The organism is Pararhodobacter sp., assembly GCF_034676545.1.
In the GTDB taxonomy this organism is placed as follows: domain Bacteria; phylum Pseudomonadota; class Alphaproteobacteria; order Rhodobacterales; family Rhodobacteraceae; genus Pararhodobacter.
In genome coordinates, this window is record NZ_JAUCBZ010000011.1 from 1 (window position 1) to 56,658 (window position 56,658).

The 56,658-nt window shown below is 62.2% G+C and carries 51 protein-coding genes and 5 pseudogenes (1 of these 56 only partly in view); 35 read left to right on the plus strand and 21 right to left on the minus strand.

Annotated elements, in window-relative coordinates; all coding sequences use genetic code 11:
• Positions 1–212: 212 nt before the first annotated feature.
• Positions 213–1,568, minus strand: coding sequence for an IS1380-like element IS1247 family transposase (locus tag VDQ28_RS01665; RefSeq protein ID WP_006473457.1), 1,356 nt, complete (start codon positions 1,566–1,568; stop codon positions 213–215).
• Positions 1,569–1,655: 87 nt separating this feature from the next.
• Here VDQ28_RS01665 and VDQ28_RS01670 point away from each other — a divergent pair, with 87 nt between their 5' ends.
• The 5 genes from VDQ28_RS01670 to gnd all read left to right on the plus strand — a co-directional run bounded on the left by VDQ28_RS01670 (position 1,656) and on the right by gnd (position 5,011).
• On the plus strand, positions 1,656–2,000 hold the full coding sequence (locus tag VDQ28_RS01670; protein ID WP_323034347.1) for a uracil-DNA glycosylase family protein: 345 nt from the start codon (positions 1,656–1,658) through the stop codon (positions 1,998–2,000).
• A 16-nt stretch (positions 2,001–2,016) separates the two neighbouring features.
• Positions 2,017–2,298 (plus strand): DUF427 domain-containing protein, encoded by a 282-nt coding sequence (locus VDQ28_RS01675; protein WP_081791467.1) that lies wholly within the window; start codon positions 2,017–2,019, stop codon positions 2,296–2,298.
• Positions 2,299–2,345: 47 nt separating this feature from the next.
• A complete protein-coding gene (locus tag VDQ28_RS01680) occupies positions 2,346–2,504 on the plus strand; it encodes an NAD(P)-binding domain-containing protein (RefSeq protein WP_323034348.1) in 159 nt (52 codons plus the stop codon).
• 76 nt (positions 2,505–2,580) lie between these two features.
• Positions 2,581–3,936, plus strand: a complete 1,356-nt coding sequence (locus tag VDQ28_RS01685) for an IS1380-like element IS1247 family transposase (RefSeq protein ID WP_006473457.1) — start codon at positions 2,581–2,583, stop codon at positions 3,934–3,936.
• Between the two features lie 214 nt (positions 3,937–4,150).
• The gene (gnd, locus tag VDQ28_RS01690; protein ID WP_323034349.1) at positions 4,151–5,011 is read left to right on the plus strand and encodes a phosphogluconate dehydrogenase (NAD(+)-dependent, decarboxylating); all 861 of its coding nucleotides are present in this window, start codon (positions 4,151–4,153) and stop codon (positions 5,009–5,011) included.
• A gap of 73 nt (positions 5,012–5,084) precedes the next feature.
• On the opposite strand, the pseudogene VDQ28_RS01695 reads toward gnd, so the two are convergent.
• The 3 genes and pseudogenes from VDQ28_RS01695 to VDQ28_RS01705 form a co-directional block, all read right to left on the minus strand.
• Positions 5,085–5,390, minus strand: a pseudogene (locus VDQ28_RS01695) (hypothetical protein); the annotation flags it as partial.
• A 203-nt stretch (positions 5,391–5,593) separates the two neighbouring features.
• Positions 5,594–5,689, minus strand: a pseudogene (locus VDQ28_RS01700) (hypothetical protein); the annotation flags it as partial.
• Between the two features lie 233 nt (positions 5,690–5,922).
• Entirely contained in the window at positions 5,923–6,504 is a 582-nt protein-coding gene (locus tag VDQ28_RS01705) for a rhomboid family intramembrane serine protease (protein WP_323034350.1), read from the minus strand.
• Between the two features lie 322 nt (positions 6,505–6,826).
• On the opposite strand from VDQ28_RS01705, the gene VDQ28_RS01710 reads away from it, so the two are divergent.
• On the plus strand, positions 6,827–7,483 hold the full coding sequence (locus tag VDQ28_RS01710) for a hypothetical protein (RefSeq protein WP_261497779.1): 657 nt from the start codon (positions 6,827–6,829) through the stop codon (positions 7,481–7,483).
• 238 nt (positions 7,484–7,721) lie between these two features.
• The gene (locus tag VDQ28_RS01715; RefSeq protein ID WP_261497780.1) at positions 7,722–8,564 is read left to right on the plus strand and encodes a hypothetical protein; all 843 of its coding nucleotides are present in this window, start codon (positions 7,722–7,724) and stop codon (positions 8,562–8,564) included.
• Between the two features lie 59 nt (positions 8,565–8,623).
• On the opposite strand, the pseudogene VDQ28_RS01720 reads toward VDQ28_RS01715, so the two are convergent.
• Both VDQ28_RS01720 and VDQ28_RS01725 read right to left on the minus strand, forming a co-directional pair.
• A pseudogene (locus VDQ28_RS01720) lies at positions 8,624–9,564 on the minus strand (IS5 family transposase).
• 147 nt (positions 9,565–9,711) lie between these two features.
• The gene (locus tag VDQ28_RS01725; RefSeq protein ID WP_323034351.1) at positions 9,712–10,782 is read right to left on the minus strand and encodes a hypothetical protein; all 1,071 of its coding nucleotides are present in this window, start codon (positions 10,780–10,782) and stop codon (positions 9,712–9,714) included.
• Between the two features lie 397 nt (positions 10,783–11,179).
• On the opposite strand from VDQ28_RS01725, the gene VDQ28_RS01730 reads away from it, so the two are divergent.
• From VDQ28_RS01730 to VDQ28_RS01765, 8 genes are all read left to right on the plus strand, one after another.
• Positions 11,180–12,205: an IS110 family transposase gene (locus VDQ28_RS01730; protein WP_323034352.1), complete on the plus strand. Its 1,026-nt coding sequence runs from the start codon at positions 11,180–11,182 to the stop codon at positions 12,203–12,205.
• 299 nt (positions 12,206–12,504) lie between these two features.
• Positions 12,505–13,341, plus strand: a complete 837-nt coding sequence (locus tag VDQ28_RS01735) for a recombinase family protein (RefSeq protein WP_323034438.1) — start codon at positions 12,505–12,507, stop codon at positions 13,339–13,341.
• Between the two features lie 320 nt (positions 13,342–13,661).
• Positions 13,662–14,837: a plasmid partitioning protein RepA gene (repA, locus tag VDQ28_RS01740; RefSeq protein ID WP_028030793.1), complete on the plus strand. Its 1,176-nt coding sequence runs from the start codon at positions 13,662–13,664 to the stop codon at positions 14,835–14,837.
• A gap of 16 nt (positions 14,838–14,853) precedes the next feature.
• Positions 14,854–15,831, plus strand: a complete 978-nt coding sequence (repB, locus tag VDQ28_RS01745) for a plasmid partitioning protein RepB (RefSeq protein ID WP_161630529.1) — start codon at positions 14,854–14,856, stop codon at positions 15,829–15,831.
• Between the two features lie 272 nt (positions 15,832–16,103).
• Complete coding sequence (repC, locus tag VDQ28_RS01750; protein WP_084450953.1) at positions 16,104–17,252, plus strand: plasmid replication protein RepC; 1,149 nt, start codon at positions 16,104–16,106, stop codon at positions 17,250–17,252.
• A gap of 162 nt (positions 17,253–17,414) precedes the next feature.
• Positions 17,415–19,586 carry a ParB/RepB/Spo0J family partition protein gene (locus tag VDQ28_RS01755; protein ID WP_323034353.1) on the plus strand — a complete coding sequence of 724 codons (2,172 nt, stop codon included), beginning with the start codon at positions 17,415–17,417 and terminating at the stop codon, positions 19,584–19,586.
• 99 nt (positions 19,587–19,685) lie between these two features.
• The gene (locus VDQ28_RS01760; RefSeq protein ID WP_089258503.1) at positions 19,686–20,159 is read left to right on the plus strand and encodes a hypothetical protein; all 474 of its coding nucleotides are present in this window, start codon (positions 19,686–19,688) and stop codon (positions 20,157–20,159) included.
• A 388-nt stretch (positions 20,160–20,547) separates the two neighbouring features.
• On the plus strand, positions 20,548–20,712 hold the full coding sequence (locus VDQ28_RS01765) for a hypothetical protein (protein ID WP_167384016.1): 165 nt from the start codon (positions 20,548–20,550) through the stop codon (positions 20,710–20,712).
• Between the two features lie 147 nt (positions 20,713–20,859).
• On the opposite strand, the gene VDQ28_RS01770 is transcribed toward VDQ28_RS01765, so the two are convergent.
• Positions 20,860–21,954: a Fic family protein gene (locus tag VDQ28_RS01770; RefSeq protein WP_028030789.1), complete on the minus strand. Its 1,095-nt coding sequence runs from the start codon at positions 21,952–21,954 to the stop codon at positions 20,860–20,862.
• 119 nt (positions 21,955–22,073) lie between these two features.
• Positions 22,074–22,391, minus strand: coding sequence for an H-NS family nucleoid-associated regulatory protein (locus VDQ28_RS01775; protein ID WP_028030788.1), 318 nt, complete (start codon positions 22,389–22,391; stop codon positions 22,074–22,076).
• Between the two features lie 438 nt (positions 22,392–22,829).
• On the opposite strand from VDQ28_RS01775, the gene VDQ28_RS01780 reads away from it, so the two are divergent.
• A complete protein-coding gene (locus VDQ28_RS01780; protein WP_028030787.1) occupies positions 22,830–23,234 on the plus strand; it encodes a single-stranded DNA-binding protein in 405 nt (134 codons plus the stop codon).
• 322 nt (positions 23,235–23,556) lie between these two features.
• On the opposite strand, the gene blaRCP is transcribed toward VDQ28_RS01780, so the two are convergent.
• Complete coding sequence (blaRCP, locus tag VDQ28_RS01785) at positions 23,557–24,438, minus strand: RCP family class A beta-lactamase (protein ID WP_028030786.1); 882 nt, start codon at positions 24,436–24,438, stop codon at positions 23,557–23,559.
• Positions 24,439–24,576: 138 nt separating this feature from the next.
• Here blaRCP and VDQ28_RS01790 point away from each other — a divergent pair, with 138 nt between their 5' ends.
• The 6 genes and pseudogenes from VDQ28_RS01790 to VDQ28_RS22540 all read left to right on the plus strand — a co-directional run.
• Positions 24,577–25,446, plus strand: coding sequence for a LysR family transcriptional regulator (locus VDQ28_RS01790; RefSeq protein WP_035026280.1), 870 nt, complete (start codon positions 24,577–24,579; stop codon positions 25,444–25,446).
• Between the two features lie 342 nt (positions 25,447–25,788).
• The gene (locus tag VDQ28_RS01795; RefSeq protein ID WP_323034354.1) at positions 25,789–26,988 is read left to right on the plus strand and encodes a DUF932 domain-containing protein; all 1,200 of its coding nucleotides are present in this window, start codon (positions 25,789–25,791) and stop codon (positions 26,986–26,988) included.
• A gap of 89 nt (positions 26,989–27,077) precedes the next feature.
• Positions 27,078–27,578 carry a hypothetical protein gene (locus VDQ28_RS01800; protein WP_028030784.1) on the plus strand — a complete coding sequence of 167 codons (501 nt, stop codon included), beginning with the start codon at positions 27,078–27,080 and terminating at the stop codon, positions 27,576–27,578.
• A 97-nt stretch (positions 27,579–27,675) separates the two neighbouring features.
• Positions 27,676–28,194, plus strand: a complete 519-nt coding sequence (locus tag VDQ28_RS01805; protein WP_028030783.1) for a hypothetical protein — start codon at positions 27,676–27,678, stop codon at positions 28,192–28,194.
• A gap of 101 nt (positions 28,195–28,295) precedes the next feature.
• Positions 28,296–28,787, plus strand: coding sequence for a DUF6878 family protein (locus VDQ28_RS01810; RefSeq protein ID WP_028030782.1), 492 nt, complete (start codon positions 28,296–28,298; stop codon positions 28,785–28,787).
• Between the two features lie 10 nt (positions 28,788–28,797).
• Positions 28,798–28,887: pseudogene (locus VDQ28_RS22540) on the plus strand (DUF6915 family protein); the annotation flags it as partial.
• A 183-nt stretch (positions 28,888–29,070) separates the two neighbouring features.
• On the opposite strand, the gene VDQ28_RS01820 reads toward VDQ28_RS22540, so the two are convergent.
• From VDQ28_RS01820 to VDQ28_RS01835, 4 genes are read right to left on the minus strand one after another with little or no spacing between them, the layout of a single operon-like run.
• Positions 29,071–29,763: an ABC transporter ATP-binding protein gene (locus VDQ28_RS01820; protein WP_028030781.1), complete on the minus strand. Its 693-nt coding sequence runs from the start codon at positions 29,761–29,763 to the stop codon at positions 29,071–29,073.
• Positions 29,764–29,766: 3 nt separating this feature from the next.
• Entirely contained in the window at positions 29,767–30,855 is a 1,089-nt protein-coding gene (locus VDQ28_RS01825; RefSeq protein ID WP_323034355.1) for an ABC transporter permease, read from the minus strand.
• A gap of 41 nt (positions 30,856–30,896) precedes the next feature.
• Entirely contained in the window at positions 30,897–32,042 is a 1,146-nt protein-coding gene (locus tag VDQ28_RS01830) for an efflux RND transporter periplasmic adaptor subunit (RefSeq protein WP_028030779.1), read from the minus strand.
• Positions 32,043–32,045: 3 nt separating this feature from the next.
• On the minus strand, positions 32,046–32,534 hold the full coding sequence (locus tag VDQ28_RS01835) for a cytochrome b (RefSeq protein ID WP_028030778.1): 489 nt from the start codon (positions 32,532–32,534) through the stop codon (positions 32,046–32,048).
• A gap of 80 nt (positions 32,535–32,614) precedes the next feature.
• Here VDQ28_RS01835 and VDQ28_RS01840 point away from each other — a divergent pair, with 80 nt between their 5' ends.
• Both VDQ28_RS01840 and VDQ28_RS01845 read left to right on the plus strand, forming a co-directional pair.
• The gene (locus VDQ28_RS01840) at positions 32,615–33,223 is read left to right on the plus strand and encodes a TetR/AcrR family transcriptional regulator (protein ID WP_028030777.1); all 609 of its coding nucleotides are present in this window, start codon (positions 32,615–32,617) and stop codon (positions 33,221–33,223) included.
• Positions 33,220–33,576 (plus strand): hypothetical protein, encoded by a 357-nt coding sequence (locus VDQ28_RS01845; RefSeq protein WP_323034356.1) that lies wholly within the window; start codon positions 33,220–33,222, stop codon positions 33,574–33,576. The genes VDQ28_RS01840 and VDQ28_RS01845 overlap by 4 nt, the downstream gene beginning before the upstream one ends.
• 82 nt (positions 33,577–33,658) lie before the next feature.
• Here VDQ28_RS01845 and VDQ28_RS01850 read toward each other — a convergent pair whose 3' ends face one another.
• Complete coding sequence (locus VDQ28_RS01850) at positions 33,659–35,689, minus strand: tyrosine-type recombinase/integrase (RefSeq protein WP_323034357.1); 2,031 nt, start codon at positions 35,687–35,689, stop codon at positions 33,659–33,661.
• Positions 35,686–36,978, minus strand: coding sequence for a tyrosine-type recombinase/integrase (locus VDQ28_RS01855; RefSeq protein WP_323034358.1), 1,293 nt, complete (start codon positions 36,976–36,978; stop codon positions 35,686–35,688). The genes VDQ28_RS01850 and VDQ28_RS01855 overlap by 4 nt, the downstream gene beginning before the upstream one ends.
• On the opposite strand from VDQ28_RS01855, the pseudogene VDQ28_RS01860 reads away from it, so the two are divergent.
• The 7 genes and pseudogenes from VDQ28_RS01860 to VDQ28_RS01890 all read left to right on the plus strand — a co-directional run.
• A pseudogene (locus VDQ28_RS01860) lies at positions 36,910–37,215 on the plus strand (DUF6915 family protein); the annotation flags it as partial. The gene VDQ28_RS01855 and the pseudogene VDQ28_RS01860 overlap by 69 nt on opposite strands.
• Before the next feature lies 1 nt (position 37,216).
• Positions 37,217–37,414, plus strand: coding sequence for a hypothetical protein (locus tag VDQ28_RS01865; protein WP_035714343.1), 198 nt, complete (start codon positions 37,217–37,219; stop codon positions 37,412–37,414).
• 75 nt (positions 37,415–37,489) lie between these two features.
• Complete coding sequence (locus tag VDQ28_RS01870) at positions 37,490–37,909, plus strand: hypothetical protein (protein WP_028030772.1); 420 nt, start codon at positions 37,490–37,492, stop codon at positions 37,907–37,909.
• Complete coding sequence (locus tag VDQ28_RS01875; protein ID WP_323034359.1) at positions 37,902–38,546, plus strand: antitoxin of toxin-antitoxin stability system; 645 nt, start codon at positions 37,902–37,904, stop codon at positions 38,544–38,546. Before VDQ28_RS01870 ends, VDQ28_RS01875 begins: the two co-directional genes overlap by 8 nt.
• Before the next feature lie 58 nt (positions 38,547–38,604).
• A complete protein-coding gene (locus VDQ28_RS01880; RefSeq protein ID WP_323034360.1) occupies positions 38,605–39,006 on the plus strand; it encodes an MbcA/ParS/Xre antitoxin family protein in 402 nt (133 codons plus the stop codon).
• Entirely contained in the window at positions 39,003–39,704 is a 702-nt protein-coding gene (locus tag VDQ28_RS01885) for an RES family NAD+ phosphorylase (protein ID WP_323034361.1), read from the plus strand. The genes VDQ28_RS01880 and VDQ28_RS01885 overlap by 4 nt, the downstream gene beginning before the upstream one ends.
• A 37-nt stretch (positions 39,705–39,741) precedes the next feature.
• Complete coding sequence (locus tag VDQ28_RS01890) at positions 39,742–39,921, plus strand: DUF1778 domain-containing protein (protein WP_323034362.1); 180 nt, start codon at positions 39,742–39,744, stop codon at positions 39,919–39,921.
• A gap of 3 nt (positions 39,922–39,924) precedes the next feature.
• On the opposite strand, the gene VDQ28_RS01895 is transcribed toward VDQ28_RS01890, so the two are convergent.
• Entirely contained in the window at positions 39,925–40,221 is a 297-nt protein-coding gene (locus VDQ28_RS01895; RefSeq protein WP_323034363.1) for a hypothetical protein, read from the minus strand.
• Positions 40,222–40,398: 177 nt separating this feature from the next.
• Between VDQ28_RS01895 and VDQ28_RS01900 the strand changes: the two genes are divergently transcribed.
• The 3 genes from VDQ28_RS01900 (at position 40,399) to VDQ28_RS01910 (ending at position 47,162) form a co-directional block, all read left to right on the plus strand.
• The gene (locus VDQ28_RS01900) at positions 40,399–44,832 is read left to right on the plus strand and encodes a strawberry notch family protein (RefSeq protein WP_323034364.1); all 4,434 of its coding nucleotides are present in this window, start codon (positions 40,399–40,401) and stop codon (positions 44,830–44,832) included.
• Positions 44,833–44,835: 3 nt separating this feature from the next.
• Positions 44,836–45,867, plus strand: coding sequence for a toprim domain-containing protein (locus VDQ28_RS01905; RefSeq protein WP_323034365.1), 1,032 nt, complete (start codon positions 44,836–44,838; stop codon positions 45,865–45,867).
• A 362-nt stretch (positions 45,868–46,229) separates the two neighbouring features.
• Positions 46,230–47,162 (plus strand): DUF2493 domain-containing protein, encoded by a 933-nt coding sequence (locus tag VDQ28_RS01910; RefSeq protein ID WP_323034366.1) that lies wholly within the window; start codon positions 46,230–46,232, stop codon positions 47,160–47,162.
• A 23-nt stretch (positions 47,163–47,185) separates the two neighbouring features.
• Here the strand turns inward: VDQ28_RS01910 and VDQ28_RS01915 are convergent, their stop codons facing one another.
• The 5 genes from VDQ28_RS01915 to VDQ28_RS01935 all read right to left on the minus strand — a co-directional run bounded on the left by VDQ28_RS01915 (position 47,186) and on the right by VDQ28_RS01935 (position 54,290).
• Positions 47,186–48,385, minus strand: coding sequence for an XRE family transcriptional regulator (locus VDQ28_RS01915; protein WP_323034367.1), 1,200 nt, complete (start codon positions 48,383–48,385; stop codon positions 47,186–47,188).
• Complete coding sequence (locus VDQ28_RS01920) at positions 48,386–49,120, minus strand: hypothetical protein (protein ID WP_323034368.1); 735 nt, start codon at positions 49,118–49,120, stop codon at positions 48,386–48,388.
• A gap of 168 nt (positions 49,121–49,288) precedes the next feature.
• Positions 49,289–52,354 (minus strand): Eco57I restriction-modification methylase domain-containing protein, encoded by a 3,066-nt coding sequence (locus tag VDQ28_RS01925; RefSeq protein WP_323034369.1) that lies wholly within the window; start codon positions 52,352–52,354, stop codon positions 49,289–49,291.
• The gene (locus VDQ28_RS01930) at positions 52,351–54,102 is read right to left on the minus strand and encodes a class I SAM-dependent methyltransferase (protein WP_323034370.1); all 1,752 of its coding nucleotides are present in this window, start codon (positions 54,100–54,102) and stop codon (positions 52,351–52,353) included. The genes VDQ28_RS01925 and VDQ28_RS01930 overlap by 4 nt, the downstream gene beginning before the upstream one ends.
• Positions 54,099–54,290 carry a CopG family transcriptional regulator gene (locus tag VDQ28_RS01935; RefSeq protein ID WP_101923020.1) on the minus strand — a complete coding sequence of 64 codons (192 nt, stop codon included), beginning with the start codon at positions 54,288–54,290 and terminating at the stop codon, positions 54,099–54,101. Before VDQ28_RS01935 ends, VDQ28_RS01930 begins: the two co-directional genes overlap by 4 nt.
• Before the next feature lie 451 nt (positions 54,291–54,741).
• On the opposite strand from VDQ28_RS01935, the gene VDQ28_RS01940 reads away from it, so the two are divergent.
• Positions 54,742–56,658 carry the 5' portion of an ATP-dependent nuclease gene (locus VDQ28_RS01940; RefSeq protein ID WP_323034371.1) on the plus strand. 102 nt of this gene lie beyond the right edge of the window, so 1,917 of the gene's 2,019 nt are visible here — the first part of the coding sequence; it begins with the start codon at positions 54,742–54,744; its stop codon lies beyond the right edge, outside the window.

The following is a 56,658-nucleotide window of genomic DNA, read 5'->3' on the forward strand; positions in this document are numbered from 1 at the left end:
CCCAAGTGGCGTGTCGTTTGAGGTGAAGATCGCCTGTATCCGAGCGCTAGACAAGGATTTTCTGCCGCAAGCGGCACCTGCGGTCGCGCAGACTGCTGGATCTGGACGGATCAGACCGCGAAGCCGCTGTTTCCTTGCCCAGGGGCGGCGTTTTTCAGCGCAGCGGACAGATCTGTCCAGCCGCTTTCGTTCAGTTTGAGCGTGGATCGCGATCATGCGCATAGCGGTGGCGCTCGCAATCGGCGGATAGCGGCGAGGATGGCGCGTACCATCGTGCCGGTGACAGCGACCTCGGCCAGCTGGAAGGTGATGGTGCGGGCGTGACGGACCACACGTGCCCCGATCTTGATCAGCTTCAGTTGCAGGCTGGTCAACGACCAGTCGGCCATGGCCTCGGGCAGCTCGATGCAGCGCAAGAAGGTGGCCAGGTTGTACGCCAGGGCGTGCAGTTGCAGCCGCACCTCATTGTCGCGGAACTTCCGGCACGACAGCCGCGTCCAGCGAAAGGCGTATTTGCCCTCTTTGATGTGCTGCTCGGCGGTGCCGCGCTGGTTGTAGAACCGCACCACCCAGTCCGGCTCCATCGGCAGGTTGGTGACGATGAAGCCGACACGCGGGAACAGTTCGCCCGGATGCCATTCGATCTTGGCGATCACCCGGCGTTCCTTGTCCCAGGACGCCGCCTGATACTCGAATTCCTCGAAGAACCGCTTGACCTTGGTCAGTGACGGCCGCCCGACAGGGCGCGTTAGCCGATGCGCGATCTTGTCCTTGAGGACCGCGTTTGCGGGCAGCCGGATGGCGTAGAAGAACCGCGCTTCTTCCAATCGCTCATAGATCGCCGGGATCGCGTAGGCAGCATCGGCCCGGAAGAACCTGCCACCAAGGTCGCGCTCCGCGTAGCGCGCAATGACGGGGTCGAGAACATCACGCCAGCCATCGGCGCTGTGGACGTTGCCATGGCGCAGGGCGCAGCGTTCCAGCATCCCGAACTGGTTGAACAGAAAGTTGGGGTGATAGCAGCTACAGTCGAAATGGCCATTCCAGGCAGACCCTTCCTGGTCGCCATGGGTCGGGCTGACCGAGCTGTCCATGTCCAGAACGATGTACTTCAGCCCGTTACGGTCATGGAACCGGTCGATCCATTGCCCGTTCAGGTCGGCCAGCGCGGCACGGTTCCCGGCCAGAGCCAGCGTCTCGGTCTCGAACCGTCCCATCTGCGATGCCGAGGCCGCTTGTGCATCGACCGCTCTGCCGCCGACAACTTGGCGCATGACCGGATCGCAGGCGAGACGGTTGGCGTCGTTGACATCCTCGTATCCGGCCAGCCGCCCAAAGACTGATTGCCGGAACAGGCCGTCGAGCCGATGGACCGTGTTCTTGCCAGAGCGAGTATCGCGCAGCGCCGCTGACGCCAAATCGGACAACCCGAGCGCGTCATCAAGCTCGCGCATCACCAGAAGGCCGCCGTCGGAACTGAGCTGCGTGCCGCGAAATTCCAGCCGCACGCGAGGGTCGAAATCCACCCGATCTGCCCGTTGCAAGCCCGCACCCTCTGGGTGATCCATGAAACGCGCCCCTCGCAGCCTTCAACACCATGTTTTATATAGGAAATATAATGGTCAGGACAGCGAAATCAGCGCCTTACTTGGGAAATGTGGGTTTGCTTTCCCGGCTATCATGTGAATGGCAGCGACCTGCCGCCACCACCACGCTGCGCGGCAACGTGGCGAAGCCGGGCGCTGGACGCGCTCAATCAGGTAAGGCTCACTATCTTGATCGGGGGTTACGCCCATGGTTGGCACCTGGGCGCAGACGCACGCAAGGCGGGCGTAACAGCCACTGTTGCTGACTGGCGCCATTGGGCGCCGGTAGTCGTGCCGCTGCCGCACCCTTCCTGGCGCAACAACGCGTTTCTGCGCCGCAATCCCTGGTTCGGGACAGAACTCCTTCCGGCACTCCGTCTGCGTGTCCGCGAGGTCATGGATCAGACAGACTGACAAAAGGGGGCGCCAAATGGTCAAGGCAATCTGGAACGGCAAAGTCATCGCAGAAAGCGACGCTACCGTTGTTGTCGAAGGCAATCACTACTTTCCGATCGAAAGTGTGCGGGCAGTGTACCTATCGCAAAGCACGCGCGAAACGGTTTGCCCCTGGAAGGGAACTGCATCGTACTACTCACTAGAGGTGGACGGAAAGACCAACCCTGATGCGGCTTGGTATTACCCATCTCCCAGGTCGGCGGCAGCGCAAATAAGGGGCATGGTCGCCTTTTGGCGCCGCGTACAGGTGAGCTGAGCCGGACCGGCCCAAATACGCATTGGAAATCAAGAAAGGACTTAACGATGGAACTGGGATTTATCGGTCTCGGACGAATGGGCGGCAACATGGTCCGGCGGCTGTCGAAGGCCGGGCATCAATGTCACGTTCACAGTGCAAACCAGACGACGAGGGAGGCGTTGGCAAAAGAAGTCGGCACAGTCAGCCCCACATTTCCCAAGTAAGGCGCTGATTTCGCTGTCCTGACCATTATATTTCCTATATAAAACATGGTGTTGAAGGCTGCGAGGGGCGCGTTTCATGGATCACCCAGAGGGTGCGGGCTTGCAACGGGCAGATCGGGTGGATTTCGACCCTCGCGTGCGGCTGGAATTTCGCGGCACGCAGCTCAGTTCCGACGGCGGCCTTCTGGTGATGCGCGAGCTTGATGACGCGCTCGGGTTGTCCGATTTGGCGTCAGCGGCGCTGCGCGATACTCGCTCTGGCAAGAACACGGTCCATCGGCTCGACGGCCTGTTCCGGCAATCAGTCTTTGGGCGGCTGGCCGGATACGAGGATGTCAACGACGCCAACCGTCTCGCCTGCGATCCGGTCATGCGCCAAGTTGTCGGCGGCAGAGCGGTCGATGCACAAGCGGCCTCGGCATCGCAGATGGGACGGTTCGAGACCGAGACGCTGGCTCTGGCCGGGAACCGTGCCGCGCTGGCCGACCTGAACGGGCAATGGATCGACCGGTTCCATGACCGTAACGGGCTGAAGTACATCGTTCTGGACATGGACAGCTCGGTCAGCCCGACCCATGGCGACCAGGAAGGGTCTGCCTGGAATGGCCATTTCGACTGTAGCTGCTATCACCCCAACTTTCTGTTCAACCAGTTCGGGATGCTGGAACGCTGCGCCCTGCGCCATGGCAACGTCCACAGCGCCGATGGCTGGCGTGATGTTCTCGACCCCGTCATTGCGCGCTACGCGGAGCGCGACCTTGGTGGCAGGTTCTTCCGGGCCGATGCTGCCTACGCGATCCCGGCGATCTATGAGCGATTGGAAGAAGCGCGGTTCTTCTACGCCATCCGGCTGCCCGCAAACGCGGTCCTCAAGGACAAGATCGCGCATCGGCTAACGCGCCCTGTCGGGCGGCCGTCACTGACCAAGGTCAAGCGGTTCTTCGAGGAATTCGAGTATCAGGCGGCGTCCTGGGACAAGGAACGCCGGGTGATCGCCAAGATCGAATGGCATCCGGGCGAACTGTTCCCGCGTGTCGGCTTCATCGTCACCAACCTGCCGATGGAGCCGGACTGGGTGGTGCGGTTCTACAACCAGCGCGGCACCGCCGAGCAGCACATCAAAGAGGGCAAATACGCCTTTCGCTGGACGCGGCTGTCGTGCCGGAAGTTCCGCGACAATGAGGTGCGGCTGCAACTGCACGCCCTGGCGTACAACCTGGCCACCTTCTTGCGCTGCATCGAGCTGCCCGAGGCCATGGCCGACTGGTCGTTGACCAGCCTGCAACTGAAGCTGATCAAGATCGGGGCACGTGTGGTCCGTCACGCCCGCACCATCACCTTCCAGCTGGCCGAGGTCGCTGTCACCGGCACGATGGTACGCGCCATCCTCGCCGCTATCCGCCGATTGCGAGCGCCACCGCTATGCGCATGATCGCGATCCACGCTCAAACTGAACGAAAGCGGCTGGACAGATCTGTCCGCTGCGCTGAAAAACGCCGCCCCTGGGCAAGGAAACAGCGGCTTCGCGGTCTGATCCGTCCAGATCCAGCAGTCTGCGCGACCGCAGGTGCCGCTTGCGGCAGAAAATCCTTGTCTAGCGCTCGGATACAGGCGATCTTCACCTCAAACGACACGCCACTTGGGGAATGCAGGTCAGCTATGCCGACATCGGGTCTTTGGTCGCAGCTTTGGCAGCGCCTCGTGTAGTCTGGCTGATGGTTCCCGCCGGTGAAGTAACCGAGCAGGTGTTGACCGAGCTGGGCCAACTTTGCACATCAGGCGACGTCATCATCGATGGAGGCAATAGCCATTTCAAAGAGAGCGTTGCGCGCGCCCAGATGCTGGCCGCTAAAGGCATCCTGATGGTTGATTGCGGAACCAGCGGAGGTGTTTTTGGGTTGGCTCGTGGATACTCACTGATGCTAGGCGGGGCAAATGAGGCAATCGGGCGGATCGTGCCTATTCTTGACACGCTCGCACCGGGGATAGATGCGGCCGCAAGAACACCTGCCCGCGATGGTGGACCTCAAGCTCCGGGTGAGGCTGGATGGCTCCATTGTGGCAAGCCCGGCTCCGGCCACTATGTGAAAATGATCCATAATGGGATCGAGTACGGTATGATGCAGGCCATGGCCGAAGGTTTCGCGCTGTTCGCCTCGGCAGGTCATGCAGTGGTGGAAGAAGATTACCGCTATGACCTTGACCTCGCCGCTATCGCAGAAGTCTGGCGGCGTGGCAGCGTAGTCAGTTCATGGCTGCTGGATCTTGGGGCCGACGCTCTGGCCAGCAATCCGACGCTGGATCAGTATTCTACCGAAGTCGCTGATAGTGGTGAAGGTCGGTGGACGATTGAAGCGGCCATCGACCAGCGCACCTCGGCGCAAGTGCTCGCCGCAGCGCTGTTTGCCCGTTTTTCGTCGCGCGAAAAAAATGAACTGGGCAATCGTTTCCTGTCGGCCCTGCGCAATAAATTCGGCGGCCACCCAAGCCTTTCTTCCAAGGGCTGAAGAGGGAATGGCGGTGAGGTAACCCCGCCGCCTCCCAGGTCTTACAGGCCGCGTCCAGCATAGCGCTCTTCCCCGTCCCGGCATGGCCGATGATGATCCCGAGACTACAGCCGTCGGTGACATGGGCAAGCGCCTCGGCCTGCTCGGCGGACAGGATCAGATCCTGCGCCTCGGCGCGGGCAAGGGCTGTATCGCGGTCGCGGACGTCATCGTCATCGCCGCGCGGTGTAGCCGCTGTTCGACCTCGAGCAAGTCGCGCGTGGTGAAGCGCTCGCCGCCGCGCACATCCTACCCCTGCGCCACCGGGTCGGGTGCCCTGCGCATGGCGCCCAGCACCGCGTTGAACTGGCCCGGACCTTCGCCGTAACGGTATACGCAAGCGGCCATGTCGCGGCGGGTGAAGGCCGCTTACTGCCGGGCGAGCACGTCGAGCGCTAGGCTCGGGTCCGCGATGATCCGGGGGCCGTTCTCGCGCGCGATGGCGCGGTTCAACTCGGCGCGGTCGGCCTTTTCACCTGCTCGCACGATCCGCTGCGCGGGCGCGCCGATCTTGTCCTGCGGCTTCAGTAAGATGCTCTGCGCGTTGAGGCTGCAGTGATCGATCCATGCGTCGATGTCGAGTCCGGCGAGCCGTGCATTGGCGAACTCCGCCCAGCCTTCCCACCAGTGTCCGAGCAGGTCCGTCCGTTTCTACGCGCGCCGCCTCGAAACAACTCTTGTGCCGCAACTGCGAGCAAATGCTTCGTCGGCAGCGTGGCTAAACAGGAATGTCGGCAAAATCCCGCGATCCAGTCATCTGCTTAGGTTTAGATTAAGCTTGTGCAGCGAATATCTCCTTCGATGGGCCGCATTGCAGCGATATCAGCTCTCGCCCAAAGGCAGCTTTGGGCCGGGCAGGTCAGTTGTGGCGCTTAGTCCAGATCCACGTCCCCCAAGCGCGGGGCATGGACATGCGTTCGGACCAGTAACGCAGCGGCCGCGCCGGCGATGGCACCGAAGAGGTGCGCTTCCCAAGACACGCCGGGTTGGCCCGGAAGAACGCCCCAGAGAATGGAACCATATAGGACCCCGACCACCAATGCCGCGCCTAGCGTGATCAGCGAGCGATCCACGAGGCCGCGCACGACGAGGAAACCGAACCAGCCGAAGACGAGCCCCGACGCACCGATATGGATGGCCGAGGTGCCGAACAGCCAGACGAGGCCTCCCCCGAGGCCGATCACCACGGCGTTCACCGGCAGCAAGGCCCGCGTGGTTGTTGCCACCAGCAGTCCACCCATCACCAGAAGTGGCGGCGTATTGGCCATCAGGTGCCCGAAACTTCCATGCAGGAGGGGCATTGCGATGATACCATCCAACCCACCGAGGTACCGTGGGATCAGTCCGAACGCCGGGTTCAGGCCGTAGCCGGTGATCCAGTTGACGACCTGGATCGCCCAGAGCAGGGCGATAAAGGCGACAAGCGCCGCGGCGCTGCGCAGGAAGGCGTGCATGTGATCCCGGTTTGTCATCGCGGCGACAGTAGACGTCTCCGCAAGGCCTTCAACGGCTTTCGCGCACTATTGGGAAACGGCTAGGGGACCGAGGTTCAGGACGGCGAACCTCCCCACGGCCCAAACCAAGAGCGCCGCTGCCTACCGAAGGCTGTGACTAGGCATCAGAGCCTCATCTCCAAGAATGGTGAACGCCATTCCACCCATTGTCTCCGTCCGTCGAAGCAAGACCGAAGCGAACGCAGTTCGGCAGCGATCAAATCTGCTTGCTATCGTTAGTGTTGTTTTGTATCGCCGCACCATTATAGATGGAGTCGGCGTCATGAAACACAAGGTCCAGACCGCGGCAGCCGCCGCGGCCATCACCGTATCGAGCCTCGTCGGTTCGGTCGAGCCGGCGCAAGCCTACCAGGTCGACTGCGCCATTCTGCTCTGTCTCGCGGGCGGCTGGCCGGCATCGGCGCCCTGTGCCCATGCGCGTGCGGTCTTCATCCGCAGAATCACACCCTGGCCGATCGAGCCACCCTTGCAGATCTGGCGTTGCCCGATGGGGGCGTCGTTCAACGCCCCTGCCCCGCTCTCGCCGATGGAACGGCTTTACGACATCGCCTTCCGAGAGGTGCCTCAAGTCAGCGTGCCGCAAGCTCCTCTCCCTCTGGTCGAAGTCCAGTCAGACGAGCAGGCCGACATCGACATTTCGGGCGACGCCTTCGACTTCGTCCGCAGCATCCGTGTCTTTCACATCCAGTTCAGCCAACGCGAAAACGGTGAAGGCGACTGCAACACCTACGACACCACGCGCCTCGGATCCTATGGTGTGCAGGGTGACTATCGATGGACACGGTCGAGTGTCGCCCAGGTCCCGCCCGCATCACAGCTGCCCGACACCGCGCACTGTAACTGGGTCAGTTACCGATCAGTCTTCGTGGACTGGCGGGATCATGAGGGGAACTACGGTTTCGAAGAGGTCCGCTACTGAACTTGCCCGGGCCTGCCCGGGGCAGGTCCGCACCCGATCATCTTGCACCTGTGACGGTGCACCGAACCCAAAAAGAGAAACGACGCCAGACCGAAAAGCCTGACGCCGCGCTAGAAGAACCCGTGAACAAGGATCTTCTAGCGCACTGTCCGAACCGCCGCAACCAGCAAAGTTGTTTTGCTGGCAAAAATGTTGTTTGCTCTCGGCATGGGGTCGTCTCTCACAGGAGACACCGACCATGGAACCCACGACCGGCCTGATCCTGAGACGGATCACCCAGACAGAGCTGTCCGTTTCCGCCCACAAGCTGGCAACACTCATCCTCGACGCCATTGCGTGGAAAGATGGTTACAACGGGCTGCCGCGCGGGACGGCCGCCTTCACCCTCGCCGACCTGGCGTCGAAGATGGGCATCTCCCGCCAGTACCTGACCGAGCTGCTGGCTGAACTCGAGGCGTCCGAGCTGGAGCTGAGACGCGAGAAGCCCAACGGCAAGTTCGCGCCTTGGCTCTTCCGCTTCACGGCCTTCGATACTGAAGGCAGCGATCAGGATGTTGCGTCAGGCACAGGCGACACATCACTATCTAAAGAAAGAAATAACAAAACTATTTTCTCGGGACAGATCACTATTTCTGAAGCATCAAACGTCTTTCAGACGTGTTGGGCGGAGCTGATCAAGGCCGCGAAGAGAGCTCTGCCCTGCTGGAACGTCGACACGCGGGTGATCTGGGACCGCTTTCTTGCCTTCAATCGGGCGCGCGGGAACGACAGGGTTCCTGCCGGCTACCTGCTCGGGTTCATGCGCCGATGGCGAACCTCACCCGGTTCGGAAAGTCGATCGGCGGAAACTCCAACCCCGCAGCAGGCGGCTGACCCACGGGACCGTGAGCTGAACGATCAGATCAAGGCCGCACCCAGCGGCAACCGGCAGTTTCATGCGTCAGACCTGTGTCGCCTCATCGGGCAGGCGGCCTATGAGGCTCGCGTTCTCAACGTCATACGGCAGTTCGGCTGTCCAAGGTTCACCGCGATGCTCGCCGTTCATGGGAGGGCCGTGATGGCTGGCGAGATTTCGCGATGACGTTGGGCTCTGTTGCACAAATCCGGTGACAAGCGGACGTCCCCCATCCCCGGACATACCTATCCTGCGGCTTCGGTTACGGGGATGCCAAGCGCGGTGAAGCCGTTCAGGACGGCCACACGGACCTGGAACTCGGCAACTTGACGGTCGAAGTCCCGCGCCATGAGGCGCTGACCCAGCAGTTTCACACAGTGCATCTTGGTCTCGTCGCGGCTTCGGCGGTGGTATCCGCTCCATCGTCGCCAGAGCGCGCGGCCGAGGTATTTCGATGCTCTCAGGGCCTCGTCGCGCGCGACCCGCGCCTGCCGTGACAGTCTTCCACGGCTTTGCATTCTTGCGGGGCGGGATGATTGCGGCGGCCCCGCGATCGGCGATGGCGTCATGGCATTTTCGGGTGTCGTAGGCGCCATCTGCTGTGACACTGGCAATGTCTTGATCGGCGGCGATCTGGGCCAACAGTTCGGGCAGCATGGGGGCATCCCCGACGTCGCTGCTGGTGACCTCGACCGCCCTGATCTCCAACGTTTGTTCGTCGATCCCGAGATGGACCTTGCGCCAGACGCGGCGTTTTGCCCCGCCGTGCTTGCGCGCGTTCCACTCACCTTCCCCTTCGACCTTGATCCCGGTGCTGTCGATCAAGAGATGCAGCGGACCCTGCGCGCCCCGATGCGGGATGCGGGATGTTCACGGCAAGGGTCTTTTGGCGACGGCTCAGTGTGCTTAAATCAGGCACATCCCAGTCTAGTCCTACAAGCTACAAGAGACTTTCGACGAACCCAGTCGTCTGCCTGAGCGCCATGCCGAAAAGGACCTTCATCGTCAGGCAGGTCTGGACGGAAGCGTCGCTGTAAACGGGCTGTCGCCCACGCTTGCTGGTTGGCTTCGCAGCCCACGCCATGCCAGGATCGAACCAGATCGTCAGCGACCCGCGGCGCTTGAGCGCCTTGTTGTACGCGGGCCAGTTCAGGGTCTTGTAAGTCGGTGTGTTCGGTTTGCTCATGCCTTCCAGCTATCACGCTGGATTCACAAGATGAATCCCTTACGCGATTTGTGCAACAGAGCCCTCGCACGTCACTGTACTGCCACGCCCTGGAGGTCCTTAATCGGATCAACTGTCAGCTGGACCCCGGCTTATCTAGCGAACAACCTATTGGCTCTTAGCCCGCCACATCCGATACCGCCCCTGCCCGGTCATTTCGCGGACCAGACCACGCGCTTCCATCCAAGCGAGGTTGCGCTGGACGGCGGCGCGGCTGGCAGCGGTCAGAGCTTCGGCCATCGCGGCGGAGACAAGGGGCCATTCGGTCAACACGGCGCGCAAGGCGCTAGGAGTCTTTCCCGAAAGTGAGGTCATCTCGGCTTCCGCCCGCACTGACCACGCTTCAATATCGTCGAGGTGCCGCATCGCGGTCAGGCACGCCGTCTCCATTCCGTCAAGCCAGCGGGCCAGACGTTCAGCGGGTGGACCACCGACGCGTAGCCCCCCTGCCCCGCCCATGGCCAGAGGTGCGAAGACTGCGCCCTTGCCCTCGCTCGCCGCAATCCGCGCGGCCGTGACGGCTGCCTCCATTCGGTCACCCTGCTGCCCGAGGCCCGCGAGGCTCCAGAGGTGAAAGCCCAAGCAAGCACGGGTGATCGGGTGCAACTCGGAGGCTTGCGCCGTCAGGTCCAGCCAACCGCCTGCGCGATCCGCAAACGGTTCGGCCGCATCGGCGAGGTTCTCGGGGTCGCGGCGGTCAAGGAAGGCGGAAAGGTCTACCTCCGGTCCCGGCCCACCGGATAGCCGCCGCACCGCCCAACCGACACGCGCGAGCGCAGCAGTATCGTCCTGTACCCCTGACAGGCGCATGGAGATCCAGAGCGCCAGCCTATCGGGTCCAATGCGGTCGCCGTTGAGCCAACTCAGATCGGCAGCCTCGATCAGGGCCAACCGGTGCCGCCATCCTTCCGGGCCGCGCTTCAAACGGTCGTCCAACGCGCCGACGCGACCGGCCACACGGGCAAGACGCGCGGCATGAGCCGCCTCTGCCATCCGCCAATCGTCGAGGACCTCGGCTTCACGCGGTTCGGCCCGTGGTCCGGGAGGCAGGTAATCCGGTTCCTCTTCCATTGGACCGGGCAGAAACCACAGATCGTCCTCAGACGCCTCTTCAACCTCCTCACCGTCGAGGATGAGAGCATCATATTCATCATGCAAGACAGGTGCTTGAGGCTTCATATGTGCAAAATATCTAAGTTTTGCACTTTACCCAAGGGTTTTGTCGGAGTGCCTTCACCCTCTTTATATAGCACGCACAGGCGATGGTCAGCGAGGGCTCGCTGATCGCGCCCACTTTATAGAAACCAAGGGCTTACTATTGAGCAGGACCACAGAGAGCGCCCTTGCATCCGTTTACAAACGGTCGTTTATTAGTGGTATGTGAAACTGCAAACGGCCTGTTTTGATGCCCCTGATCGGCTACGCTCGCGTCTCGACCGAGGATCAGACATGGGGTAATCGCGGGCCGTTGGTCACCTGAGCCTCGGCAAGGCTGGGAGGGTGGCTGTTCCCCGATATGATGAAGATACGGGCTCTCGACTGGACGCCGGGCCCAAACATCTGATGGAGAACAGCCATGAAGGAATATATTGGCCTCGATGTTTCTATGAAAGAGACCGCCGTGTCGATCCGGCGTCACGGGGAGCGGGTCTGGCGCGGAAAATGTGCCTCTGACCCTGCTGTGATTGCACAACTGGTGCGCAAGCGGGCACCTGCAGTCGAACGGATCGTCTTCGAGACCGGGCCCCTGTCGGTCTGGTTCTATCATGCCCTCCGAGCCGAGGGCTTGCCCGCGATCTGTATTGATGCACGGCACGCCAAGTCGGCCCTCGACATGGCGCCGAACAAGACCGACGCGAACGATGCCGATGGCCTGGCGCATCTGGCCGAGATCGGCTTCTTCCGAGAAGTGAGGGTGAAAGGCTTTGACAGCATGCTGGCGCGGACCCTGATCGCTGCCAGGAACCGGCTTGTCAGGATCACGGTCGATCTTTCCAATCATATCAGAGGGTTCATGAAGACCTTCGGTCTGCTCATTCCTGCTGGGAAGGGCAGCACATTCGAAGCACATGTGCGTCGACTTCTCTTCGATCAGCCGAAACTGTCAGAAATCCTGCTGCCGATGCTCGACGCCTGGTGCGCAACCCGGCTGCAGGCGGCCCGGCTCGCCCGCCAAATTGCTGCGGAAGCCCGACAGAACGAAGGCTGCCGGATCCTGATGTCGATCCCGGGAGTGGGCGCGATCACCGCGACATCGTTTGTCACGGCGATTGAAAGCCCGGACAACTTCCGGAAGTCCCGATCCGTCGGCGCTTGGGTCGGCCTTACAACTCGGCGGTATCAGTCCGGTGAGATCGACTACAAGGGCCATATCTCCCGCCGCGGCGATCATCACCTTCGCGGCCTGCTCTACGAAGCTGCATCTGTCATCCTGACTCGCAGTTCGGCTGAAAGTGACCTGCGGACCTGGGGGCTGAAGCTCAGGGAACGCATTGGCTTCAAGCGCGCGGCCGTCGCATTGGCACGGAAGCTGGCGGTCACGATGCATGCGATGCTCAGAGATGGCACGCTGTTTGAACGAGGCATGAAACCAACTGCTTGAAAACACAGAGATAGCGCTCGAGATGTGAGCGCGCCGAAGCGTCCCTGCCGGGACGTAGGTAGGGCCTTTCGTGCAGGGGGATGCACCGCTGGCTCCTCAGCTGAGTGCGGATCAGACATAGGAAGGCCCACCCGCGAACACCAATCATGCGGCGACCAGGTTGTCGACCGCGAAGACGACCCTGCTCCGGCAAACGCACCTTGGCACGCCTAGAAGAACAGTTGCGCTGATCAATGATGGCTTTTTGCTCCACACCGAAAGAAAGGGCTTGCAAGATGTGATGCGATTAGACGACCCCCCTGCCCCAGTCGCAGGCCCTGAAATCCGCGGGCTGCGTAGAGATCCACGAGGAGCAGGCCTCGGGCGGCAACCGTGCTCGGCCCGTTCTGGCCCGCGTGTTGGAACGCATCTCCAAGGGCGATACGCTGGTCGTCGTGCGCATCGACCGTCTGGCGCGGTCGCTCTCACATCTGCTGGAGGTGATCGAACGGCTGGAGGCGAAAGGAGCCTTCTTCCGCTCGCTCATGGACCCGATCGACACGTCCTCGCCGCAGGGCAAGTTCACCCTGCAGGTCCTGGGCGCCGCCGCCGAGTTTGAGCGTGCCCTGATCCGCGAACGCACCAAGGCGGGGCTGGCCAGCGCACGAACCAAGGGTCGGGTTGGCGGCAATCCGGGCCTGCGCGCTCGGGATCCGGCGGCGCTGCGCAAGGTTCGGTTGGCACGGCAGGACGGCTACATGGAACGCCTGAACGAGACGGCGCAGGACTGGGTGCCCCATGTGCGCCGTCTGCGGCCCGACATGGCTTGGGAAGACGTGGTGCGCATCGTAAACGGCCCCCTGCCCCGCGAGCGCCAATGGACGCAAGGCCGTCTGCTCCGCGCCGTTAATGCCTATGTCCGCGACGGCTTTCTTCCCGACACCGTGCTGGTCCGCGCCGGCCGTCGCGAGACTGACGACCGCCTGCCCGCAATCGTCGCCGCTATCAAGGGCGCGGACCCCGACGTCACACTCCAGGCGATCTGCACCCGACTGGAAGCGATGCGCGAACGAACGCCCCGTGGGCGGACAAGCTGGCAGCCTTCTTCGGTGAAAATGCTGCTGGAGCGGGCGGAGAAGCTGGGGCTATTGCTTTGACGATTCGAAAGTGCGCTCATCCTTAGAAGGCAGTACTGGCGGGCGCACCACAACATTTAGCAAGCGTGAACTCTGCTTGATCTGGTAGAAGTTCTTGTTTTTCAATGTCATGACGGTCAGTAAGGCTGATGACACGCCCGCTCATCCGTCAGCATCAGCCACGAGCTGTAGAATTTTCTTGCACCACTGCCAGACATGACGCATTTATTGTCGTAGCGGAAAATCGCGAGAATTGCGGTTTTCTGCGCTACAAAGAAAATGTCGCTCCAAGGGGCACAGTGAGTGTGGGTAAACCGCACCACGATCTAGATGAGGGCAGTATGACCGAAGAGCGTGTTTTTGCAGAGCTTCAGAGCGACGCATCCACACTGCATGAGTCTATCCGGATGCATCTGGAGCGCAATTTTGCGCCTGACGCCAGGAAGTACTTGAGAAGCTTTTCATCGACAGAAGCGGCCGAATTTCTTGGGCTCGCGCCTGGTCACCTGCGCAAACTCCACGCGGAGGACAAGATCCCTGACGTCCCGCTCGATGAGCGTGGACGGAAACTGTACTCGGCCGACGACCTTGCGCAGATCCGTTTGGCTCTGGCGCGAACCACGCGCGACCCTTCGCTTTATCTACGTGGGCGGGTCGGATCAGAGCCGCTGCAGATTATATCTTGCGTGTCGTTCAAGGGCGGGTCAGCGAAGACGACCACAGCGGCATATCTCAGCCAATGGTATGCCCTGCACGGCTACCGGGTGCTGGTGATCGACATGGACCCGCAGGCCTCGCTTTCGTCGATGACCGGTTTGCGGCCTGAAATCGACTTCACGCATCAAGGCACGATCTATGATGCCATCCGGTATGAGAACCCTGTGCCGATGAGCGAGGTGGTGCGGAAAACCTACTTCCACGGCCTGGACATAGCCGCAGGTGGCCTGATCCTGTCGGAATACGAGACCGAGACCCCCTACGCCCTTCGCCGTGGCTCCGAGCCACCCTTTTACCTGCGGCTTCGCGAAGCAATCCTCTCGGTTGAAGCCAGCTATGATCTGGTGTTCATCGATTGCCCCCCGCAGCTTGGGTTCTTGACCCTCTCGGCTCTTGTGGCCTCGTCTTCGATCATCATTCCAGTGGTGCCGAACTTTATCGACGTGGCATCCTTGGCCCAGTTTCTGACCATGACCTCATCCTTGCTCGATACGATCAGGGAAGCAGGAATGACGTTGGAATACGACTTTCTCCGCTACCTGGTCTCTCGCTTCGAACCTTCGGACGGGCCGCAAGCGCAGGTTGCCGGATTGCTACGCGCCAACTTTGGCAAACGCGTGATGACCGAGACGTTCCTGAAGTCCACCGCCGTCTCGGACGCAGGCCTTACACATCAGACGCTGTTCGAAGTCGGTCGAGGTAGCATGAACCGCAACACTTATGACCGCGCGATGGAATCGATCAACGCTGTCGCGCGGGAGCTGGAACAAGACATCCACAGAGCATGGGGGCGCGGCTGAGATGGCTAGGAAGAACATGTTCGAAGGCATCACTCCTGTCCCTCGGCCGGAAGAAGATGCAAATGCACCCCTGCCCCGCCCGACCGCCAAGATGCCAGAGGTATTTCAAAGTGCTGGGCCGATCGCAGCCATCCGCAACGATCTGCGCAGTGTCGGGGCTCGATCAGTGCAGGACATCGATCCCGAACTGATTGAAGACACCGGATTAAAGGATCGCATCGGAGCGCTAGACGACGACATCGCCGACCTGCGCGAAAGCATTTCCAAACACGGCCAGCAGGTTCCGATCCTGTTGCGACCGCACCCGAAACTGAGCGGTCGGTATCAGGTGGTTTACGGGCGCCGCAGGCTTGCCGCAATCCGTGGCTTGGGAACGCCGGTCAAGGCGCTGATCCGCACCCTTTCCGACGAAGAGGCGGTCCTGGCGCAGGGCCAGGAAAACAACCTTCGCAAGGACCCGTCCTTCATCGAGAAAGCCTTGTTTGCGGGCGACTTGGAGGAGGCGGGTTACGATGCGCGCGTGGTTCAGGACGCGCTGAACGTGAACCGCAGCCACACGTCGCACATGCGTAAGGTGCGCGAGGCATTTCCGAGACAAGTGCTGGAACGCATCGGTGCCGCGCCCTCGATCGGATGGAAACGCTGGTATGAACTCGCCGTTGTGGTACTTGAGAAGAAGATCGACGTTCTTTCCGTCCACCCTGCCCCCTTCCCTGAAGGTTCCAGCTCAGACGAGCGATTTGCGGCCTGGGTGAAAGCTCTTCCAAAGGCGGATACCCCTAAGGAGAAACGCCATGAGAAGGGCACAACGCCCTTCACGCTGATGGCACAGGATGGGTCCGCCCTGGGAGAGGTCGCCCTTACCAAAGGGGCATTGGGCTTCCGGCCATCGGCGCAACATAGGGGTTTCGCGGCTTGGCTGCATGCAAATGCGGATGACGTCTTTTCACGCCTGCATGAAGAATTTCTCAGTCAGTCCAAGAAGAAGGACTGATGGAATGCAACGAAAACAACAGAGGAGCAGTGTCGGAAAAGGATAGGCCTCCCGAATGGAAACCACCCGGAAGGCCCGCGCAAAACACAGGGCGCCAACCCTGAGAATGCTCATCTTCTAGCACGAGCAGACTAGCGCAGGCCCGAATCGCACGCAACATCGCTTCGCGGTGATCTGATATCTTTTATCCTTTTTCTGGAGAAGAACGGACACCGACAGGCAGGGTTGCAAGGTCTTCACTCGGCTGACCCGAGCGTTCCGCCGGATTCAACATGGAACATGTCATGTCTTCGCCCGTGCAGCGGCACGTTCGGCGCACCAATTCCTCATATCTGAACGACCGCAGCACTGTGACGCCGGTTAAGGCGGAAGACGCGCGCTGGTCGCTTCTGGATTTGGTACGCCGTTGCCGCAAACCTCTTGGTCTGAGAGACCGTGACGTTGCGGTTCTGCGAGGCCTTCTGTCGTTCGTGCCCCAGTCGGCCGACCCAAACTCACTTGTTGTCTTTGCCTCCAACAGGGCGTTGATCGAGCGCTGTGACGGTATCGACGAACGCACACTAAGGCGCCGCCTCGCCAATTTGAAGGCAAACGGATTGCTGGCTCGAAAGTCGAGCCCGAACGGAAAGCGATATCGGGTACAGGATGAGTGTGCCGAAGCCAAACTAACCTACGGCATCGACCTCGCGCCGCTGTTCGCCATCCGCGATCACCTCATCGCACTTGCAGAAGAATGCTCCCGAGAAGAAATTCGGTGCAAAGCGCTCCGATCAGTGATCAGGGACATTCTTTACCACAGGGCTGCGACCATTCAGCCCGCACTGCACGACCTTGCGTGCCGCTCACTGCGTCGTTCATTGTCTTCGGACCAACTGGCCGGTCTCATTCAGGAACTACAGGAAAACCTTCCTCAGACAGGCGCTGAGACATCGTCCGTTGCAGATGCAGTGACCGTCAGCGACAGACAAAATGACCGGCACATTCAGAAGTCAAAGAAAGAAAACTATGAATCTGAAGTTGCGCCTGAGAAAGTAAGCACAGCCAATCGAACCAGCTATCCAAGAAGCACTGATGTCGGACAAACCAACGATATCACGGTGTCTGAGTGCATTGCCCTGGCCAAGAATGCAGCATCCTTCGCTTCCGTAACTGCAAAGGATTGGGGCGATGTCATTCGATTGTCCGACACCCTTGCTCCGGCGATTGGACTAGCGAGAACCGACGTAGAGACTGCTCGAAATGCGATGGGAGCGCTTGGCTCAGCACTCGCCATTCTTGGTATTACTGAGGCGTTCGACAGAATCCGGCAACCGAGGGCCTATCTACAAGCGCTAACCAATCGGGCAGCCAGTGAAAGCATGGACTTCGTCCGTATGTTCCGCTCGCTCACAACCTGCCGCCCCCGTCAGCGCGTAGTATGACCATTGCTTGATGTATACCCGGGTAAACATAACCCCCTCTTGCTCCACGTATACCCCGGTAAACATGCCGCCCGCTTTGAGAGAGAAAGGTTGGGGGTTTGAGGGGTGACGGGAAGCGAGATCGGGAGAGTGGCTTCCGGCGCCCGTCGCGGAGAAGATCTGATGGCGAAAGCAGCCCAGAAAGTCACCCTGTCCCCCTCACGGGACATCCCCTTCGACAAGCTCGCGCTGAGCCAGACCAACGTGCGGCGCATCAAGGCTGGCGTCTCGGTCGAGGAACTTGCCGAGGACATCGCGCGGCGCGGCCTGCTGCAGGGCTTGAACGTTCGGCCCATGCTCGATGCCGAGGGCGTCGAGACCGGCATGTTCGAGATCCCGGCCGGTGGTCGTCGCTTCCAGGCGCTGTCGTTGCTGGTGAAGCAGAAGCGGCTGGCGAAGACCGCGCCGATCCCCTGTATCGTGCGGGATGCTGCGTCGGAGATCCTCGCCGAGGACAACTCGCTGGCGGAGAACATGCAGCGCGTCGCCCTGCACCCGCTGGACCAGTTCCGCGCGTTTCAGGCCCTGCGCGAAAAGGGTCAGGGCGAGGAAGCGATCGCGGCAGCCTTCTTCGTCACGCCGCAGATCGTCAAGCAGCGCCTGAAACTTGCCTCCGTGGCCCCTGCCCTGCTCGAGGTCTATGCCGAGGATGGCATGACGTTGGAACAGCTGATGGCATTCACTGTGAACCCCGATCATGCGCGTCAGGTGCAGGTCTGGGAGGCTGTGAAGAACTCGTGGAACAAGGAGCCCTATGCCATCCGGCGCATGCTGACCGAGACCTCGGTCCGGGCGTCTGATCGTCGCGCGGTCTTTGTTGGTGTCGATGCCTATGAGGCGGCAGGCGGCGTCGTCCTGCGCGATCTGTTTCAGGGCGACGAAGGTGGCTGGCTCGAGGACCCTGCCCTTTTGGACCGGCTGGTTGCCGAGAAGCTCCAGGCCGAAGCCGAGGCTCTGGTCTCCGAGGGCTGGAAGTGGATCGAGGTCGCGGCCGACCTGCCCTACGGCTACAGCCACGGTCTGCGGCGTCTGGCCGGTGATCCCGCCCCGATGATCGACGAGGAAAGCGCGGCCCACGCTTCGCTCCTCGCCGAGTATCGTGCGCTGGAGGAGGAATACTCCGGCCAGGACGAATACCCCGAGGAGATCGACGCTCGGCTGGGCCAGCTCGAAACGGCGATGGAATCGCTTGAGCAGCGGCCCTTGATCTACGATCCGGCCGAGGTCGGGCGCGCCGGCGTCTTCGTCACGCTGGATCGGGACGGCTGTCTCGCGGTCTATCGTGGCTATGTCCGGCCCGAGGACGAGCCGCGCGAGGAAACCGCGGTCCAGTATGGTGATGGCGCGGATGATATGGGGCAGGGGGGTGATGTCGGTGTTTCCAGCTGGAAACCCTCGGGGACCTCTGTCGGCGGCACCGTCATCACTTCGGGTGGTCAGCCGATCGGTGCTGACCTGTCGGAGGAAGAAGATGACGGCGCGCTGAAGCCGCTGCCCGAGCGGTTGGTCATGGAACTGACGGCCCACCGGACCCTCGCGCTGCGTGAGGCCATCGGGCGTTCGCCGGACGTGGCGTTGACGCTCATGCTCCTGAAGTTGGTGACGGATACCTTCCGCACCTCCTCTGCGACGGGCAGCTGCCTCGAAGCCTCGGTGCGTCACGTCTACATGTCGGCCCAGGCGCCCGATCTGAAGGACAGCGTCGTCGCCAAGCTCGTCGACGAGCGTCACGCCGCCTGGGAGGCTGATTTGCCTCTCGGCGATGATGCCGGCCTCTGGGACTATCTGACGCTCCTCGACCAGGGTAGCCGTCTGGCGCTCCTGGCGCATTGCCTCAGCTTCGGGATCAACGCGCTCCATGAGAAGGTGAACCCCTATGGGGCGGGCATCTCGGCCAGCGGTCTGACCCGCCGCATGAAGCATGCCGATCTGGTGGCGCGGGCGGTCGATCTCGACATGGTCGAGGCGGGCTGGGAGCCGACGGTCGATGGCTATCTCAACCGTGTGCCCAAGGCCCGGATCCTCGAGGCCGTGCGCGAGGCGAAGGGTGAAGGGACCGCGCAGCTCCTTGATCACCTGAAGAAGGGCGAGATGGCCACGGAAGCCGAGCGGCTCCTCAAGGGAAGCGGGTGGTTGCCCGAGGTCCTCCGCCGGACCGATCTGGCCGCGCAGGACGGCGAGGCGATCGGAGAAGGGCAGGGGCAGGACGCTGGCCAGCCCGAAGAGGTCGATCTCCCGGCCTTCCTGATGGCTGATTTGCCCGACGGCAATGCGTCGATGATGGCCGCAGAGTGATCTGAGCTATCCGGGGGCGGGGAAACCCGCCCCTACTCCAACAAAACACAACAATATCAATATGATGAATGCGAACACTCGCATTCGGGATGAGGAATCATGTCTGCAACAACCATCATCGACACAGCCCCTCTCGGGGCGCTGATCCGCTATACCGACGGCAGTCCCAAGCCGCCGGCACGTTTTACAAAGAAGCTGGCGGCCTGGGAGCGATCAAACGGTGTCGGCCGCCTCGTGAAGAAGGAACCGCCTCGGTCCTATCCGACCTGGACCGCTCCGGCCGCCTTCACGCTCCATGAAGGCAACTTCTCCTCGGACGGGGTGATCCTCGTCACCATCATGCGCAGCCACTCGGCGGACAGCCGGCTGGTATTCGAGGTCGCCGAGGAGCCGAAGCCCGGGCAGGTCCGCGTGCTGCTGGACTTCGGCGGCAACACCGAACTGCTGCACCTGGCGGAGTCCGTCACTGCGGCTGATCTCTGGATCGCACGCGAAGGTTATCGCAACGCGAGGCTCGATATCGTCGGTGCCGAGGACGGCGATAGGGCAGGGGACGCGGACCTGGCCGCCTGAGCCCTGACAATGCGTGAGGGGCCTGCCCAAGGGCCGGGCCTCTCACCGACCAAACCCTCGTCCCGCGATGCCGCGGGGCACCATAGGATCCATTCCCAAAGAAGGAGTCGTCAACCAAGAGCGTGGCCAGGAGGCTGGCGGCGTTCAAAGCAAAAGCGAGACAACCGGCTCCTGACGTTGGGGCACCATCCCCCGCTCGCCATTCCCTTCCTTGCCCCGAACCCCGTCTTCGAGATCAACCCGCGAGGGGTCGGACTACGGGCATGCCCGTGCCGCCGGGTGGATTCGGGCGAGCCGAACGCACCCGGTGATGTCAGCCAGTCTTCGGGCCTGCGGGGTCCTGTCGCGCGGGGGATGGTCCCCCGCCTCCAAGACAGGAGCCAAACAGATGTCCCGCAAAGATGCTCACGCCTTCGCTGCCTCCCTCGCCGCCACGCTCATGGTCTCGATCGTCGTCTTCCAGGCAGGGGATGGAACCTTCGGCGCCGTCCCCGCCGACGAAATCGACGGCGACGAGGTTCAAGTGATCGCTGAGGTCGACCCGTGGGCATAAGGCCCACGGTTTGTCCCGAGAGCTCGGCATCGGGGCAGGGTCCCCGATCCGGTCCGTTCGGCTTTCAGACCTCTCGGTGGCCCGGAAATCTGAGCCGACGCGGAGGTCGGCACGACTGCCCAAGGAGCCGAACGCCCGGTGTCGAGTTTACGGTCCGCCCGAAACGTCGAGGAAGAGTTTCACCAGGGCGACGTTGATGAAGTAGTTGTGCTTTCCAGAGCGGTGCTTTTCGACAAAGCCGTGCTCGGCCAAGATGTCGAGATACTTCGCGGCCGTCTGCCGACTGACATCCAGATCGTTCTGCAGATATTCGATCCGGGTGTAGGGATGGCGAAACAAGTTGTTCAGAAGTTCCTGGCTGTAAATCTTCGGCAAGTCCTCACGTAGCCGATGCTTCACGTCCGCCATTTGCTGTCGGATGCCGGTGACGATCTCGACTGTTGTGGCAGAAGTCTCTGCAACGGCCTCCAGCATGTAGATGACCCAGGGTTCCCAATCGCCCGTGTCGCGCACCGCCTGAAGGTGCCTGTAGTAGTCCGCTTTGTTACGGGTGATGAACCGCGACAGGTAGAGCACCGGGATGTCGAGCAACCCCGTTCTGGTCAGATAAAGTACGTTGAGGATGCGCCCGATACGTCCGTTCCCATCCGGAAACGGGTGGATGCTTTCGAACTGATGATGGATCAAAGCCATCTTGATGAGCGGATCGAGATCGCTGAGTTCATCGTCGTTGATGAACCGTTCGAGCGCCGTCATGTGGCGGACAATTTCGTGCGCATCCTGGGGCGGGACGAAGACGATCTCCCCTGTTTGCTCGTTCTTGAGGGCAGTACCCGGTGTCACTCGAAATCCATCGCTGCGGCCCTTCAGCAAGCGGAACATGTCGATGAGCGCCGAATTTGGGATCAGGCCGCCGGTTTCGCCCAAGCGTGCGTATCCGAGCCGCAGAGCGTCGCGATACAGCGCTACTTCTTTGGCCGCCGGGGACTGCGGATCGTCAGGGAAAACATCCGCCTGAAACAGTTCATCCTGCGTTGTGACGATGTTTTCGACTTCCGACGAAGCTTTGGCTTCCTGAAGAGCCAGCGTGTCGATCAGGATGCCTTGGTTCGGAATGGTCTTGGCCTGACCCTTCAGATCCGCAAGCGCGCGGCTGGCGCGAGCGAGCGCCTTCAGGACCGGAACGGTTTCGATCTCGGCCGGGGGTGGCAGGGCGGGAATGGCGTAGGTCGGCTTTAACATGTGCTCCGCGTCGTGTTAAGAAATCGTCGTTTTTCTAACATGATCGAACAGTCGTGTCAGCAAAAACCGGTTTCCTTAACTTGGGCCATGCTTCGCCCGGGCGGGGTCACCCAACTCCGTCAGACCGCCAGAGCGCTCGGGTCCTTGCCGGCGTTGATGTGGTCTGCGAACCACTGCGGTTTCCGGCCCCGGCCCGACCAGGTGAGGGCCGCGTTCTCAGGGTGCCTATACTTCGCGAGGGCCGGCGCACGGGTGGCTTTCACCTCAATACCGATCAGTTCGGCGAGGGAGTAGCCCATCTCCTTGGCGATGGCTTCCAGCTTGGTGCGGGCTTCGGCCTTATGACGGTCCTCATAGGTGGAAATCGCCTTGGCGAGGTCCTTCTGCAATTGCCGCAGTTCCTTGAGCGACATCGCCTCGAGATTGAAATCAGCCATTGGGCCCTCGTGTCCTGAATGATGCGTCCGGGATAGCCGTCAGGCTGCAACATCGCAACTCCCACGGAGGACGCCGCGATAGGGCAGGGGGATGAGGTTGGCTTGAGCTGCCGGGTCGGCGGTTTCGCAACTGCTTCAACCCGGTTGCCTTGGTGAGGAAGGCCGAGTTCTGCGAGAGCCCCAGGCCGCTCCTATCCCCGGTGCCATCCCTTCGACTGACAATCCCCTAAGCCTGTTCGGCCTCTGGCGCGCAACCCCGCGTCAGTCCGGGCCGTGTTGGCTAGCGTTTCTGAGGAAACGCGTCACCTGCCCGCTCCACCCCGGCCCTCTGGAGGTTTCCGGTCGCCGTTCCGTCTCCCGTGCACGCCTCAGCCGACAGGCTTTTTCCGGGTCTTGTCGAAGGGACGGTCCCAGGGACAGGAAACACAGGAGCTTACCATGCAGAACATCGTTATCCTCGCCGGCAACATCGGTCAAAAGCCCGAAGTGCGCTCGACCCAAAGCGGCACGAAGATCACCAACTTCACCCTGGCCACCTCGCGGCCGCGCCTCTCCGAGGGTCGCGTGATGCGCGACGAGAACGGCTACCGGGTCATGGACACCGAATGGCACCGCATCACCTGCTTCAACGGCCTCGGCAAGACCGTCGCAGAGCACTGCGAAAAGGGTATGAAGGTCCTCGTCCATGGCCGCATCCACTACACGAAGTGGACCGACGCAACCGGCACCGATCGCTACGGCTGCGAGATCATCGCCGAGAAGGTTGACTTCCTGAGCCGCCCGAAGTCGGCCGAGAACGAAAACCCCGAGCTGGTCGACCGCGACGACGAGATCCCGTTCTGAAAAGAACGGGGTCTTCCCCGAAGGGGCCCGGCGGGGAAACCCGCCGGGTTCCGTCGTTTTCGGCCCATTGCGGACCTTGGCCAAGATCACCGTTGCTGCAGCGCAGCTTCCCCATACCGGACCTTCATGCCACTGCGCAGCAAGATCCAAGATCCCGAGGTCCGCGGTGCGGGACTTTAGGGACGGTGCTAGAGCGGCTCCAGTCGACCAGGTATTGCAGGGCACCCCACCGGCACCATCGGCTGCGCAATGGCATGATGTCTCACTGCTCCGCAGCCCAAAGTACATCCTTTCTCAGAGCGGAAGCCGCGCCTGGGATAGGCTATTCGCGAACAACCGCGACCACCGCCCTACCCAGATCTTTGAGCGCCTCGTTGCGAACCTCGAACTCCGCGTCCGTATCCGAGATGAACATGGTCGCGATCCAGGGCGCTCCGCCTTCAGGCTGGATCACCGCGACGAGGTTGCGCGTGTGGCTTCCGCTGCCCGACTTGTCGAGGATCAGCCAGGCGTCCTCGGCCTCGGCGCGCAGCAATGCGCCGGTCACGCCGCCGTGGCGCATCCACTCCGCCAGCTTCCCGCGGGCCTCCGGAGACAGCACGTCGCCCAGCAGCAGCGCTCGCAGCGTCTCGGACATGGCGGCCGGGCTCGTGGTGTCCCGCTCGTCTCCAGAAGCGAAGTCGTTCAGCTTGGGCTCGATGCGGTCGAGACGGCTCGTCGGGTCGCCGACGCTGCGGAAGAACTGCGTCACCGCCTCCGGCCCCCCGAGATGCCCGATCAGGATGTTCGCCGCCACATTGTCGCTCATGTCGATCGCCGCGAGGCAGAGCTCGTCGAGGGTCATGTTGCCGCCGACCCGCGTCTCCGTGACGGGCGCGTAGGGCACGAGGTCGGCCTTGCGCACCGGCAGCGCATCGGAGAGCGACAGCCTGCCCGCGTCCCAACGCGCGAGGATGGCGCCGCAGACCGGCACCTTGACCGTGCTGTTCATGAGGAAAAGCTCGTCCTCGCGGTGAGACCAGGACCAACCCGTGCCGGTCTCCATGAGCGAGAGGCCGACGCGGGCGCCGAGCTGTTCCTCGATCCGGGCGACGGTTTCGGAGAGCGCCTCGACAGGCGTTTCGGCGAGGGAGGCCGTGGCCATGGACAGGCCGAGAGCGAGCCCTGTCGCGACACGCGACAGGACGGTAGCGGTGAACCGCATGGGACCATTCCTTTCAGGATCTGCGCCAGTGGCGCCTGGGATGCGACATCACATGATGTCATGCGGACTGTATATTTCGGCTTGATCGCAGCCATCAAACGACAAATCTTATGGCCTGCCATTAGCTGAGGTACTGCCATGGATCGCCCCGACCTGCCGCTCAATGCCCTGCGCGTATTCGAGGTCGCCATGCGCCAGGGCAGCTTTACCAAGGCCGCGATCGAGCTGCGCGTCACCCAGGCTGCCGTCAGCCACCAGGTCGCGCGGCTCGAGGACCTGCTGGGCACAGCGCTGTTCCTGAGGACCTCCCAGGGGCTGATCCCGACCGACGAGGGACGCCTGCTCTTTCCCGTGCTTGAGCATGGGTTCGACGCGATGTCGCGGGTGCTCGACCGTCTCGGCGGGCGGCGCGACATCGAGGTGCTAAAGGTTGGCGTCAACACGACCTTCGCGATGTGCTGGCTGATGCCGCGGCTCGAGGCGTTCCGACAGGCCCATCCCCAGATCGACCTGAGGATCTCGACCAACAACAACCGGGTGGAGATCCTGCGCGAGGGGCTCGACATGGCGATCCGTTTCGGCACTGGAGGCTGGACAGGACACGATGCGATCCCACTGGCAGAGGCGCCGATGGCGCCGCTCTGCGCGCCGGGCCTCGCGTCACGGCTGCTGCATCCCTCGGACCTCGGGCAAGTAACGCTTCTGCGCAGCTACCGAAGCGCCGAATGGCCGGGCTGGTTTGAGGCCGCAGGCGTGCCTTGCCCGCCTGTCACCGGGCCGGTCTTTGACAGCTCGGTGGCTTTGGCAGAGCTGGCAACCTCAGGCGCCGGCGTCGCCCTGCTGCCGATCTCCATGTTCGAGAGCTACATCGCGCAGGGCCGCTTGGCACAGCCTTTCGGCGTCACAGTTTCTGTCGGACGTTACTATCTCGCCTGGCCGTCCGACCGGCCCGCCACATCAGCGATGAGCACGTTCTCGCGTTGGCTGACCGGCCAGAGCGCTGAGTAAGCATCCAATTCGTGTCACCCCCCCCCCAAGCCTGCCGTGCGCGCTAAGCGCCGCGGACATTGGCAGGCACCCACTTGGATGCCCGTCATGCAACATGAAGCCCAAAACCGACACGAAGGGCTCGAAAGGGCTCGAAGCAGAGTTGCGGCGGCACAGCTTGCTGCCCCCCAAGCGAGTGGGGTCTGCCCAGCAGAGACGGCCCTTCCGCGACGTTCGACCCAAGCGCGGCGAAGGTCCGCTTCCCGCCCTTCACATCAGCCAGAGTAAGAGGAGTGTCGATTTCCCGGCGACGGGTTGAGGGCTGGGAGAGTGGCTCCTGGCGCCCGTCGCGGGAGATAGCCGATGGGCGTTGTAGAAGTTCTGGATCCAGTCGCACCGGCGCGGGCGGGTGGCTGGAAAGTGGATGTGAGCCGGGGTGAGCGGAACGGGCGAGTGTCGTCCGAATGGTTCAACCGGCCCGATGATGAGCGGTATCTGTCGCTCGACGATCTCTGGGCCAATGTGAAAGGTCGGTCCGACCGCAGCCGCAGCCGAGTGGTGCAGACGGCGGATATCCGGGTCGAGGCCGCGCGCGATAACCCCGAGCGGTTGCATCTGATGCTGCCGAAAGCGCATGAACCTGTTGCGCCCACGCATTGGGCGTTCGGCCAGCTTGCCAGCATCGTCGGCGCTCCGGCCTCCTACCTGCGGCAGTTGCCCGCGCCGCTGGCGGGGATCAACCTGCAGTATGGCCTGACCAACCACCGCGCCGAGCAGGTGAAGACTTTCGAGACCGAGGATGGCCGCACTGAATTGCGCGCTGTGACCGGGCCGGACTACGGCCGCATCCATGACCATGAACTGGTCGAGGCGGTGCAACGGATCGCGGGCAATGGCACCGGCGACACGCGCTGGAAGGTGCCGGGGGTGCTCGACTGGTCGACCGGGGTCTACAACCCCGATGTCGAAATCAGCCGCGACACGACCACGCTCTATGCCTCGGACCGCGACGTCTTCCTGTTTCTCGTCGACGATCACAACCCGATCGAGGCGGGCCGGTTGCCGGACGGTTCCCCTGATCTCTACTTCCGGGGCTTCTATTGCTGGAACTCCGAGGTGGGCGCCAAGACGCTCGGCATGGCGAGCTTCTACCTTCGGGCGGTGTGCCAGAACCGCAACCTCTGGGGCGTCGAGGATTTCCAGGAGATCAAGATCCGCCACTCGAAATACGCCGCGTCGCGCTTCGCACATGAGGCGGCCCCGGCGCTGACGCGCTTCGGCAATTCCTCGCCGCAGGGTTTCGTGAACGGAATCAAGGCCGCGCGGCAGCAGATCGTGGCGCGCACGGATGAGGACCGGGATGACTTCCTGCGCAAGCGCGGCATCTCGAAGGCGGAGTCGGGCAAGATCATCGAGAAGGTGCTGATGGAAGAGGGCCGCCCGCCCGAGAGCATCTTCGACTTCGTGCAGGGCATCACGCGGCTTGCGCGCGACAAGACCCAGCAGGATGCCCGGCTCGACATGGAAGGGCGCGCCAAGAAGCTACTCGACCGGGTCGGCTGACCCTGTGCCGGAGGCTCTGTTGCCTCCGGCCACTTTATTGCCAAACTGGATTGCTACTTGCCTGCAGTGATTTAAGTTGGGCGAAAAGTATGGATGATATCGATTGGTCTGATCGCGCGTTCTACGATGATGGCGAATGGGTTACTTGGTCAGAAATTGACGAGCAGCTGCGCTACAAAGAGTGGGGAGCAAAATACCCCAACGCCATCCGATCAATGATACCCTACTTTGAAGATCTGATATCGCTTGCGGAAAGCTATCACAGGGAGACGGGTCTTCATCTCGCCGTCTACGGCGATGTCGGTGAACTTTTCGGCGCCATCACGTATGGCATCAAGCTGAACAAAACCTACGCGCAAGGCGCTGACGGAAGACTTGGCAATGACCACGTCGAAGTGAAAACGATTACCCCCTTCAAGACGAAGGATGTCGTGGTGGTCGATACCGCAGGGAACTTCAACAAGTTGCTCGTGGTCAAGATCAACGAGGATTTCCAGGTATCAGGTCGAATGATTGACCGAAAGGATTTGCCTAAGCGGCAAGGTCGATACCTGCGTGTCCGATGGAGTGATTTGCCGTCGGCAAGTTGAGCAGCTTCTGTCGCTCCTTCGAGGAAGAGGGCGGCGGTTTGGTCTTTGACGGATAGGGCGGGGAGAGAGGCTCCCTGCGCCGTCGGAGGTTTCCCCCATGCTCGACTTGCCCTTGCCCATCCTGCCGACCACCGGCGCGCGGGGTGTCCCGCCAGGTTGTCCGTCTGGAAACTCCGATCTCAGTCATCCGTTCGCGCTGACCCTGTCGCGCCGCGCGCCGGCCGATCTGATGTCGGGCCGGGCCGCGCCCCTAGTGCTCGCCCGATTCGCGACGCTGGCCGATGCCATGCTGGGCGCGATCGACCATGCCGAGGGGATGGCCACGAACACCGCGCCCCAGCTGCTAGCAATCTTCGACCGCGACGAGCGCCTTGTGCTGGCCGGGGCCGCCAGCGACTGCGCCGTCGCGTGGTGTCACCCGGTGATGAGCGCCACAGAAGCGCGGGGCGTGGTGACCGAGGCGAGCCAGCTGCGCGCGCAGGCGGGCCGCGCGGCAACCTGGGGTGAACCCGATCTTGCGCAGCGGCTGCGCCACCGCGCCGATCTTCTGGATGGGCGGCTCGTCGACCCGCTCTGGCGCGCCTTCGCCGCCAGGTTACTGCAGGTCGCTGCGTGAGGCCCGAGAGACAGAGAAGGGCAGGGGGGATTTGGAGCTTGTCCGGGGGAGAGAGATCGCCCGGCCCGGCTCCGATCCCTTCCCCTTACCGGAGACACCCGATGACCCTGAGTGAACCCACCCTCGCGCCCCCGATGGCGCCCTCGACCGTCGACATGGCGCAGATCTTCGCGGCCCATGCCGAGCGTGCCGCTCGGATCGAAGCGCTGCGCCCCGGCAACAAGGATCGCCTCTTCGACGGCCTCACGGCCGCCGGCATCACCCATGTCACCGTGACCTTCGACGGGGCCGGGGACAGCGGCCAGATCGAAAGCATCGGCGCATGGTCCGGTGAGAATGCCGTCGATTTCCCCGCGACCGAGATCGCCTATGCCGCGCTGACCTGGGACGACCCCGAGGTCGAGATGCGCAACCTGTCACTGGAGGATGTTGTCGAGCAGCTGGCCTACGATTTCCTCTCCGACACCCATGGCGGTTGGGAGAACAACGACGGCGCTTGGGGCGAGTTCTGCTTCGACGGCGCGGCCCGATGCATCCACCTCGAGTTCAACGAGCGGTACACCTTGTCCGAACTCCACACCCACGATTTCTGAGGAGGCGGCGATGGCACATCCCTATCACCACGCCCTGTCCTCCGTGAAGAAATGGGGCGGCACGGTTGATGACTTCATCGCCGTGCATGCCTGGTTAGATGTTACCTGGACAGGCAAGGATTTTTTTGGCGCCAAGGGTAGCGATAGTCCATAGGAGGGACCCCGCCGTCCGCACTGCGCGGATCAAAGCGCTGGCGGTGCGGACGGCGGGGAGGTCCCTGTGGTCTATCGCGATTGTCGCGCATCTCCGATTTATCTGTTTATGCTTGACTGTCCTTAGGCACTACTCATCTGCCAATTTTCCGTCGCGCAGATGGATAAGCCGATCGAAGCGGTCGAAGATTTTCTCGTCATGGGTGACCGTCAGGATGCAGGCTTCCTGCTCGGCGGCAAGCTTTCGCAGCAGGTCCATGACCAGTTGTGCGCGTTTGCTGTCCAATGCCGCGGTCGGCTCGTCCGCAAGGATGATCCGCGGGCGGTTGGCCAGCGCGCGTGCGATAGCCACGCGTTGCGCCTCGCCCCCTGATAACAGCGCGGGCTTAACCGGGGCGCGGTGGCCGACCTCGAGATAATCGAGAAGCTCTTTTGCCCGCTCCTTTCCCTTTTCGGGCGCCCAACCGGCAAGGTCGAGGACGAGGGATACATTTTCTGCCGCCGTCAGGAAGGGCAGCAGGTTGTGCGCCTGAAAGATGAAGCCAATCTTGTCCAGCCGCAGACGACGCAGATCGCTGCGCAGCCATTTGCCGTCAAAGACCGGATCACCATCCAGCACCACCCGACCCGAGGATGGGTCAAGGATGCAGCCGATGATGTTCAGAAGCGTCGTCTTGCCAGACCCTGACGGCCCCAGGAGTGCGATCACCTCACCTGCACGCACCTGCAGGTCAACTTGGCGGAGGGCATCGACGCGGGTCTCGCCTTCGCCATAGTGCTTGGCCACGGCTTGCACATCGACCAGAATATCACCGATGGCCATGGCTCAGCCTCCCAGCGCGGTGGCGGGGTCCACCTTCAGGGCCGCGCGCACGCCCAGACCGCTGGCGGCCAGACAGACCACGACGATGATCCCGGCCAGAACGGCCACGTTAAACGGTTCCAGCACCACGCGGCGCGGAAAGACATCCTTGACAAGCAGGATCAGAACCAGACCGATGCCCCAACCTGCGGTCCCAAGGATCAGCGATTGCTGTACGATCAGCCCGATGATGGTGCGGTCTGGGGCGCCGATCAGCTTTAGCGTTGCGATCTGCTTCAGCTTTTCCATGGTCATGGTGTAGATGATCAGCGCGATCACCACGGCCGACACCGCCAGGAGGATTCCCAGAAACAGCCCGATCTGACGGCGCGCCTTGTCCACAACCGAGGCCAGCAGGATGTTTTCCTGTTCGGTCTGGCTTAGGGCAGCCAGATGCTTCCATTGCCGCAAGGTTGCGGTCAGCAGATCGACATCCGCGCCGGGCGTCACGCGCACGATCACTGCCGCGACCGAGGCCGACTTGACCGCCCCCGCCCCGCGCGCGGCCTGCACCCGTTGATCTGCCGGAGCAAGTTCCGTTTGCAGCGCCATCGCATCGGCAAGCGTCATGTAAACCGCCGGATCGCCGCCCGAGTTCATCGCCCCTTCGACGAGCCCGACCACGGTAAAGCGGTTGCGGCCAAGGCGGATGGTATCACCCAGCACAAGGCCAGTCTTGCGGTCGGCCACCAGTTCGAAATGGCTGGTGCCGATGCCGCGCCCTTCGGCGATGATCTGCGGGCCACCCGGACGTCCGGTTTCATAGCCGATGATATAAAGCCGCAAGGCGCGGTCAAGGAAGGGGGCCTCGATGGTCTGGTAATTGATGGCCCCGGCTTCGGCCACGCCGGGCATGCGGGCCACGGTGTCGCGGCTGTCGGCGGGAATGGACGAGGCTTCGGCAAAAGGCCCCTTGGTGCCCGCCTCGACCACCCAGACGTCCGCCGCGGGGGCCTCGACCACCGCCAACGCATCGGCCACAAGGCCATTGTAGATGCCGATCATCGCCAGAACGACCGTCATCAGCAGGCCCAACCCGAAACAGGTCAGCACAAAGCGGAACAGGCCATGCCGGATGTCTTTCAGCGCCAGATTTATGGCGCGTCCCCGATCCGGGCCAGTCTGCCTTCGTCGGCACCTTTCGGCGGCATGGCGACAATCGCGGCGCCCTCGGGCAGGCCGCCTGTCACCTCGACCCGGCCCCGGTCGTCGCGTGCGCCAAAGGTCAGCTCGGCGCGGCGTAGCCGACCATCCTGCACCAGCCAGACTATGCCGCGAAAGCCGTCAAAGCCGGTGATCGCCACCTCGGGCACCATCAGCGCGTTGTCGCGTATGCCGGTCAGGATGCGTACTTCGGCCTGTTCGCCAAGGAACATCGCTTCGGGGCAGTCGGAACAGGTCAGCCAGACGCGGCGCTCTTCGTTAACGCGGTCACTTTCCAGCCCGATCCGGGCGACGGTGCCGTGGAACTCTGCCGCAGGCTGTGACCGCAGGCGGATGACACCCTCTTGTCCAAGCGCCAGTTGGCCGGCGCGTTCTTCGTCGATAAAGGCCTGAACCCAAATCGTTGCCGGATCAATCAGGGTGAAGATTGGATCACCGGCCTTGACCACCGTGCCCGGCTCGACGTGGCGAGCCACGACAACCGCATCATAGGGTGCGACCAGCCGGTGATGGGCGAGCAAGGTTTGTTCCAGTTGCAAGGCGGCCGCCGCATCTGCGCCCTGCGCGCGGATCACGGCCAGATCGGCTTCGGCCAAGGCCAGTTCGGCCCGCGCCACATCCTCGTCGCGCTGTGCCTCCTCGGCTCGCTGGATAGAGGCGACGTCCTGCCGCGCAAGTTCCTTCTGTCGATCGTTCGCGGCAATGCGCTGTGCCAGAACTGCCTGCGCCCGCGCCACTGCGGCATCGGCCTTGGCCTGACCGGCGGCATTTGCCGCAACCGCTGCTTGCGCCCGCGCAACGCGCGCTATCTGCTCAGCCGGATGCAAGGCGGCCAGTTCCTGTCCGGCCTTGACCGCATCCCCTGCATCTGCCGACACCGACACCAATGCCGCGCCAACTTCGAACCCGACGCGCGACAGGATCCGGGCCTCGACGGAACCTAGACCGTAAAGGCGCAAGGGCACCCCGGTTTCAGCGACGACAACCGTCACAGTCAGGGGCCGTTCGGTCAGAAACCAGCCCGCCGCCGCCAGCCCAACCAGTGCAACCGCGCCAAGGATCCAGGTTCTGCGCATCGCTCAGCCCTCGGCCCGGCGCATGCGGTTGATCAGGCCGTCTTTCAGCACAAACTGATGATAGAGCGCACCCAAAACATGCAGCGCCACCAGCGCCAGCAGCACGATCTTCAGCACGTTATGGCCCTGTGCCGCCAGATCGACCCCGCCGAACCAGGCCATCGACCCGCTGAGCGGCATCAGGATCATCAGCGCGTAAAGGCCGACATGGGCGGCCTTTGCCAAGGCGCGCTGCGCGGCACTGTCACCGACCATGGCAGGCGCGCCGCGCCGCGCCCGGATCGACAGCCGCCACAGCGCAAACAGCATGACCAGCGCCCCGCCTGCGACATGGGCCAGAACCAGCGGATTAAAGGCGGTTTCCACCCCCTTTGCCGCAGCGTCCCACGCGGCGGCAATGGCATCCTTGAACAGGTATTGCTGCACGATCAGCAGGGCCGCGCCCCAGTGAAGCGCGATCTGAAGGCGGGTGTATCCTTTGGGGCTGGGCATGGCGGTCCTCTCGCTCTGGCGAATCAGCTTGCTTGCTTTGCAAAATATGTTAGTGATTACCTACTTACAATAGGTGTCCCATGTTGCGTCGCAAATCAGCCGAAGATCGCAAGACGGAAATCATCGCGGCCGTTCTGGACTTGGCCGACCGTATCGGCCCCGACCGGCTGACCACCAATGACGTCGCGCAAGAGGTTGGCGTGACCCAAGCCGCGATCTTTCGGCATTTCCCGACAAAGGCCGAACTCTGGACCGCCGTCGGGGAGGCCATCGCAGATCGGCTGGAAACTGCCTGGAAGCAGGCCGTCGACAGCAACGAAAGCCCGCAGTCAAGGCTCCGGGCGCTGATTGCTGCGCAGTTGCAGCAAATCGGGGAAACCCCCGCGCTTCCGGCCATTTTGCATTCCCGCGAATTGAACGTGGACAATGCCGCCCTGCGCGACCGGTTTCGTGGGGTTCTGATGCAGTATCAGGCGCATCTGGTGGCAAACCTGCATGCCATGGCCCAAGCCGGGATGATGGGTGCGGGCGTTCAGCCAAAGGATGCCGCCGTGCTTCTGACCTCGCTTGTTCAGGGCATTGCCATCCGGTGGAGCCTTGGCTCGCGCAGCTTTGACATCGTGCCCGAGGGGATGCGCCTGCTGGAGGTGCAACTGGTTCTGTTTGCCCGCAAGGAGATGCAGACATGAAAACGCATCACATCGCCGGTGTAGCGGCCATAGCCTTTGGGTTGTTGACGCTGATATCGGGTGGATCGGCCCTGTTCGGCTTGGTCGACATGGGGGCCGTCGTGGCCTTTGTCTTGTGGTTCAACTTCCTCGCAGGCTTCGCCTATGTCATTGGCGGCCGGCTTCTGATGATCGGGCATCGGCTTGCGTTGCCCGTCGCGCTGACCATCCTGATCGCGAACGCAACGGTGTTTGCCGTGTTCGGCTGGCGGGTTTTTGTGGGGGATGCCTTCGAGGCGCGCACTGTCGGCGCGATGACGTTTCGGACAGCTTTCTGGGTAGCGATGGTCTGGGCTTCCGTGCGAAGATCATGACATCTGGTATGAGTTTGCTATAGCGCGCGGTTTGGCCGACGCAATCCGATGTCAACATAGCTTATTTGTCGTTCGCTCACTGCTATGGGTCGGCTTCTTCACCCAGATCCTTCAACAGACGTTCGATGCGCGAAGCTGTGCTCTGATGTCGTTCGACCTCTTTAGACCATCCCCGCTCGCGCGCATCTTCAGCAAGTACTAACTCGAGTTTTCTCCGCTCTTGCAGCCGACCAGCGTAAGCTTTGGTCGTGACGAACTTGGCGCAGCTGAGATACAGGTCGCATTCGCAAGGTCCCTCCGACGGCAGGCGTAGACAATGGCCAAGTTCGAGCTCGGTCTTGATGAAGTTCGACTTAAGCCAGTCGATCGCCGCGCATGACAGCTTTCCTGCGCGGATCGCTTCTGCGCCCGGTCCGGCAATCATTTCGCCGGGTCCCAGAACGCTGCGGTAGTCGCGCAGCACTTCGGCGTCGCTGATCCGTGCGTAGACCATGGACATGTGCGGCGTCTGATGCCCCAAGACGCTCATGATCGTGTGCAACTTGGCACCTCGTTCGGCAAGTTGCGTGCCCACAGTGTGCCGAAACCGATGGCTGGTAACTATCGGCTTTCCATCTTGATCGACCAGCCCGGCGAGTTTGCACATCTGATTCAGGGGGTATTGTAGCAAATAGTCTGCCGACATCCGCCCGCTGCGGCGAAAGAAGACATAGCGGACCAAGTCGCCAGTCTTGTCATCCCGGATCGGACGGTCGTTGGCTTCGAGCCGTCGCTGGATGACTTCGTGCAATGCCGTTGCGGCGTCGTCATGCAAAGGCACCAGGCGTTCCCGCATAGTCTTTCCAGCGGGTATCCGCAGTCGGAAGGTCCCGTCGGGATACTGATCCAGGCAGTCCAAGCGGAGCCGAATCACCTCTCCCCGCCGAGCGCCAGACCAGCGGGCGATCAGGAGCGCTGCCTTCTGAAACTCACACTCGAGGCTCGGCAGCTGCGCCATAAGGCGCGACAGCTGGTCCTCTGGAATAAACCTTGGCACGCGGTGTGCCAACTTCGGCAGATCGTTCGGATCAAGAATCGGCCGTGTTGGAAAATTGGGCCAGTCCCATGCCGCGCCATCAGACAGGAACTTGGCAACAGTGCCCGCCCTTGCTCGACGAGCGTTTATGGACAGCGGCGCGCCTGTGCGTGGTGCAATGTCGAACTGAAGGTGGCGAAGGTAATCGTTGAAAAGCTCAGGATTGATATCAGCAAAGTTCAAAATGCTGGGCTGTCGGGTAGACAAGTAAGTCACAAAATGCCTCATCGAAACGGCCATGTGATCTACCGTCGGGCGAGCAAGACTGACCCGCTTTCTCTCAAGCCACCGGTTTGCCCATTCCTGGAGGTCTGGCCTCGGCGAAGCGATCGGCTTGCGTTTGTCTTGGATAATCTGAGGCCGGATGACATCATTCCCGTTTTGGAAGAGGAGCAGCTGCAGAATGCGGGTTTTGACCCGCCAGCTGCGCTGAAAGCCTGCCGGGAAGTCTTCTTTCTCGTTTCGGAAGATATGAGTGTCATGCCGTGCGGCGAAGGCGTCGACACCTGCGATCATTTCGTCGAGGTGATGCTGGCGAAGTTCGCCGAAAGAGCGAACACCCGTGTTCATCGCAAGGCGTGGCAAAACCACGCGGAGCGCTGCTTGCACGCCGGTTGCGGAATAGCCAATCTTCGCACTGTCCGCGACCAATGCGTCGAGCCCCTCATAGGCGTTCAATGGCTCCATCGTCTCCGCCACACGCATGTTCCCGACTGCGAACAGGAAATCGTAGTCCAACCGGATTCGGTCGGTCATGGCTGCGTAATAAAGATAGCTGCGGGCCCGAAAGCTGACCGGATAAGTCGGGTGGGCCTGCTTGTCACCATTTAGGCAGCCAATTCTGATGGGCAGGGGGGCAGCGAACCAATCCCTGATATCCGGCCAACTCTCAATAAACGTGGATCGGTATATCAGCCGCTTGCGGCGAAAACTGTCAGCCATCGGGATGCGCGCCAGAAATGCCGCATAGTCAGCTTCGTCTGCGTGCTCAAATATGACAGGGCGGTCGACGTCCGATTTTGGCGATACATGGGTCACAGAGCCTCTCTGTCCGTTGTTTGCGAAGGACGGTCCAGACCCAAGGCGTGTCGATACTCGGCGACCACTACGGCGTCGGATACCCTTGTGTAAATTCTGGTCGATTCCGGCGAGGCATGACCCAATCGCTTCTGTAATGTCAGTTCTCGCATCCCTGCCTCCCACATGCGCGTCGCATGGGTGTGGCGAAGGGCGTGCGGGGTCATCCACGGCTCACGGATCTCGGCGCGCTCACATGCGCGAGCGAAAAGTCGCGCCAGCGCAGAATAGGACAGCGGTTCTTGACGGTTTACGCCTGTGCCGCCGACCAGGAACACGAAAGGAACGTCAGCATCACTTGGTCGTTCGTGCATGACGTATGCGTTCAGGGTTTCCAGTGTCTCGCCATCATGCAAATCGACTACGCGCTCGACGCGGGACTTCGATCGTGCGCCCTTTGGATGATCATCGCGGCAGCGCACGAAGATGCGGCGGCGCCCGTAGCCGATATCGGCCAGATGTAAGCCGAGGACTTCTCCGGGGCGAAGGCCTCCGTTCAGCATCAGCAATACCAAGCTGCGATCGCGGAGATTGCGCGTGGCGGCCATTAGGCCTTCGACCTGTTGCTGATTCATCGGTCTTGGAAGCCGCTGCATGGTCTTGAGGCGCAATTCTCTGACCTCAGACCTCTGCCGTAAAATCCCAGTCAGAAACGGCCTGTGCCTGTCGCTCACCCGCCAAGATGTTTGATCTTGTTTCTTCACGATCGGGTTTGCCACGCTGAACGCTCCGGTGAAAATCGCCCAACGATAGAAGGCGTCGACCGCCACAAGGGCGCGATTGATCGTGGCGGCCGACAGTCCTTTTGCAACGGGCGCCCCCTCACTCACCACAAGTCTGATCGAAGTGTCCCGGCGCTTGCGATTGGCTGGCACCGACCGAAGGTGCCCCAGGAAGGCGGCTGAGAGTTCAGGGGAGAAGGAGGTCCAATGAATTCCTTGTGTTGAGAGAAAGGTCCAGAGATGAATGAGGTCGCGCGCATAGGCGAGGGCGGTGTTGGGCGAATATGCTTTCGCCAGCAAGTAGGCAGCAAATCGACAGATCGGCTCGACTGGATTACCGTCCAAATCTGTCACCAGAATTGTGCCGCCGCTAACGGAACCTGTCAGTTTGAACATCAGCGCCTCAAGAGATTCCGGGGTCATACCGTCCAGCATATGGCAAAACGCCGCCGCGGGCGTGCTGTCCACATAATCGACCAGAGCAAGGAGATCACAGCGGACTTTCGGCACCGGGCCTTGCGCCACCATGCCGAGGGCATCTTCATGGCCGAGACGATCTTCGGTCGCACCCTCACACTCTCGACCGGGCGCATCATCCCGACCCGCTGGGTCGGTGAGCAGCATGTCAAGGAGGACCTCGGCTTCATCCCGAGCTTTGCCGACTGGGTGAAGGCCATCCGGCCCGAGCCCTGGATGGGCCGGTCGGCGCGGATCGAGGCGCTGGTCGATCCGCATCTCGCCTCGCCCGTGGTCGAGGTCACCTGAGATGACCGATCCAGCCTATCAGCGCCTCGGCGTGCCAGCGACGGCTTCGCCCTTCGCCGTCCTTCGGGCAGCGGTCCGGGCGCTGCACCCCGACACGCGCGCCGTTCGCGGCTTCCGGGCCGCGCGCAAGCGCTTCTATCGGCAGATGCTCTGCGCCCATGCCGCGCGACAGGCGGCGGGCGACAGTTCCACAGGCTAATCGCCCCCGACCACCCCTTCATCCCAATCGAGTGCCCGGCCTCTCGGCCGGGTCTTTCCCATTCAGGAGGTCCCCATGGCGGATTACTTCACCCATTTCTCGTGCCTGCTCGATGTCGGCACCCCCGACAAGGCTGCCCGCGCGCTCGCGCTGTTCCAGGAACTTCGCGCCGCAGATCAGGACGCAGACGACCCGGAGGTCGCAGGCTTTGATCTCGTGCTCCAGGACGCGCCCGAGGGCAGCGCCATCTGGATCCATGACGACGACCACGGCGATGTCGAAGCCGTCATCCGCTTCGTGTTGCGCCTTGCGGAAGAGATCGACCTCGCCGGCCTCTGGGGGTTCCAGTACGCCCTGACCTGCTCCCGGCCGCGCCTCGACGCCTTCGGCGGCGGCGCGCATGTCATCGATCTCGGTGCGCGGAAATCCTTCGGCTGGACCAGCAGTCACGAATGGCTGGCCGCGGCTCTCAACGGGGAGGACATCGATGCCTGAGCTCATCTGCACCACCGTCTACCAGTTCCCAGAACTTTCAGATGCCGCCAAGGAAAAGGCCCGCAGCTGGTATCGCGAGCTTGGCCCCCACGACGATTGGTGGGACGCGGTCTACGAGGATTTCGAGCGGGTCTGCGAAATCCTCGGCATCCGGCTGAAGACCACCCCCGTCCGCCTGATGGGCGGCGGGACGCGGCCCAAGCTCTGTATCTGGTTCTCCGGGTTCTGCAGCCAGGGCGACGGCGCTTGCTTTGAAAGCTACTGGTCCCACGCCAAGGGCGGGGCCACGCGCATCCGGGACTACGCGCCCACGGACGCGACGCTGCACGGCATCGCTGACCGGCTGCAGGCCATCCAGCGCCGCAACTTCTACCAGCTTGCCGCCGAGGTCAGCCATCGCGGGCGCTACTACCACGAGTACACGATGTCGGTGGACGTCACGCGGGACAGCCCGACCTGGCAGCCGCCGACCGAAGACGCCGAGGAGATCGTGACCGAGGCGCTGCGTGATCTGGCCCGCTGGCTCTACCGCCAGCTTCAGGCTGAATACGACCACCTGACCTCGGACGAGGCCATCGAGGAGGGGATCGTCGTGAACGAGTACACCTTCACCGAAGGAGGGCGCCGCTTCGGGTGAGAGCGCGTTAGGTTCATTTGATCTTTACACGGAGGCCATATGATCTATATTCAGGCCAATGGAGGACGCCATGTACGTTGCTGAGAAAATCCGGGAACCCGCAAAGGTCAACGCCGTCGCGTTGAAGGCCTACGCGCGCGTGGCTGATGCCTGGGGTCTCAGCCTCAAGGAAGCGGCAGGCCTTGCCGACATGTCGGAGAGCACATGGAAGCGCGCCAAGAAGCCGGACTTTGCGGGAGAACTGACCAAGGATCAGCTTCTGCGGCTCAGTGCGGTGATCGGCATCTACAAATCGCTCGAACTCTATTTCTCCGAGCCGCTTGCGCGAAGCTGGTTTACCCGACCGAACACCGGCCCGCTGTTCGGGGGCAGCCGTCCGGTTGACACCGCCATCGACGGGGGCTTGCCGCAGATCCTCGCCGTGCGGACCTATCTTGATGCGTTGCGTGGTGGGGCATGAAGCAGACCGAGGTTTCCGATCGTGGTCTCGTCCGTCTCCTGCCCGCCACTTACCATAAGCCGCCATCTTTGCGCGGTCTCGTCGATACCGATGACGAGATGGAGATTCTGGCTCAAATCGAGGGCCTGACCAGCGGCCGTCTTCTGGCCGAGCGCGGGCGTAACCCGCATCTGGACCCGCGCGAGCTGGCCTGGCAGCGCCGCAGCCGCGATTTGCGCATCTATGGCGACAGTCATGTCAACGCGGCCTTCACCTATACCCGCGCTGGCGGAAACCGCTTCAACACCGAGGAGCGCGGCGCGTGGTATTGCGCATGGGACGTGATGGTGTCCGTCAGCGAAGTGGCTTGGCACCGCACGCGCGAACTCGGCTTTGCTGGGAGCTTCCACGACAGCGCCCGCTATGTGGAATTGCTGGCGGATTTCATCGGTGTCTTCGACGACATGACCGACGAGGTGGGCCATCCCGCGCTGCATCCCGATCCGGCTGTCGGATATCCCGAGGGCCAGAGCCTCGCCCAACATCTGCGTCGAGCGGGATCCCGCGGTCTGATCTACCCTTCGGTCCGTGCTCCTGCACCGGGCGGGAATTGCCTCGTCTGCTTCGAGCCTCACGCGATCCAGAACGTGCGGCCGGGCGCGTCTTGGGATCTTGTGTGGGATGGGACACCGCACTACTCGATTACGGCTGTTGGTTGACCGGTCAGATTGTGGGCGCCCTTGGATGGCTTGAGAAATGAAAGCACCTGACAGCAACAACCACGACATCACTAACTTGAAGCCACGCGACTATCAGGCGTTCTTTGATGCTTTGGATTCCCCGGCTTCACCGACCGAGGCGTTGCGTGCTGCTTTTCGTCGACGGAAAGACTTCCCTGCTGGTCTTTACGGTATCAAGCAAGCCGACGACTCGTAGTGGTCATCTGTTCCCGTCGATCCACTTCGACATCAGCCCCTTGTCGCGGAAGCATTCGTCCGGGACGGCGCGCCGTTTGATCCGAGCGAGTTTCTCCGCGAAGGCCACCTGCTTTGACGTAGGCAGCCGGTCCATGTCCGACACCGGCTTCAACTGGGCCTGCGCCTCGATCCAGGCGCTGAGCGACCGGCGGTCCTGCTGAACTTCCCACGGAAGGAGCGTCTGGTTGCGCAGGGCGAGCGAGCGCGCATAGGCGATCTGCTTGGGTGTCGCGGGCAGGGCATGCGTGGTGCTGTCCATCGGGAAACTCCCTTGCTGACTTGGCTTTCAAGATAGAACATAACAGGAACAAAATCAAGTCAAACCTCTGGGACGCGTCGATTTGAGAGGAAGAGGAGGGCCGGGGAAGATCAGGCCTGAGGGTGCCCGAGAGAGGGCGTCCGGGGCTGATCCTGTCCCTCATTCCGGAGTTTCCCGATGACCTATCTCGCACCCGTTGCGTCTCCCGTTCCTGTCCTGTCTCGTGATCCCGCGCCCGCGATCCTCGCTGCCGCCGAAGCTCTGCAGCCCGATCTGGCGCAGGGGTTTCAGATCGACGCGCTGCGTCTGCGGATCGAGATGGAGCGCGCCTTTGGCGGCTCTGATGCCGACGGCGCCTGGGACTGGAAGCTCGCCTATGAAGCGGGCGAGGTGGCGCTCGTCCTCTTCTTGCGGAAGTTCGGCCGCGCGCTGCTCGCCCGTGCCGGCTCGCCTGCGGCGCTGCTACCGATCTTCGCCAAGGTGGCGGGCCTCTTGCCGACGCATACCCGGCGCTCGGAGGAAATGGAGCGCTTCCAGCAATTCTCGACCCCGCTGCCGATGGGGCTGGCGGCACTGGCGGCGGCACAGATCACCGCGCACGATCTGGTGCTGGAGCCATCGGCCGGGACCGGGCTTCTGGCGATCCTCGCCGAGATCGCGGGCGGAAGTCTCGCGCTGAACGAACTCGCCGAGACCCGCGCCGACTTTCTGCGTCACCTTTTCCCGGGGCGTCCCGTCACGGGCTTTGACGCAGCCCAGATCGACGATCATCTGGACGCAGGGTTGCGCCCGAGCGTGATCCTGATGAACCCGCCGTTCTCTGCGATGGCCAATGTCGATGGCCGGACGACCGAGGCGACGGCCCGGCATCTGCGCTCGGCGCTTGCGCGCCTTGCTCTCGGCGGGCGATTGGTCGCGATCACCGGCGCAAGCTTCGCACCCGATGCCCCCGCCTGGTCCGAGACCTTCGGCCGCCTGACCGAGAGTGCCCATCTGGTCTTCACCGGCGCCGTGTCGGGCGCAGCTTTTGCCAAGCATGGCACCAGCTTCGAGACCCGGATCTCGGTCTTCGACAAGTGCCGTGGCGGCGAGCGGGGTGGCATTACCGCTGATCTGGCACGCTCCATCTCGCCGGATGTGGCGCACCTCTTGGCTCGGATCGTGGCCGAGGTCCCTCCGCGCCTCGCGTTGGATGCGGGTGATGTCGCTCGAACCCGCGCCCCCTTCCCGGGAGCTCTTGCCCGTGCTTCTGGCTACGCGGCTGGAAAACCGCGTGCAGCGCCGTCGGCCAGCGTCGCGGCGAATGTCTCCGCGCCAGATGCCGAAGACCTCGCCTACACGCTGCGCGAGACGGTGGACGACCTCGGCGCTGCGCGCTTGTCCGACGCGATCTACGAGACCTTCCGCCTGCAGGCGATCGACATCCCCGGCGCGGTCCCGCACCCGACCAAGTTGGTGCAGTCGGCGGCCATGGCCTCAGTCGCGCCCCCGAAACCGAGCTACCGCCCGAAACTCCCCGCCGCGGTCCTGCGCGACGGCCTGCTCTCCGACGCGCAGCTTGAGACCGTGATCTACGCAGGCGAAGCGCATGACGCATATCTCGCGGGGTCATGGACCGTCGATGAAACCGGCGACATGGTCTCGGCCGCCAAGGACGACGATCCCGATGCCGTCCGTTTCCGTCGCGGCTTCTTCCTTGGCGATGGCACCGGCGCGGGCAAAGGCCGCCAGTCGGCCGGGATCCTGCTCGACAACTGGGCCCAAGGCCGCCGCAAGGCGCTCTGGATCTCGAAAAGTGACAAGCTTCTCGAGGATGCGCAGCGCGACTGGTCGGCGCTCGGGCAAGAGCGGCTGCTCGTCACGCCGCTCTCGCGCTTCGCGCAAGGCCGCGACATCCCGCTGACCGAGGGCATCCTCTTCACCACCTACGCCACGCTGCGCTCCGAAGAACGCGGGACCAAGAAATCCCGCGTCGACCAGATCGTCGACTGGCTGGGGGCGGATTTCGACGGGGTGATCCTGTTTGACGAAAGCCATGCCATGGCAAACGCTGCCGGGTCGAAGGGCGAGCGCGGTGACACCGAGGCGTCGCAGCAGGGCAGGGCGGGCCTGCGCCTGCAACACAAGCTGCCAAACGCCCGCGTGGTCTATGTCTCGGCCACAGGGGCAACAACCGTCCACAACCTCGCTTATGCGCAGCGGCTTGGCCTCTGGGGCGGCGGGCCCTCCGCTTGCGCTCCGGGCGTTCAGGATTGGCAAAGCTCCACTGGAGCTTCGCCTGCCCCTCTGGGGCACCATCCTTCACTCCCCTTCGCGACCCGCGCCGAGTTTGTGGAGGCCATCGAGGCTGGCGGCGTCGCGGCGATGGAGGTCCTCGCCCGCGACCTGCGGTCCCTCGGCCTCTACACTGCCCGGTCCCTCTCCTACGACGGCGTCGAATATGAGATGCTGGAGCATGCGCTGACCCTTGAGCAACGCGGCATCTACGATGCCTATGCCGGCGCTTTTGCCATCATCCATAACAATCTCGCCGCCGCGATGGAGGCCGCCAACATCACTGGCGACAGCGGCACGCTGAACCGCCAAGCCAAGTCAGCCGCGCGGTCGGCATTCGAATCCGCCAAGCAGCGCTTCTTCGGGCATCTGCTCACCAGCATGAAGACCCCCACGCTGATCGCGAGCATCGAGGCCGATCTCTCGGCGGGCCATGCCGCCGTCATCCAGATCGTTTCGACCGGCGAGGCGCTGATGGAACGCCGCCTGTCGGAGATCTCGACTGAGGAGTGGAACGACATCCGCGTCGACATCACGCCACGGGAATACGTCCTGGACTACCTCACCCACTCCTTCCCAGTGCAGCTCTACGAGCCCTTCACCGACAGCGAGGGCAATCTGTCGTCCCGGCCCGTCATGCGCGATGGCCAGCCGGTCGAATGCCGCGAGGCCGCCCGCAGGCGCGACGCGCTGATCGAAAAGCTGGCCTCGCTGCCGCCGGTGCCGGGGGCGCTCGACCAGATCGTGCAAAGGTTCGGCACCGATCTCGTGGCCGAGGTCACGGGCCGCTCGCGCCGCATTGTGAGGAAGGGCGAGGGTGCTGCAGCGCGCCTCGTCGTCGAAAGCCGGGCGGGGTCTGCCAACCTCGCGGAAACCGCCGCCTTCATGGATGACCAGAAGCGCATCCTGATCTTCTCGGATGCGGGTGGCACCGGGCGTAGCTATCACGCTGACCTCGGCGCCAGGAACCAGCGACTGCGCGTCCACTACCTCCTCGAACCCGGCTGGAAGGCCGATGCCGCCATTCAGGGCTTGGGCCGCACCAACCGCACCAACCAAGCGCAGCCGCCGCTGTTCCGGCCCGTTGCCACCGATGTGAAGGCTGAGAAGCGGTTCCTCTCGACCATCGCCCGTCGCCTCGACACGCTCGGGGCGATCACCCGCGGTCAGCGCCAGACGGGCGGGCAGGGGCTGTTTCGGCCCGAGGACAACCTCGAGAGCCCCTATGCCCGCGATGCGCTGCGCCAGCTTTACCGCCGCATCTATCGCGGCGATGTGGCAGGCTGCTCGCTTGGGGCTTTCGAGGATGCCACCGGCCTCAGCCTGACCGATGACACCGGGCTGAAGGACGACCTGCCGCCGATCACGACCTTCCTCAACCGCCTGCTCGCGCTGACGATCGACATGCAGGCCGTGCTCTTCTCGGTCTTCGAGGAATTGCTCGACCAACGGATCGAGGGCGCCATCGCGGCCGGGGTCTACGACCTCGGGCTCGAGACGCTGCGCGCCGAGAGCTTCCGCGTCACCGATGCGCGGGTGATCTACACCCATCCTGGCTCCGGCGCGGAAACCCAGCTGCTGACCATCGCGGAGAAGCGGCGCAACACGCCGCTGTCGCTGGCCGATGCGCTCGACTGGCTCGACGATCCGAAGGCACGCTTGCTGGTCAACAGCCGCTCGGGCCGCGCCGCGGTGCAGGTGCCTGCCACCAGCCTGATGCTGGATGATGGCACGATCGAGCCGCGGCTGAGGCTCATCCGCCCGACGGAGGCGAGTACGGTTCCGGCCAGAATGATGGACGATACCCATTGGCTCGAGGCCGACCGCGCGGCCTTCGCCGCCGCCTGGAATTCCGAACTGGCCGAGGTGCCGGAGTTCAGCGAGTCTACACTGCACATCGTGGCGGGCCTGCTGCTGCCGATCTGGAAGCAATTGCCCCAGGACGAAACCCGCGTCTACCGGCTGCAGACCGATGACGGTCAGCGCATCATCGGGCGCAGGGTTTCGCCCGCTTGGGTCGCGACCACGCTGGCAGACGATGCGCCGAAGTTGACGGCAGCGCAGGTCCACGCCCTCGTGCTGGAGGGCAAGACGGTCGTGCGGCTCGCCGAGGGGATGGAGTTGCACCGCTCACGCGTCATGGGGGTGAACCGGATAGAACTGTCGGGATTTTCAGGTGCCGCAAAAGACCGCCTCAAGGCCGATGGCTTCTTCTCGGAGATCATCGCCTGGAAGCTGCGGTTGTTCTGTCCGACCGACCCTACCGGCATTGCCGTGCTGGATCGCCTGCTTGCACGTTGTCCTGTAACGGGACTACATGCACGCGGAGGGTGTTGAGCCATGTATTCCGAGACCGAAGAGGTGATCCGCGCTCTGGCGGAAAATGCCGAAGGCGTCTGTCGCGCCTACCTTCCCGCCGGACGGCGGGAAGGGTCCTACTGGATCGTGGGCGATCTGCAGAACAACCCTGGCCGGTCGCTCTTCGTGCGGCTGACGGGGCCTGCGTCCGGACCAGGTGCCGCCGGCAAGTTCACCGACGGTGCCACGGGCGAACATGGTGATCTCCTCGATATCATCCGCGATAGGACCGGGATATCGCGCTTTCCCGATCTTCTGGCCGAGGCCCGGGCGCATCTTGGCCGTCCGCAGCCGGTCCTCCTGGATGTGCCAGTGCAAAGGAAGGCCAAAGCCCCTGGTGGCACACCAGCGGCGGCGACGCGCTTGTTTGCAGCCTCGGTGCCGGTCGCAGGCACGCTTGCCGACACCTACCTCCGCTCCCGGGGCTTGACCCAAGGCGGCGTGATGAGCGCGCTGCGCTTCCACCCGAAGTGCTGGCATCGGGATGAGGGTCAGACCCGGAGCCTCCCCAGACCGGCGCTGATCGCTGCGGTCACCGATGGGGCAGGGGCCTTGCAGGGTGTGCATCGCACTTGGTTGGCACCTGACGGACAGGGAAAGGCGTGGGTCGAGACGCAGCGGCGAGCCATGGGTCACCTCCTCGGCAATGCCGTCAGGCTGACCCCGTGTGACGACATCCTCGTGGTCGGCGAAGGCATCGAGACCATGCTGTCCCTTGTCGAGGCCGTGCCCGGCCTTCCCGTCTGGGCAGCGCTTTCGTCGGGTCACCTCGGGGCGGTCCTGTTGCCGGAGGGGGTGCGACGCCTCTACATCGCCATCGACCGCGATCCGGCGGGGCGGGGCGCGGCAGAGAGGTTGAGCGCCAGAGCAAACGAGGTCGGGATTGCCGTGCGGGTGCTGGAACCGCTTCTCGGGGATTTCAACGATGATCTCCGGGCGAACGGCAAGGAGGCACTGCGCCAGCATCTGGCATGTCAGATCGGGCCAGAGGATCGGCATCGCCTGTCAGGCTGATCCGCATCGCGCAAGGGGAGCTCTGGGCGTGCGGGGCAGGGGTCACGGGTCCCTGTCGTGGCTGTGGATCGTCGCTTTGCCTCTTTCCGGGCAATCTCATCCACCCGTCACCCACACGGCCTTCAAGAGATGGGCAGGCGGCCGTCAAAGGGGCCGCCCCTTCAAGGACGGGGGGCGACTGATTTCCGCCGGCGGCAGAGCCGCCTTTGCATCGCGAAGCAAATCAGCCGCCCCCCGTCCTCCTCCACATGCGTTCCGGCCCCGAAAGGGGGTGAAGGGGCGTCCCCCGTGACGGCTTCCGCAGCCCATGAAGGCCGCGCGGGATGACGCGCGGACGAGTTGAGGCCCGGAGGCAAGAACCGATGACGATCCACACCCACGACGACGCGTATGAACCCACCCACACCGCATCCCAGACCGCCCATGCGCTCGACGAGCTGCAGCTCTATGGCTACCGCCCCTTTGACGAGCCCGATCCACGCCCGATGCCCGATGGACAGCGCCTCGCGGTCGCCGTCGCCGACATCTTCGATGCCCTCGTTGCGACCCTGGAAGACACCCGTATGGAACCCGACCTCGAAGAGGTGCTCTGGGGCCAGGTCAACCTCTTCCACCGCGCCACGGCCCGGATCGAACGGTCGCTCGATGAAAACGAACAGTCGCAGCGCCGCCTCCAGCGCGAGCAGGACGGCTCCGAGGTGAAATCCGTCGAACTCGAGCGCCTGACGGCCGAAGGCCTGACCCTGATCGAACGTCGGAACTGCATGGACATGATGCGCGATCACGCCGCCACCGAGTTCGTCCATCACACGGGATCGACCTGGCGTCCCCGCACGGGCTCGATGGTGAACCGCCAGCACATGACCGCGGCGCTGATCGACAGCCGCGACTTCCTGGCTGCCAAGCGCCGCGCGGAGACCGAGGTGATGCTGCCCGCAGGCCCCAAGGTCGCCCTCACCGGTGGGACCGACTTCAACGATCACCGCCTGATCTGGGGCAAGCTTGATCAGGTCCGGACCAAGTATCCCGACATGGTCCTTCTGCACGGGGGAAGCCCCAAGGGCGCAGAACTCATCGCCGCCAAATGGGCCGAGTCCCGCGGCGTGACGCAGGTGGCCTTCAAACCGGACTGGACCAAACACGCCAAAGCTGCACCCTTCAAGCGCAACGACGCCATGCTGGATGTGCTGCCTGTGGGGGTCCTCGTCTTCCCGGGCAATGGCATCCAGGAAAACCTTGCCGACAAGGCCAAGAAGCTGGGTATCCCGGTCATGAAGTTCGAGAAGGGGGCGTGAGCCCCCTTCACTCAACTAGAAGATCACCGCCGGGCGAACGGTACGACTTCTCCCGCAGGAGCGTCACTATGCGGCTTCGCGGCATCCTGCTTCAACGACAATTGGACAACGCTAGCTTCTTGCCGGTTGAACCACCCTGGTGGAAGCCCGGTCAGGTTCTCGATGTCGCCTGGATGCATTGTGAACTCGACGGCAAGCAAATCTTCCTTGGTCCGAGTTCCGGATTCGACGATCAGGCTAAGCGCGTTGCGCAAGACCGCCGGCTCGGGAACTGGCCACTCGCGATCCAGCGGCTCCACCTTGTTCCAGCCGTTGGCTGAGTAGCTCTTGTAGAGCTGCGTACCGTAGTGCTCCGGGATGACTTCGAGGTCCAGAAGCCGCCTGATTTGCGCCTTCACTGAAACCCGCCACCGCTCTTTTACGGACAGGAGCCCTGCTAAAGAATAATGCTGCACTTCATGCACGTAGGTCGTCTCGGGCATTAGGAATGCACTGGCAAAACGGAAAGCCTGACGTTCGATCTCTTTGAGATCGGACTTCAGCTCTTCGTGGCTAACCCCCTTGTGCAGGATTGCATGACCAAGTTCGTGTGCGGCGTCCATTTGACGGCGGGGCAGGGACATCTTGTCAATTGCGAGCATGATATGCGGGCGTTCGTCACCCCGTGACCAGCTGCAAAGCCCGTCCAGCTTCGACGTTCCCATCTCGATGGAGCCAACCACACAGCCGACCCGTTCAAGCAACGCCACCATGTCGATGATCGGACCTTGGCCAAGCCGCCAATGGGATCGCAATTCCTGCGCGATGCCCTCGATGTCTTCATCACGCAGTTGGCGATAGGTTAGACCCTTCATGACATCAGGAATGTCGACTGCCGGAAAATCCACATAATGCTGCAAGACCGCAGAGATTTCCTGCAGCCACTGCATCTGGGCGTCCTGGTACGACGTGTCGCGCTTCAGGGCACTGGATAGCGAGCGAGAAAACATCGGGTGTTCACTGGCATGGACAGGTCGCAGAAAATACTCCCTACGCACACGAAGTTCACGCGCCAGGGCGGTGAGCGCCTCTGCATCGGGAGCATGGGTGCCGCTTTCCCAGCGTGACACTGCACTGGGTGAAACCCCAATCATTTGTGCAAGCTCCTTCATGCTCAAAATTCGCCGAGCAGCCCGCACTTCCGCTAGGCGTTCTGGCACGAAGCCAGGCGTTCCTACGCGCATTCAATCCTCCCGCCGGTATCGCAAGATACCGATCATGCCTTCCCTGTTTCGTCGTCCACCTCCGGCGGCGACTCGGGGGGGGACAAACGGTTTCACCTTCGCCTTCAAGCGCACCAGCCCGGTCTCGGACGGCGACACAATCGAAGCGGGGACCGGTTCAGCGGCATCGGCATCATCAGCAAGGAACTTGTCAAGGCGTTCGTAAAACAGAAACTGCTCGTAGGTCGCATCAATCACGCCAATCGCAATCTCATCCAGTTTGCCGGACTGTTCGCGGTCACGTGCAACCAAGAAGAGGACAAAGATGTCCCCGGGCTTCGGGCCGCTGCCGTCGAAGTCAAAACTTGGGGTCAGATTGAAGTTCAGCGTCACACCGGCCAGACGGGAACGGTTCTTGTTCGGCAACTTGCTGCGTTCGGGCATCGCGGCGAGGCCAAAGATGACACCCGGGCCATCACCGCCGAACCGCATGAACGGCTGGAAGATCTTCAGGCTGCTGTTCGGGATGACACCACCGACAAGCGGCTGACCGCCGAAAAGGACGCAGACCTCTTCGAAGCCTTGCTCCACCATCCGAAAACGCGCCTGGCCTTCGAGTTCGCGCGCGCGCTTCTTGTCCAGCCCAGCATGGTCGCGCACCAGCAGGGAAGCCTTCAAGGTTTCCGCCCGTGTCCGATCCTCCAACGCGAGGATCAGGCCGCGCTTCAAGAGACGTTTCCAATCGAAGTCAGCCATCTAAGCGCCCGTCCGCAAGATTCCCTGATTGCGTTATAGCGGAATCATATGCCATATTTTTGCGTAAAGCAAGTGGCAGAAATGATCCGACTGTGCCTGTCAGGTGAGGCGTACTTTCGCTGGATGGCAAACATGCAAGCAGCTTGGCGACAATTCACCTAAACCGTTTCATGCCGGTATCGGCACAGCTCTCGCCAGCGCCATATCCGCCGGCGAGAGTCCGAACAGTGCTGTCACGAGCCCTTCAATCTGGTCGCGCAACGCGGCCGCGTTGCGCTCATGAAGCGTCTTCTGATGCGGCACCCGAGCCACTTGAGCGGCATCGTTTGCAGCGATTAACTGCATGACAAGGGCTTCGATATTCGCCCGCTCTGGCGGCGTTGCCGGCGGAATGGGCAAATGCTCGATGAACTGCTTGCCGTGCGAATAGTATCCACCCCGGAACGGACTGGTATGCGTCCGCACCATCGCTGCGCTCAATGGGTGGTGCAGGACGGCTAACAGGAAGAAGTTTGTCTCCGGTGCGCCATCGCGGGGCCGGATCAGATAATAGGGACCGTTCCCGCCGCCCGTCATCATGATGTTGGTATCATCGTAGGCATAGCGGGCTTCACGGGACAGGATCGGCAGGATGATCTTGGGGCTATCGAACTTCGTCAGGCTCTGCGAGCGGCCAAACTGATAGAACTGCCTGGTAGCCGCCGTGCCGCCGACGATATTGCGCCGTTGCAGATCAGCTTGACGCGCTGTCAGGTAAGCTAGGCAGAGCGGAAACCGCCGCGCCATGTCTGCGGGCTGGATCAACTGCGCTGTCGTGCGGGCACCGTTGACGATCTCGTAGGGGAAGATCATCCAGGTATTGGCCTCGGCGCGCGCGTAAGGGTGCAGCGTGACATCGAGTAGGCAAGGCCGGAGTATGTCCCGCTCGATCGGCCAATCACGGCCGTCCCACCGCAGCGTCACGGTGTTGGGTGTGCTGCTGACCTCGCGGAAGATGTAAATTGCATCGGCGCTGGTTTGGACGCCGACGAAGATTTCCGATGCTTCGCCCAGCTCACGGCCGCAAGCGGCGCGCACCCGCGCAAATAGCGCGCGCGTGGCCGCATCGGCGAATTGCCATGGATCATCCGTTAACTCGGCCGCCGGCATCGTGCTTCTCGGCCCTGGCGTGCCATAGCGCCACAAATCCAAGGTATCGACTCGCTCCACGGTCACATCGGCCTTTCCCTGCCGGTCGAGGATCAACAGACAGGTGTAGTTGGTCGCCAAGCGTCCGAAGACCTGCTGCACGCCGAAATGCACGATCTCTTCGAGGGGATGCCCAGCCGTCACCAGCCGTCGAAGCGCCCGCCCGGCTTGAATCGTCATGAATTTATGCGGGACAATGAAGCCAAGCCGACCGTCTGGCCGCACAAGGCCCAGCGAGCGTTCAATGAACAGCGCATATTTGTCGAAGTTGTCCTGACGCGCCGTTGTGTAAGGAGACCCCGCTGATTGGTAAAAGGCGGCTTCCTCCGGCGAGTATGTCTGCATGTTCTGGATGCGGATATAGGGCGGGTTTCCAACGATCACGTCGAAACCACCGCGTGTACTCTCCGCCGGGAACTCAGCCGCCCAGGAGAAAGGATTGACCTTATCCAGAAGCCGTGCCGGCAGCGCGCCGCGCGCCGCAACCCATTCCGCCTGGCTGACAAGGCTATTGCCTGCCCGCAGCGTTCCATCCAGCTCCGGTAGCGCCGGCGTTCCGGTACGATCGACATACTCTCGCAACCCGGCTTCGCTCTCGTCTTCGATCAGCTTCAAAAGAAGGCTGAACCGGGCGACCTCAACCGCATTAGTGTCAATATCGACGCCGCGCACATGCGCAAGCAGGATGCGCCGCTTTTCCTCGAACGTTAGACGCCACAGCCCTGCCCCGGCTTCATAGATCGTGCGGCCCACATGGTTTCCACGATCGTTCGCCAGATACCAGGACAGATAGTGGTCCGTCAGGAACTCGAAAACGGACAAGAGGAAAATGCCCGAGCCGCAGCAAATGTCGGCAACGGTGAAGGCCGCCAGATCAGCCGGAGACTGTCCTGCCAGTTTCGGCCCGAGCGTGCGCTGCACAATCGCATCGACAATATAGCGCGGCGTCGGCACGACGCCGCCGCTGTCCCGCACCTCGGGCTTGCTGACGATCTCGACGTTGCCATGCGCGTCGATCGTGATGATCTCGCCCAGAAACTGCTCGTAGATTTCCCCCAGGACTTCGGTTTCCACGACCGCGAAGGTGTAGGGGCTCTGCGGGTAGTAAAGCTCGTTGATAATCCCGCTCAATACATCGTCGCTGATGCGAATCCCGAGTCGGGCATCATCGAGCAGCCGGAACAGACCGGAATCATAGAAGGCATCCGCGCGCCGCAGCTCCTTCATAAGAGCATCGAAGCTGTTGCCGGCGGTCAGGCCCCGCAGGGTTTCATACCGCTCGATGTCGCGATCTTCACAGATACGCAAGAACACGATCCGCGAAAGGAATAGTTGCACCGCATAGGTCAGCTCGTCCGGCGACAGGCCGGGGACTTGCTGGTGAATATCTCGTGCGAGACGCTCGCGCCACGACCGCACCTGGCGCAAGAAAAAGTCGTCAAACTGATCGGCACCGTGCCGGGTCACATCGACGGCGAAGCGGCGATCAAAATCGCCAGAGTACACCGCCTCACGCGACAGAAGCGGCCACAGCTCGTCGAAGCGCGCTTCAAACTCTTCGTATCCGACAAGCAGAATACGCGCGACATGCGCTTCATCGGTGTTGTTTGGAGAGGGCCGGCAGTCATAGACCGCCAGCTGATGAAAGTTGGTCAGGATCGAGATCGGCAGGCTTGCCGAATAACCGTAGCGCCGCGTCTGGAAGGCGGCATCCCTACTCCGATCAATGCGCACATTCGGCTTCTTGGCTTCGACGAAGAGCTTGCGCTGGCGTGCAAGGCGCAGCTCATAGTCCGGCTTCTTGGAAAGCCGCTCTTCGCCGACTTCAACCGTTGCCTCTTCGATAACTTCCCGAAGCCCGAGCGGTTGGCCGGCGACGTTGTGTACGTCCCATCCAAATGCCGCGAGCAGCGGCGTGATAAAATCCGTGCGCGCCTGCGTCTCATTATAGGCCGCACGCAGATAATCTGCTTCGTTGCGCCGGAAGTTCTGGACAAGATTAGCCACCCGAGCACGGGCAGCGTCCTTCGGGTCAACGGCTGTCATGCTGTATGTTTCCGGGCACCACGCCGACGGGAGTTCCGCCGATTCCGCATCTGCGTCCAGACGCTCTTCAAAAGATCACACTCTGCCGATGTCAGCCCCATGTGCTCGCGGAGGATGATCTTTGCATTCTCCTCCAGAACATCATCGAGCCGGCCGGCACGGACGAGCTGATCCACTTCGGTTAGCGGCATCGCGCCGTTGAGCTGGGCGGGCATAAGCAACCGTTCGGCTTCTGTCGGTTCAAGCTCCAGAACGCCGCCGCCATAGCTTCGCCCTTCGATTTCAGCCGAAGCAGCCGTGAGCCAGGTATAGGTATTGGCGATCACCCGTTCAGGCTTCGCGCCATGGCTGCGCATCCGGTGGATCGTATCAGTGGACGTAGCCCCGGAAGAGTTCAGCACCATGCGGGGAAAGTCGTAAATCTGCCGGAACGCGAAACCGTCCGGCACCCAGACAGACGGCACCAGATACCAAGGCTCTCGGATCGAGCACTTGTACCCCATGTGAAATTCTTTCCGTTCGCCTTCCTCGATGTATCGGCGCAGTTTTGCGCTGAGCTTGCTGGCTTGCGCCTTCGAGATGTTGAGCAGGTGGACGCGATCACCGCCAGCGGACAGGGATCTCCAGTCGGCCTTCTCGATCTTGCTCCCCTTCAGCTGGGCGGAGCGCGATACGAGCGGCGTTGTGTAGCCCTCAAGGCCAAGATCTTCGACCTGATTGGCCGAGAGGACAAAAAATTCATTCTTCCCGGTGACAACCCCCACGTCGATGCTCGCGTGCGTGGACATGGGCGTGGTGATCGCCGCATCGCGCAGAGCGCGCATGAAGGTAATCTGCCGATTGTCGAGGAAGTATTTTAGCCACTTCTCGCTATCATGACGGATGGTCTTGGGCTCCGCCCGATCGAGAATCAAGGCTGGTTTGACATCGGTAATATCGGCAACCGTTGCGGCGGCTGTCAGGGAAACGCGGCAGGTATTGTCCTCGGACGCCGTTGCCAAAGCGCCGTCAGCAAGAAGCAGGACGACTTCCTGCTCCGCCTTCTCAAAGAACAGCTCATTGCAGGCAATTACGTCGATCCGCTCGAAGTGATCGGTCAGATAGGAGCGCAACTGCGCCGCATAAGTGACTTGCAGGATTTCTGCAGGAAGCACGAGCGCGAGGCGGCCGCCAGCCTTGAGACTTGCCGTCGCGGCGACCACGAACGGCACCCAGATGTTGGTCAGGCGATTTGGCGTCAGCCCCTGATCGCCCATGATCTGCATGGCGATGGTGCGATGCGGCTCAGGGAACGATTGGTAGCGGATGAACGGCGGGTTGCCGATGATCGCGTCAAAGGCGGGCTGAAGAGAGTCCGCCCACCACGCAAAAAAGTCCGAGTTTTGAACCACCTTTTCGGCAGACTTGCCGATCACGCCCTGAAGGCGCGTTGTTGCGGCTTCTGCCTCTGCTGGAATGATTTCGACACCTGTCAAATTCTGCCCAATTTTTTCGGGCGTTCCACCAAGTTCACGGAGCCGATGCGCGGCAGCTTCCAAAAAGGCACCGTCGCCGCAACTCGGCTCTAGTACGACATCCTCAGCGGATTGGATCGCCCAACCGCACAGCCATTCTGCGACCTTTGATGACGTGTAATAACCACCGCGCAACTTATCTTCGTCCAAATCGGCGAAGCGACCACGCGGGGCAACATTCGAAGACTTGCCCTTGGGCGTGGTGGTGCGTGATTTGGTCCGCGCGACTTTCATTCTTTCCCCACATGCAGTAGCGGCATGTCATCCTTCAGGAGGCGGTCGATCGCTTCGCGCACGACCCATGCCACTGATACCCGGTTTTTTCGGGCTATTTCGTTAAGTTCGCGATGCTGCTCCGCCGTGAGGCTGACAGACAGGCGATGGACAGATTTGTCATCGTTGTAGGGGGCGTCGGCAGGCATGGCGACTACACTGTTGCATCATCTTGCATCACTATGCACCACGTTGGTGAAGCTGGCAATGTTCGATCGAGGATGGGTCGAACCAGAGCAGCCAGCCTAGGAAGCCCAGCGGTCTCGAGATCGTCTTAGTAGCCTCTCCGTTGCCGTTCGGTCGTTGACACCAGTGCGAGCAAGTTTGGCTGCCGATATTCCGGGCGAGGGACTTTTCGGCTCTGGCGCACCCGAGGTGACAATAGCCGTCGTCGAAGGGATGGTTGCTCGCGAACCAAAGATGTCTAAGCCCGGCTCGCGCGATTGCAGGCAAGGGCACTAGCTCGTCTGCCGCCGTGCGGTTGAACTATTCGACGAGTATGTCCATCTCGCCTCGAGCCTGCGCCGATGGTAGGTAAGGTATAGGCCTGATTGTCGGTTTGCGTGAAGCATCGGCATTGCGCGAACAGGGGGGATAAGGATGCATTTGAAGAAGCTGGCCGTCCGCAACTTTCGTAGGTTGCAGGATGTCGTAATCGATCTTGCCTCCGATATCTCGATCTTCGTCGGTGCCAACAACAGTGGGAAGACCTCAGTCGGGCACGCGCTTCAGCTGTTCACCGGGCATGGCCGGTTTGACATCAATGATTTCGGCATGGGGTCGTGGCCGGATATCATCGCGTTTGGCGCCGGTGCGGAAGGTGCGGTGCTGCCGACCATGGAAATCGATATCTGGCTGGAGATCGGCGCTGAGGACCTCCACCGCGCGATTGATCTACTGCCGAGCCTAGCATGGGACAGCACACTCGTTGGTATGCGCGTCGCCTATGCTCCAATCGACCCCGAGACCACGCGCGACAGATATATCCAAGCCCGCGAACTTGCCCTCGCCGCAGTTGAAGAGGACGAGCAAGGTTTGCCGGTGTTCGACCCGGCACCGCACCACCTTCGAGACTTCCTTCGCGATAACCTGAATACCGAATATGAACTACGATACTTCGTGCTCGATCCGGCGAGGTTCGACGCAAATATGTTAGCCGAAGCCGACTACGTCCCGTCATCACTTGCCGGACGCGATCGGAGTGGACGTGAGATTTTGAACGGTATTCTCCGGATCGACTTTCTTAACGCTCAGCGCCATTTGTCGGATGGTACTGGCGGCGCCCGGGCGGAGGACCTTTCGCGCGTCCTCAGCCGGTTCTATGGTCGCAATCTCGAGCAGAAGGCGCACGACCTCGAGGCCCTCAGAGCGCTCGCGGCGTCCGAGGTTTCTCTCAACGAGCATCTGGAACGCGTATTTGAGCCAACTCTTAGGAGCCTCGCCAAGCTCGGCTATCCTGGCCTATCAAACCCCCGGATGATGATACGATCGGCGCTCGATCCGGCACAAATTATGAGCAGCGGTACGGGCGCGTTGGTCCACTATGCCCTTGGCCCTGATGATGGCACGCCCAATCCGCCGACGTTGCCCGACCGCTACAATGGTCTGGGATTCAAGAACCTCATCTTCATGGTGGTTGAGCTTCTCGATCTGCACGCCCAGTGGTTGGCAATCGACGACAACCGCCCTCCGGTGCATCTCATCTTCATCGAGGAACCCGAGGCACATCTCCACGCCCAGTTGCAGCAGGCCTTCATCCGCAAGGTCCTGGACATCCTTACGCTCAAGGGTGCTGATCGCGTGGCCTATACCAGCCAGATCGTGGTCACCACGCATTCAACTCATATCCTCTATGAGCGCGGCTTTCGACCGGTCCGCTATTTCAGGCGTAGCCGGACAGAAGCAACCTCGACTTCAGACGTTCTTAATCTCTCCGCCTTCTACGACAGCACCGATCCCAAAGTCCGCACGTTTCTCGAGCGCTACCTCAAGCTCGCGCATTGTGATCTCTTTTTCGCCGATGCCACCGTGCTCGTCGAAGGCAACGTTGAGAGATTGCTGTTGCCGCAGATGATCGAAACCGCTGCGCCGCGCCTCCAGTCGACCTATCTGACGATCCTCGAGATCGGGGGCGCGTTCGGCTATCGTTTCAAGGTGCTTATTGAGTTCCTTGGTCTTACCACACTGGTCATAACCGATCTTGACAGTGTTTTTGGCCCGCCAACTCAGCCAGGAACAGGTGTTGAGGTGACTGCAGCCGCCGGAGACGACCCCGCGCAGGAGGCCAATTCGGATGAAGACGAAGACGAAGACGAAGGAGCGGCTGGTCAGTTGGCGGCTGAAAAGCCGGGAAAGGCATGCATCGCCAGCCATCCGGGAGCCGTGACCTCCAATCAGACACTTCTGCACTGGCTCCCCAAATGTGAGACAGTCGCAGCGCTGTGGGAGGCGACGGCCGACGATAAGACGCAGGCGCGTGCGAACGAAAACGACGCTCTCGTGCGCGTTGCATATCAA

Bases quoted from the DNA above. Each gene is read 5' to 3' on its own strand.
- VDQ28_RS01665 (WP_006473457.1), bottom strand. From the start codon at position 1,568: ATGGATCACCCAGAGGGTGCGGGCTTGCAACGGGCAGATCGGGTGGAT.
- VDQ28_RS01670 (WP_323034347.1), top strand. From the start codon at position 1,656: ATGTGGGTTTGCTTTCCCGGCTATCATGTGAATGGCAGCGACCTGCCG.
- VDQ28_RS01675 (WP_081791467.1), top strand. From the start codon at position 2,017: ATGGTCAAGGCAATCTGGAACGGCAAAGTCATCGCAGAAAGCGACGCT.
- VDQ28_RS01680 (WP_323034348.1), top strand. From the start codon at position 2,346: ATGGAACTGGGATTTATCGGTCTCGGACGAATGGGCGGCAACATGGTC.
- VDQ28_RS01685 (WP_006473457.1), top strand. From the start codon at position 2,581: ATGGATCACCCAGAGGGTGCGGGCTTGCAACGGGCAGATCGGGTGGAT.
- gnd (WP_323034349.1), top strand. From the start codon at position 4,151: ATGCAGGTCAGCTATGCCGACATCGGGTCTTTGGTCGCAGCTTTGGCA.
- VDQ28_RS01705 (WP_323034350.1), bottom strand. From the start codon at position 6,504: ATGCACGCCTTCCTGCGCAGCGCCGCGGCGCTTGTCGCCTTTATCGCC.
- VDQ28_RS01710 (WP_261497779.1), top strand. From the start codon at position 6,827: ATGAAACACAAGGTCCAGACCGCGGCAGCCGCCGCGGCCATCACCGTA.
- VDQ28_RS01715 (WP_261497780.1), top strand. From the start codon at position 7,722: ATGGAACCCACGACCGGCCTGATCCTGAGACGGATCACCCAGACAGAG.
- VDQ28_RS01725 (WP_323034351.1), bottom strand. From the start codon at position 10,782: ATGAAGCCTCAAGCACCTGTCTTGCATGATGAATATGATGCTCTCATC.
- VDQ28_RS01730 (WP_323034352.1), top strand. From the start codon at position 11,180: ATGAAGGAATATATTGGCCTCGATGTTTCTATGAAAGAGACCGCCGTG.
- repA (WP_028030793.1), top strand. From the start codon at position 13,662: ATGACCGAAGAGCGTGTTTTTGCAGAGCTTCAGAGCGACGCATCCACA.
- repB (WP_161630529.1), top strand. From the start codon at position 14,854: ATGTTCGAAGGCATCACTCCTGTCCCTCGGCCGGAAGAAGATGCAAAT.
- repC (WP_084450953.1), top strand. From the start codon at position 16,104: ATGGAACATGTCATGTCTTCGCCCGTGCAGCGGCACGTTCGGCGCACC.
- VDQ28_RS01755 (WP_323034353.1), top strand. From the start codon at position 17,415: ATGGCGAAAGCAGCCCAGAAAGTCACCCTGTCCCCCTCACGGGACATC.
- VDQ28_RS01760 (WP_089258503.1), top strand. From the start codon at position 19,686: ATGTCTGCAACAACCATCATCGACACAGCCCCTCTCGGGGCGCTGATC.
- VDQ28_RS01765 (WP_167384016.1), top strand. From the start codon at position 20,548: ATGTCCCGCAAAGATGCTCACGCCTTCGCTGCCTCCCTCGCCGCCACG.
- VDQ28_RS01770 (WP_028030789.1), bottom strand. From the start codon at position 21,954: ATGTTAAAGCCGACCTACGCCATTCCCGCCCTGCCACCCCCGGCCGAG.
- VDQ28_RS01775 (WP_028030788.1), bottom strand. From the start codon at position 22,391: ATGGCTGATTTCAATCTCGAGGCGATGTCGCTCAAGGAACTGCGGCAA.
- VDQ28_RS01780 (WP_028030787.1), top strand. From the start codon at position 22,830: ATGCAGAACATCGTTATCCTCGCCGGCAACATCGGTCAAAAGCCCGAA.
- blaRCP (WP_028030786.1), bottom strand. From the start codon at position 24,438: ATGCGGTTCACCGCTACCGTCCTGTCGCGTGTCGCGACAGGGCTCGCT.
- VDQ28_RS01790 (WP_035026280.1), top strand. From the start codon at position 24,577: ATGGATCGCCCCGACCTGCCGCTCAATGCCCTGCGCGTATTCGAGGTC.
- VDQ28_RS01795 (WP_323034354.1), top strand. From the start codon at position 25,789: ATGGGCGTTGTAGAAGTTCTGGATCCAGTCGCACCGGCGCGGGCGGGT.
- VDQ28_RS01800 (WP_028030784.1), top strand. From the start codon at position 27,078: ATGGATGATATCGATTGGTCTGATCGCGCGTTCTACGATGATGGCGAA.
- VDQ28_RS01805 (WP_028030783.1), top strand. From the start codon at position 27,676: ATGCTCGACTTGCCCTTGCCCATCCTGCCGACCACCGGCGCGCGGGGT.
- VDQ28_RS01810 (WP_028030782.1), top strand. From the start codon at position 28,296: ATGACCCTGAGTGAACCCACCCTCGCGCCCCCGATGGCGCCCTCGACC.
- VDQ28_RS01820 (WP_028030781.1), bottom strand. From the start codon at position 29,763: ATGGCCATCGGTGATATTCTGGTCGATGTGCAAGCCGTGGCCAAGCAC.
- VDQ28_RS01830 (WP_028030779.1), bottom strand. From the start codon at position 32,042: ATGCGCAGAACCTGGATCCTTGGCGCGGTTGCACTGGTTGGGCTGGCG.
- VDQ28_RS01835 (WP_028030778.1), bottom strand. From the start codon at position 32,534: ATGCCCAGCCCCAAAGGATACACCCGCCTTCAGATCGCGCTTCACTGG.
- VDQ28_RS01840 (WP_028030777.1), top strand. From the start codon at position 32,615: ATGTTGCGTCGCAAATCAGCCGAAGATCGCAAGACGGAAATCATCGCG.
- VDQ28_RS01845 (WP_323034356.1), top strand. From the start codon at position 33,220: ATGAAAACGCATCACATCGCCGGTGTAGCGGCCATAGCCTTTGGGTTG.
- VDQ28_RS01855 (WP_323034358.1), bottom strand. From the start codon at position 36,978: ATGGTGGCGCAAGGCCCGGTGCCGAAAGTCCGCTGTGATCTCCTTGCT.
- VDQ28_RS01865 (WP_035714343.1), top strand. From the start codon at position 37,217: ATGACCGATCCAGCCTATCAGCGCCTCGGCGTGCCAGCGACGGCTTCG.
- VDQ28_RS01870 (WP_028030772.1), top strand. From the start codon at position 37,490: ATGGCGGATTACTTCACCCATTTCTCGTGCCTGCTCGATGTCGGCACC.
- VDQ28_RS01875 (WP_323034359.1), top strand. From the start codon at position 37,902: ATGCCTGAGCTCATCTGCACCACCGTCTACCAGTTCCCAGAACTTTCA.
- VDQ28_RS01880 (WP_323034360.1), top strand. From the start codon at position 38,605: ATGGAGGACGCCATGTACGTTGCTGAGAAAATCCGGGAACCCGCAAAG.
- VDQ28_RS01885 (WP_323034361.1), top strand. From the start codon at position 39,003: ATGAAGCAGACCGAGGTTTCCGATCGTGGTCTCGTCCGTCTCCTGCCC.
- VDQ28_RS01890 (WP_323034362.1), top strand. From the start codon at position 39,742: ATGAAAGCACCTGACAGCAACAACCACGACATCACTAACTTGAAGCCA.
- VDQ28_RS01895 (WP_323034363.1), bottom strand. From the start codon at position 40,221: ATGGACAGCACCACGCATGCCCTGCCCGCGACACCCAAGCAGATCGCC.
- VDQ28_RS01900 (WP_323034364.1), top strand. From the start codon at position 40,399: ATGACCTATCTCGCACCCGTTGCGTCTCCCGTTCCTGTCCTGTCTCGT.
- VDQ28_RS01905 (WP_323034365.1), top strand. From the start codon at position 44,836: ATGTATTCCGAGACCGAAGAGGTGATCCGCGCTCTGGCGGAAAATGCC.
- VDQ28_RS01910 (WP_323034366.1), top strand. From the start codon at position 46,230: ATGACGATCCACACCCACGACGACGCGTATGAACCCACCCACACCGCA.
- VDQ28_RS01915 (WP_323034367.1), bottom strand. From the start codon at position 48,385: ATGCGCGTAGGAACGCCTGGCTTCGTGCCAGAACGCCTAGCGGAAGTG.
- VDQ28_RS01920 (WP_323034368.1), bottom strand. From the start codon at position 49,120: ATGGCTGACTTCGATTGGAAACGTCTCTTGAAGCGCGGCCTGATCCTC.
- VDQ28_RS01925 (WP_323034369.1), bottom strand. From the start codon at position 52,354: ATGACAGCCGTTGACCCGAAGGACGCTGCCCGTGCTCGGGTGGCTAAT.
- VDQ28_RS01930 (WP_323034370.1), bottom strand. From the start codon at position 54,102: ATGAAAGTCGCGCGGACCAAATCACGCACCACCACGCCCAAGGGCAAG.
- VDQ28_RS01935 (WP_101923020.1), bottom strand. From the start codon at position 54,290: ATGCCTGCCGACGCCCCCTACAACGATGACAAATCTGTCCATCGCCTG.